Origin of the sequence: Deinococcus malanensis (assembly GCF_014647655.1) — a bacterium.
Taxonomy (GTDB): Bacteria; Deinococcota; Deinococci; order Deinococcales; family Deinococcaceae; genus Deinococcus; species Deinococcus malanensis.
This window is the reverse complement of record NZ_BMPP01000011.1, coordinates 1-57,671: the sequence shown is the minus strand read 5'-3', so window position 1 is coordinate 57,671 and position 57,671 is coordinate 1. Positions and strand designations below refer to the sequence as shown.

The 57,671-nt window shown below is 64.3% G+C and carries 47 protein-coding genes and 2 tRNA genes (1 of these 49 running past the window's edge); 27 read left to right on the top strand and 22 right to left on the bottom strand.

Annotation, left to right across the window (positions count from 1 at the left end; translation table 11 throughout):
* Positions 1-507, top strand: the 3' end of a protein-coding gene (priA, locus tag IEY49_RS13290) for a replication restart helicase PriA (protein WP_189009573.1). It extends 2,067 nt beyond the left edge of the window; the window shows 507 of its 2,574 coding nt (coding positions 2,068-2,574); its start codon lies off the left edge, out of view; it ends in the stop codon at positions 505-507.
* 46 nt (positions 508-553) lie between these two features.
* Positions 554-2,221 carry a glycoside hydrolase family 26 protein gene (locus tag IEY49_RS13285; protein WP_189009570.1) on the top strand — a complete coding sequence of 556 codons (1,668 nt, stop codon included), beginning with the start codon at positions 554-556 and terminating at the stop codon, positions 2,219-2,221.
* On the opposite strand, the gene IEY49_RS13280 is transcribed toward IEY49_RS13285, so the two are convergent.
* Entirely contained in the window at positions 2,208-3,977 is a 1,770-nt protein-coding gene (locus IEY49_RS13280; protein ID WP_189009567.1) for an ABC transporter ATP-binding protein, read from the bottom strand. The genes IEY49_RS13285 and IEY49_RS13280 overlap by 14 nt on opposite strands.
* A 60-nt stretch (positions 3,978-4,037) precedes the next feature.
* Here IEY49_RS13280 and IEY49_RS13275 point away from each other — a divergent pair, with 60 nt between their 5' ends.
* The 5 genes from IEY49_RS13275 to IEY49_RS13255 all read left to right on the top strand — a co-directional run bounded on the left by IEY49_RS13275 (position 4,038) and on the right by IEY49_RS13255 (position 6,775).
* Positions 4,038-5,003: a CobW family GTP-binding protein gene (locus tag IEY49_RS13275; protein WP_229780792.1), complete on the top strand. Its 966-nt coding sequence runs from the start codon at positions 4,038-4,040 to the stop codon at positions 5,001-5,003.
* Between the two features lie 68 nt (positions 5,004-5,071).
* Positions 5,072-5,635 (top strand): DUF2231 domain-containing protein, encoded by a 564-nt coding sequence (locus IEY49_RS13270; RefSeq protein ID WP_189009560.1) that lies wholly within the window; start codon positions 5,072-5,074, stop codon positions 5,633-5,635.
* A gap of 60 nt (positions 5,636-5,695) precedes the next feature.
* Positions 5,696-6,160 carry a PaaI family thioesterase gene (locus tag IEY49_RS13265; RefSeq protein WP_189009557.1) on the top strand — a complete coding sequence of 155 codons (465 nt, stop codon included), beginning with the start codon at positions 5,696-5,698 and terminating at the stop codon, positions 6,158-6,160.
* A 79-nt stretch (positions 6,161-6,239) separates the two neighbouring features.
* Complete coding sequence (locus IEY49_RS13260; protein ID WP_189009554.1) at positions 6,240-6,488, top strand: hypothetical protein; 249 nt, start codon at positions 6,240-6,242, stop codon at positions 6,486-6,488.
* Complete coding sequence (locus IEY49_RS13255; protein ID WP_189009551.1) at positions 6,485-6,775, top strand: hypothetical protein; 291 nt, start codon at positions 6,485-6,487, stop codon at positions 6,773-6,775. Before IEY49_RS13260 ends, IEY49_RS13255 begins: the two co-directional genes overlap by 4 nt.
* A 71-nt stretch (positions 6,776-6,846) precedes the next feature.
* Here IEY49_RS13255 and csaB read toward each other — a convergent pair whose 3' ends face one another.
* The 4 genes from csaB to IEY49_RS13235 form a co-directional block, all read right to left on the bottom strand.
* The gene (gene csaB / locus IEY49_RS13250) at positions 6,847-7,833 is read right to left on the bottom strand and encodes a polysaccharide pyruvyl transferase CsaB (RefSeq protein WP_189009547.1); all 987 of its coding nucleotides are present in this window, start codon (positions 7,831-7,833) and stop codon (positions 6,847-6,849) included.
* Complete coding sequence (locus IEY49_RS13245) at positions 7,830-9,683, bottom strand: DUF5693 family protein (RefSeq protein WP_189009811.1); 1,854 nt, start codon at positions 9,681-9,683, stop codon at positions 7,830-7,832. Before IEY49_RS13245 ends, csaB begins: the two co-directional genes overlap by 4 nt.
* A 182-nt stretch (positions 9,684-9,865) precedes the next feature.
* Positions 9,866-10,492 (bottom strand): uridine kinase, encoded by a 627-nt coding sequence (gene udk / locus IEY49_RS13240; protein ID WP_189009544.1) that lies wholly within the window; start codon positions 10,490-10,492, stop codon positions 9,866-9,868.
* Complete coding sequence (locus tag IEY49_RS13235; RefSeq protein ID WP_189009541.1) at positions 10,489-11,520, bottom strand: Glu/Leu/Phe/Val dehydrogenase family protein; 1,032 nt, start codon at positions 11,518-11,520, stop codon at positions 10,489-10,491. Before IEY49_RS13235 ends, udk begins: the two co-directional genes overlap by 4 nt.
* Positions 11,521-11,753: 233 nt before the next feature.
* Between IEY49_RS13235 and IEY49_RS13230 the strand changes: the two genes are divergently transcribed.
* Positions 11,754-13,172, top strand: a complete 1,419-nt coding sequence (locus IEY49_RS13230; protein ID WP_189009538.1) for an E3 binding domain-containing protein — start codon at positions 11,754-11,756, stop codon at positions 13,170-13,172.
* 141 nt (positions 13,173-13,313) lie between these two features.
* Here the strand turns inward: IEY49_RS13230 and queC are convergent, their stop codons facing one another.
* The 4 genes from queC to queF are packed head-to-tail and all read right to left on the bottom strand — an operon-like array spanning position 13,314 to position 15,559.
* Positions 13,314-14,012: a 7-cyano-7-deazaguanine synthase QueC gene (queC, locus tag IEY49_RS13225; protein ID WP_189009535.1), complete on the bottom strand. Its 699-nt coding sequence runs from the start codon at positions 14,010-14,012 to the stop codon at positions 13,314-13,316.
* A gap of 2 nt (positions 14,013-14,014) precedes the next feature.
* Positions 14,015-14,707 carry a 7-carboxy-7-deazaguanine synthase QueE gene (locus IEY49_RS13220; RefSeq protein WP_189009532.1) on the bottom strand — a complete coding sequence of 231 codons (693 nt, stop codon included), beginning with the start codon at positions 14,705-14,707 and terminating at the stop codon, positions 14,015-14,017.
* Complete coding sequence (locus IEY49_RS13215) at positions 14,704-15,114, bottom strand: 6-pyruvoyl trahydropterin synthase family protein (RefSeq protein WP_189009529.1); 411 nt, start codon at positions 15,112-15,114, stop codon at positions 14,704-14,706. Before IEY49_RS13215 ends, IEY49_RS13220 begins: the two co-directional genes overlap by 4 nt.
* Complete coding sequence (queF, locus tag IEY49_RS13210) at positions 15,092-15,559, bottom strand: preQ(1) synthase (protein WP_189009526.1); 468 nt, start codon at positions 15,557-15,559, stop codon at positions 15,092-15,094. The genes IEY49_RS13215 and queF overlap by 23 nt, the downstream gene beginning before the upstream one ends.
* 765 nt (positions 15,560-16,324) lie before the next feature.
* Here queF and IEY49_RS13205 point away from each other — a divergent pair.
* Positions 16,325-16,837 (top strand): hypothetical protein, encoded by a 513-nt coding sequence (locus IEY49_RS13205; protein ID WP_189009523.1) that lies wholly within the window; start codon positions 16,325-16,327, stop codon positions 16,835-16,837.
* On the top strand, positions 16,834-17,391 hold the full coding sequence (locus IEY49_RS13200; RefSeq protein ID WP_189009520.1) for a hypothetical protein: 558 nt from the start codon (positions 16,834-16,836) through the stop codon (positions 17,389-17,391). The genes IEY49_RS13205 and IEY49_RS13200 overlap by 4 nt, the downstream gene beginning before the upstream one ends.
* A 170-nt stretch (positions 17,392-17,561) precedes the next feature.
* Here the strand turns inward: IEY49_RS13200 and IEY49_RS13195 are convergent, their stop codons facing one another.
* Positions 17,562-18,728 carry a hypothetical protein gene (locus IEY49_RS13195; RefSeq protein WP_189009517.1) on the bottom strand — a complete coding sequence of 389 codons (1,167 nt, stop codon included), beginning with the start codon at positions 18,726-18,728 and terminating at the stop codon, positions 17,562-17,564.
* A gap of 77 nt (positions 18,729-18,805) precedes the next feature.
* On the opposite strand from IEY49_RS13195, the gene IEY49_RS13190 reads away from it, so the two are divergent.
* Complete coding sequence (locus IEY49_RS13190) at positions 18,806-19,048, top strand: helix-turn-helix domain-containing protein (RefSeq protein ID WP_229780791.1); 243 nt, start codon at positions 18,806-18,808, stop codon at positions 19,046-19,048.
* Positions 19,049-19,246: 198 nt separating this feature from the next.
* On the opposite strand, the gene IEY49_RS13185 is transcribed toward IEY49_RS13190, so the two are convergent.
* Positions 19,247-19,519 (bottom strand): hypothetical protein, encoded by a 273-nt coding sequence (locus IEY49_RS13185; protein ID WP_189009514.1) that lies wholly within the window; start codon positions 19,517-19,519, stop codon positions 19,247-19,249.
* A 932-nt stretch (positions 19,520-20,451) separates the two neighbouring features.
* On the opposite strand from IEY49_RS13185, the gene IEY49_RS13180 reads away from it, so the two are divergent.
* The 6 genes from IEY49_RS13180 to IEY49_RS13155 all read left to right on the top strand — a co-directional run bounded on the left by IEY49_RS13180 (position 20,452) and on the right by IEY49_RS13155 (position 38,139).
* Complete coding sequence (locus IEY49_RS13180) at positions 20,452-25,566, top strand: DEAD/DEAH box helicase (protein WP_189009512.1); 5,115 nt, start codon at positions 20,452-20,454, stop codon at positions 25,564-25,566.
* 3 nt (positions 25,567-25,569) lie between these two features.
* On the top strand, positions 25,570-28,380 hold the full coding sequence (locus IEY49_RS13175; RefSeq protein ID WP_189009509.1) for a DUF8741 domain-containing protein: 2,811 nt from the start codon (positions 25,570-25,572) through the stop codon (positions 28,378-28,380).
* Positions 28,377-32,126 carry an Eco57I restriction-modification methylase domain-containing protein gene (locus IEY49_RS13170; protein WP_189009506.1) on the top strand — a complete coding sequence of 1,250 codons (3,750 nt, stop codon included), beginning with the start codon at positions 28,377-28,379 and terminating at the stop codon, positions 32,124-32,126. Before IEY49_RS13175 ends, IEY49_RS13170 begins: the two co-directional genes overlap by 4 nt.
* Before the next feature lie 400 nt (positions 32,127-32,526).
* On the top strand, positions 32,527-35,454 hold the full coding sequence (locus IEY49_RS13165) for an McrB family protein (RefSeq protein WP_189009503.1): 2,928 nt from the start codon (positions 32,527-32,529) through the stop codon (positions 35,452-35,454).
* Positions 35,451-36,767 (top strand): McrC family protein, encoded by a 1,317-nt coding sequence (locus IEY49_RS13160; RefSeq protein WP_229780790.1) that lies wholly within the window; start codon positions 35,451-35,453, stop codon positions 36,765-36,767. Before IEY49_RS13165 ends, IEY49_RS13160 begins: the two co-directional genes overlap by 4 nt.
* Before the next feature lie 163 nt (positions 36,768-36,930).
* Entirely contained in the window at positions 36,931-38,139 is a 1,209-nt protein-coding gene (locus IEY49_RS13155) for a J domain-containing protein (RefSeq protein WP_189009500.1), read from the top strand.
* A gap of 250 nt (positions 38,140-38,389) precedes the next feature.
* On the opposite strand, the gene IEY49_RS13150 is transcribed toward IEY49_RS13155, so the two are convergent.
* Positions 38,390-39,157 (bottom strand): aminoglycoside adenylyltransferase domain-containing protein, encoded by a 768-nt coding sequence (locus tag IEY49_RS13150; RefSeq protein WP_189009498.1) that lies wholly within the window; start codon positions 39,155-39,157, stop codon positions 38,390-38,392.
* Between the two features lie 383 nt (positions 39,158-39,540).
* Here IEY49_RS13150 and IEY49_RS13145 point away from each other — a divergent pair, with 383 nt between their 5' ends.
* Both IEY49_RS13145 and IEY49_RS13140 read left to right on the top strand, forming a co-directional pair.
* Positions 39,541-39,756: a hypothetical protein gene (locus IEY49_RS13145; protein ID WP_189009495.1), complete on the top strand. Its 216-nt coding sequence runs from the start codon at positions 39,541-39,543 to the stop codon at positions 39,754-39,756.
* The gene (locus tag IEY49_RS13140) at positions 39,740-40,942 is read left to right on the top strand and encodes a tyrosine-type recombinase/integrase (protein WP_189009492.1); all 1,203 of its coding nucleotides are present in this window, start codon (positions 39,740-39,742) and stop codon (positions 40,940-40,942) included. Before IEY49_RS13145 ends, IEY49_RS13140 begins: the two co-directional genes overlap by 17 nt.
* Positions 40,943-41,039: 97 nt before the next feature.
* Here IEY49_RS13140 and IEY49_RS13135 read toward each other — a convergent pair.
* The 5 genes from IEY49_RS13135 to IEY49_RS13115 form a co-directional block, all read right to left on the bottom strand.
* Positions 41,040-41,115 (bottom strand) — tRNA-Phe (locus IEY49_RS13135).
* 19 nt (positions 41,116-41,134) lie between these two features.
* A tRNA-Asp gene (locus IEY49_RS13130) sits at positions 41,135-41,210 on the bottom strand.
* Positions 41,211-41,296: 86 nt separating this feature from the next.
* Positions 41,297-42,058 (bottom strand): metallophosphoesterase, encoded by a 762-nt coding sequence (locus IEY49_RS13125; RefSeq protein ID WP_189009489.1) that lies wholly within the window; start codon positions 42,056-42,058, stop codon positions 41,297-41,299.
* 6 nt (positions 42,059-42,064) lie between these two features.
* Entirely contained in the window at positions 42,065-42,661 is a 597-nt protein-coding gene (locus IEY49_RS13120) for a single-stranded DNA-binding protein (protein ID WP_189009486.1), read from the bottom strand.
* 24 nt (positions 42,662-42,685) lie between these two features.
* The gene (locus IEY49_RS13115; protein ID WP_189009483.1) at positions 42,686-45,097 is read right to left on the bottom strand and encodes a penicillin acylase family protein; all 2,412 of its coding nucleotides are present in this window, start codon (positions 45,095-45,097) and stop codon (positions 42,686-42,688) included.
* A 102-nt stretch (positions 45,098-45,199) separates the two neighbouring features.
* Here IEY49_RS13115 and IEY49_RS13110 point away from each other — a divergent pair, with 102 nt between their 5' ends.
* A complete protein-coding gene (locus IEY49_RS13110; RefSeq protein ID WP_189009480.1) occupies positions 45,200-46,354 on the top strand; it encodes an MFS transporter in 1,155 nt (384 codons plus the stop codon).
* Positions 46,355-46,551: 197 nt separating this feature from the next.
* Here the strand turns inward: IEY49_RS13110 and IEY49_RS13105 are convergent, their stop codons facing one another.
* The 5 genes from IEY49_RS13105 to IEY49_RS13085 are packed head-to-tail and all read right to left on the bottom strand — an operon-like array spanning position 46,552 to position 51,383.
* Positions 46,552-47,403 carry a 4-(cytidine 5'-diphospho)-2-C-methyl-D-erythritol kinase gene (locus tag IEY49_RS13105; RefSeq protein ID WP_189009478.1) on the bottom strand — a complete coding sequence of 284 codons (852 nt, stop codon included), beginning with the start codon at positions 47,401-47,403 and terminating at the stop codon, positions 46,552-46,554.
* Positions 47,403-48,101, bottom strand: a complete 699-nt coding sequence (ispD, locus tag IEY49_RS13100) for a 2-C-methyl-D-erythritol 4-phosphate cytidylyltransferase (RefSeq protein WP_189009475.1) — start codon at positions 48,099-48,101, stop codon at positions 47,403-47,405. Before ispD ends, IEY49_RS13105 begins: the two co-directional genes overlap by 1 nt.
* Positions 48,098-48,682: a UbiX family flavin prenyltransferase gene (locus tag IEY49_RS13095; RefSeq protein ID WP_189009472.1), complete on the bottom strand. Its 585-nt coding sequence runs from the start codon at positions 48,680-48,682 to the stop codon at positions 48,098-48,100. The genes ispD and IEY49_RS13095 overlap by 4 nt, the downstream gene beginning before the upstream one ends.
* Positions 48,683-48,714: 32 nt before the next feature.
* On the bottom strand, positions 48,715-50,820 hold the full coding sequence (locus IEY49_RS13090; RefSeq protein ID WP_189009469.1) for a hypothetical protein: 2,106 nt from the start codon (positions 50,818-50,820) through the stop codon (positions 48,715-48,717).
* A complete protein-coding gene (locus IEY49_RS13085; RefSeq protein WP_189009466.1) occupies positions 50,817-51,383 on the bottom strand; it encodes a glycerol-3-phosphate acyltransferase in 567 nt (188 codons plus the stop codon). The genes IEY49_RS13090 and IEY49_RS13085 overlap by 4 nt, the downstream gene beginning before the upstream one ends.
* 89 nt (positions 51,384-51,472) lie before the next feature.
* On the opposite strand from IEY49_RS13085, the gene IEY49_RS13080 reads away from it, so the two are divergent.
* The 7 genes from IEY49_RS13080 to IEY49_RS13050 all read left to right on the top strand — a co-directional run bounded on the left by IEY49_RS13080 (position 51,473) and on the right by IEY49_RS13050 (position 57,490).
* Positions 51,473-52,213 carry a HesA/MoeB/ThiF family protein gene (locus tag IEY49_RS13080; protein WP_189009463.1) on the top strand — a complete coding sequence of 247 codons (741 nt, stop codon included), beginning with the start codon at positions 51,473-51,475 and terminating at the stop codon, positions 52,211-52,213.
* A gap of 190 nt (positions 52,214-52,403) precedes the next feature.
* On the top strand, positions 52,404-52,757 hold the full coding sequence (locus IEY49_RS13075) for an HU family DNA-binding protein (protein ID WP_189009460.1): 354 nt from the start codon (positions 52,404-52,406) through the stop codon (positions 52,755-52,757).
* A 198-nt stretch (positions 52,758-52,955) separates the two neighbouring features.
* Positions 52,956-53,861: a glycine betaine ABC transporter substrate-binding protein gene (locus IEY49_RS13070; RefSeq protein ID WP_189009457.1), complete on the top strand. Its 906-nt coding sequence runs from the start codon at positions 52,956-52,958 to the stop codon at positions 53,859-53,861.
* 16 nt (positions 53,862-53,877) lie between these two features.
* Positions 53,878-55,062 carry an ABC transporter permease gene (locus IEY49_RS13065; RefSeq protein ID WP_229780789.1) on the top strand — a complete coding sequence of 395 codons (1,185 nt, stop codon included), beginning with the start codon at positions 53,878-53,880 and terminating at the stop codon, positions 55,060-55,062.
* Positions 55,059-55,985, top strand: a complete 927-nt coding sequence (locus tag IEY49_RS13060) for an ABC transporter ATP-binding protein (protein WP_189009454.1) — start codon at positions 55,059-55,061, stop codon at positions 55,983-55,985. Before IEY49_RS13065 ends, IEY49_RS13060 begins: the two co-directional genes overlap by 4 nt.
* A 16-nt stretch (positions 55,986-56,001) precedes the next feature.
* Positions 56,002-56,727 (top strand): ABC transporter permease, encoded by a 726-nt coding sequence (locus IEY49_RS13055; protein WP_229780788.1) that lies wholly within the window; start codon positions 56,002-56,004, stop codon positions 56,725-56,727.
* A gap of 217 nt (positions 56,728-56,944) precedes the next feature.
* Positions 56,945-57,490 (top strand): CarD family transcriptional regulator, encoded by a 546-nt coding sequence (locus IEY49_RS13050; RefSeq protein ID WP_373291916.1) that lies wholly within the window; start codon positions 56,945-56,947, stop codon positions 57,488-57,490.
* Positions 57,491-57,671 lie beyond the last annotated feature (181 nt).

The following is a 57,671-nucleotide window of genomic DNA, read 5'->3' as shown; positions in this document are numbered from 1 at the left end:
ACGCTGGCCGACACCTGGCTGAACGTCTCGGATTTCCGGGCCAGCGAACGCTACCACCGCCTGCTGCGCCAGCTGGCCGAGTGGCATCCGGACCGCGCCCCGATGCTGGTGGTGCAGACCTTCCAGGCCGACCATCCGGCCCTGCGGGTACTGGGCGAGGGCCGCGACACGCTGGCCTACCCGGCCGCCGAGGAGCGGGTGCGCGCCGAGCTGTTCTATCCGCCGCACGCCCGCCTGGCGCAAATAGAAGTCACGGCGCGGGAGGCCAGAAAGGCCCAGCTAGCCGCGCAGGAACTGGCCGACGCGCTGCACGGGGCCGGGGCCAGCGCACAGGAGGTGCTGGGGCCGGCGCCCAGTCCGGTGGCCCGGGTACGAGGCGTCTACCCATACCACCTGATGCTGCGCGCCCGCAGCGACGCCCGGCTCTCACAGCTGCTGGCCGTGCTGGATTCACGCACCTGGAAGGCCCGGGTGCGCGTGGACGTGAACCCACGCGGCGGGCTGTAAAGAAGCCCCTGGTCCCTGGGCCCGTCCCCTGGAATGATGGAGCCAGATGCGTGCTGCCCTTCCTCTCGTGCTGCTGACGCTGGCCGGAACCCTTCCGTCAGCCACCTCACTCGCTCCCGAGAATCCTCCGACATTTACCCCTGCCCTGCCCGTGGGCGTGGCTGCGACGCGCGCCACCTTGACCTGGACCGGCCCGCAGCCACGCAGCGCTGACGGCTGGTATGCCCTGGGCCGGCAGGCGACCCGCAGCGGAGACCATGTCCGGGCCGCGCAGGCCTTCCTGCAGGCAGCGGCGCTGAACCCTTCGGCGGCCAACTGGCGCGCGGCGGGGGACGCCCAGGTCAAACTGGGCGATTACGAGGCTGCCACCCGCGCCTACGGGCAGGCCGCTGCCCGCTACCGGGCCCGCGGCGACGACATCACGGCCCGCGCCCTGGAGCACCAGACTGCGCCCTACCGGCAGGTCCTGCGCACCATGCTGCTCACCACCCGGCAGACCCCGGACGCTCCTGCGCGGCTGGCCCGCCTGGAGCCCGCGCGGGGAATTCTGCTCGGGGCTTATGTGGACGCCAGCGGCGTCTCCGGCACACCACCCGCACTGACGCCAGCCCTGCGCGACTTTGCCGTGGCCTTCCGTTACTGGCAGTTCACCGCGTCTACCGATCCTGTCAAGGTCTTTCCAGGCCGCTTTGCCCAGGCAGTGAAAGCCAATGGAGGTGCGCTGCATCTGGCCCTGGAGCCGGGCATGCCGCTTTCTTCCATCAGCGACGCGATCATCCTGCGCTTTGCCCGGGCCGCCCAGGGCAGCGGTGTGCCGATCTTCCTGCGCTTCGCCTCCGAGATGAATGACAGCCAGAACGCCTGGTCCCGCGACCCGGCCCTGTACCGCACGACCTTCGCGCGGGTGGCCCGGCTGGTGCGGGCGCAGGCCCCCAACGTGGCGATGGTCTGGATGCCCATGCCCGGTGACCTGAGCCGCATCGCCACCTATTACCCGGGGGCTGACGTGGTGGACTGGGCTGGCCTGAGTCTGTACAGTGTGCCGTTCGAAAATGGAGATGTCCGCCAGCTGCGCCTGAACGCCCATCCGCTGGATCTGGTGCGCGCCTTCTACGACCGCTACGCACCAGCCCATCCCATCCAGCTGTCCGAATACGCCGCGTCACACCGCAGCGGGGCCGCACCCGGGCAGGACTACAGCGCCTTTGCCGCCCAGCAGCTGCGCGAGGTGTATTGGGGAGCGTGGCTGACCATGCCGCGCTTGAAGAACATCAACTGGCTGGACCTGGACATGCTGGCTGGTGCAAACGGCGGCAAGGTCCGGCAACGCCGCAACGACTACCGGCTGTTTGCCAGCCCGGCCAAGCGGAATGCCTTCGGAGCGCTGCGCTCTCAGGACGCTTTCATGACCAGCTGGAGCGCCGTGGCAGCGGCTGGACGGGCCGGTGTCCCCACCCCCTGGCCGGCACAGGTTCTCGCGGGCCAGCGGGCCAGCGGAGCCCTGTGGGTGCAGCTGGCCCAGCCTGCGCGCGAGGTTCGGGTGCGCCTGGACGGACGATCGGTTCAGGTGGAGGCCACACTGCCGCACCGCTTCACGCTGGAGGCGGGGCAGCTCACCGCCGGCCCGCACCGCCTGGAGGTTCAGGTGCTGGGGGCTGCCGGGCAGGTGCTGCTCTCGGATACCCGGGCGTTTGAGGCCGTCACGCCTCGCTGAGCGTACCCACACTGCCGCGTTCCAGGGCTTCGGCAGCGCGTTCCAGGGCGGCATAGGCGCCGCCCCGCAGGCGCAGCTGTGCCGGCGGACCGTCCTCGATCAGGCGGCCGTCCCGGAACACCAGCACGCGGTCCGCGCCCCGTGCCAGGCTCAGGCGGTGCGTCACGATCAGCGAGGTCTGTCCCTGCATCAGCCGGTCCAGGGCAGCGACCACCTGAGCTTCACTTTCCGCGTCGACCGCGCTGGTGGGTTCGTCAAGCAGCAGCAGGGCTGGACGGGCCAGCAGGGTCCGGGCAATGGCCAGACGCTGGCGCTGGCCTCCGGAGAGCTTCACACCACGCTCCCCGACCATGGTGTCCAGGCCCTCCGGCAGGGCCCGCACGAAGCCCAGGGCGTGCGCGGCCCTCAGTGCGGCCTCGACCTCTTCGGGGCCTGCCTCCGGCCGCGCATAGGTGACGTTGGCGCGCACCGTGTCATGAAACAGGAAGGTGTCCTGCGGCATGGTCACGGCGCCGGTCCGCAGGCTGTGCAGCGTCAGGTCGCGCACGTCCACCCCGTCGAGCAGCACGCGGCCGTCCTGGGGGTCATGCGCGCGGGTGACCAGCCCCAGCAGGGTGCTTTTGCCTGCGCCCGACTCGCCCAGCACCGCCACCCGCTGGCCTGCCAGCACATGAAAACTCACCTCACGCAGCACCGGGCGCGCCGGGCTGTAGCCGAAGGTGACGTTCTCGAAGCGCAGCTCACCGTGGGCCGGGTGCGGCAGTTCCCGGGCATCCGGGCGCTCCACGATGTCTACCGGGGCATCGAGCACCTCGAACACCCTCCGCCCGGCCGCCTCGGCGCGCTGCAACAGGTCCCCGATGTTCACAAGGTCGTCAATGGGCCCGTAGAAGTAGCGCCCGTAGCCACGGTAGGCCAGCAGGCCGCCCAGCGTGAACTGCCCGGCCATGATCAGCCATGCACCGCCGCCCAGCATGATCACATTGCCCAGGTTGCCCACGAAGCGGGCCAGCGGAAAGGCGCGGTTGCGCAGCGCCACGGCGCGGACCTGCTCGGTGTACAGGGCTCGTCCCAGGGCCTCGACCCGGGCGCTTTCCGCCCCCTCGCGCGCAAAGCCCTGCACGACCCGCATGCCACTCAGGCGGTCGGTAATCAGGGCTGTAAGGTCGCCCAGGCGGGAGCGCGCCGCGCGGTAGGCTGGCCGCACCGATTTGCCGTAGCGCCACAGCATCAGGCCCACGGCCAGCATCGGCAGGGTGGTCAGGACGCCCAGCGTGGGCTGCAGAGCGATAAAGATGCCGATCACCCCCACGAGGCGCAGCAGGTTGGCGATCACCGAGTCGGTGCCGCGCACCAGCACGTCCTGCAGGGCGTCCACGTCGCCGGTCACGCGGGCGATCAGGTCCCCGGTGCGCTGGGACTCGAAGTACCCGGCGGACTGCGACTGCAGTTTGCGGTACACCGCCAGCCGCACGTCCAGGGTCAGCTGCTGCCCGGCGCGCTCCAGGATCAGCCCGCGCCACGCCGAAAGCAGCTGCTGCACCCCGAACACCACGACCAGCAGGGCCAGCTGGGTTCCTATAAACGCCCAGTCCTGCGCGGGGAGGCCCTGGTCCACCACCCGGATCCAGACCAGCGGCGGATACAGCTCGGCGACCACGCTGCCCAGCAGCAGGGCCAGCCCCACAGTCACCCGGCGCCGGTAGGGCGTGAGCAGCCCGTACAGACGCCGGGTGACGGAAGGAGTTTCGGACATTCCTGGCAGGGTAGCGTGCAGGAGCGCGAGACACTGGTCTGCGGCCCTATGATCGGAAGCATGACGGCCTCTGGAGCACATGACGCGCGGATTCCGGTGGTGGTGGTAGGCGGATTCCTGGGCGCCGGCAAGACCACTCTGGTCAATCACCTGATCCGCAGCCTGCCGCACCGGCTGGGCATCATCGTCAACGAGTTCGGTCAGACCGGGGTGGACGGCAGTCTGATCGAGCGCCTCGATGAGGACGTACAGGAACTGACGGCCGGCTGCCTGTGCTGTTCGGGGCGCGACGATCTGGTTCGCGCCCTGGTGGGTATCGGGCTGCGCGAACACAAACCCGACGCGGTTATCGTGGAACTGAGCGGCGTGGCTGACCCCACCCCGGTGCTGACCACCCTGCTGGACCGTGCGGTGCGCGCCGCCTTCCGGGTCATCACCCTGGTGGCGGTGGTGGACGCCCGGCACGTCCTGCAGACGCTGCGCGAACACCCCGAGGCATCACGCCAGCTGGCCTACGCAAACGTGGTGGTTCTGAACAAGACCGACCTGGCGGATCCGGAGCGCCTGAACCACGCCGAGGAGGTGCTGCGCGGCGTCAACCCGCTCTCGCGCATCGTGCGGGTCGAGCAGGGTCAGGTGGACGCCGGGGCGCTGCTCGCGCGCGACGACTTCGACCCGCGGGTGCTGGAGGGAGCGGACCCGGTGCAGCACACCCCGGGTCTGAAAACCTTCACCCTGCGCGCGGACCGGCCACTCGATCCCTACGCCTGGCAGCGCTTCATGACGTCCATGATCCTCTCGCGGCCGGCCGAGGTCCTGCGCGTCAAGGGCTTCCTGAGCCTGCACGGCTATCCGCAGCGCATCCTGTTTCAGGCGGTGCGCGACCTGTTCACCGCGGACGCCTGGGACGACGCCGACGACCGCAGCGAACTGGTGGTGATCGGCCGTGGTCTGGAGCGCGCCGAGTACAAAGAGGGGTTCGAGGCGTGCCTGACACCCGATCCGGCTGACCTGATCCCGGAATAAAACCACAAGGCCAGTCAGCGCCTGATGACAGCGGCTGACAGCTACGGTGGGGATGACAGGAGGTCCCCATGCTACTGCCATCCCTTCAGAAGTCAGACGCTCCCACCCATCAGTTCGAAGACGCCCTGAGTGAACACGACCGCGTCGAGGCGCTGGCGCGCGAATTGCAGCCGCTGGTGAAACAGGCTCTGGAGCGCCTTCCTCCCAGCGTCCAGCGCGCGCTGCACGGTGACGGTCTGGGACACCCGCTGCATCCGGCGCTGATTCATCTGCCGCTGGGGGGCTGGATCGTTGCCGGATTCCTGGACTGGGCACCGGGCCGCACAGAACAGCGCGACCACGCCGCCGATCAGGCCCTGCTGCTGGGAACAGTGGGGGCCCTTCCCACGATCATTGCTGGATGGGCCGACTGGACTCTCACACGTGGTCAGGCCCGCCGCACCGGACTGGTGCACGGTCTGATCAACGAAACGGCCTTTGTGCTGTGTGCCGGCTCCCTGCTGGCCCGGCAGCGCGGCTACCGCCGGCTGGGCCGGGCCCTGTCGGGAGGCGGACTGATTCTGGCCTCCTTCGGTGGCGTGCTGGGCGGGCAACTGGTGTACCGGCATGGGGTGGGCCAGGAGCGCGGCTGACAGCAGCGTTGGCAGGAATGAGCGCCAAGAGACCGGCTGCGCTCACCTATCCTGGCCTGTATGACCCTGCATCCGGACCTGCGTATGCCCACCTCCGAAGACTTCGAGCGCTACAGCCCCGAAGAACTGGCCGGGCGCATGAACGGCCTGTCCGGCACGCTGGGCGACCGGCTAGGCATCGAATTTCTCAGCATCAGCCGGCAGCGGGTGGTCGCCCGGCTGCCAGTGGAGGGCAATCTCCAGCCGGCGGGGCGCCTGCATGGCGGGGCTAACCTCGCACTGGCCGAGGAACTGGCCAGCGTAGGCTCCTGGCTCAACCTGGACTCCACCCGGCAGGTGGCGGTTGGCGTGGACCTGAACGGCACCCACGTGCGGGGCGTCAGCGGCGGCTTCGTGACTGGTGAGGCGGAACTGGTCTACCGGGGCCGCAGCGTGATGGTCTGGAGCATCGAGGTCAAGGATGAGCGGGGCCGGCTGACCAGTCTGGCCCGCTGCACCTGCAACGTCATCAGTATGGGCGGCTGAATCGGGCGGCTGTCCATGGCGCGATCTGCTGGCTCAATATCTGCACCGATGATGCCGCAGTGAGTGTGAGATGAGGTTTGTGAAGAACCGTACATCGCTTTTGGCTGCCCTTGCTGTCCCCGCCCTGCTGGGGGCCTGCGCGCCTACCCAGACCGGCGGCGCCTCCCGGACCCCCGAAACCCTGGCCACTCCCATGTCCGTGGTTAAACTTCAGCCCGGTCAGACCCGTTACATCCAAATCATCTACCCGCGCTCGGCGATCAAGGTCAATGACAAGTACTTCCAGGACCTGCGCATTGATTTCGACAATGTCAGCGGGGGAACGTGAATTCCGTCGAGAACCATGCAGGCTGGCTGAAACTCAAGGCCAGCGATCTGCCGCAGGGCGTAGCTGTCCGCTTAGACCGCGCCGCGGTCATGAAGGAAATTACGCGCACTGAAGAGACCCGCCTGTCCACATCCGTGAATTACTACGAGAAGGTCAAGGTCATCCTGAAAGTGACCGCCGACGCGGATGCCAGACCTGTGGCCCTGCGCGTCGCGGAGCTGACCTACTCCGACGACATTACCGACAGCGAGGTGCCGCTCTCTATCTCGGTCGCTGTCGGCAACTAAGCCTCTTCAATAATGCAGATGCCGAGGCCCATAGCCTCGGCATCTGCGTCGTTTCTGATCAGTGGCCCAGATCAGCGGCCCAGTGCCTGGTCAAAGCTTTTGGCCGCACGCTCCTTCATCTGCGCCACTGCAGCCCAGTCGGGCGCGTGGTGCGCTACAGCCTGCGCCGTGATGACGTGCGGATCCAGGAACGTCGGATGCGAGGGCGCCCCGGCATCCTGACAGAACCCCAGCACCTTGGGGTCGTAGGCAATCCCGGCAAAGGGAACCCCCGCAGCAGCAGCCAGAATCACCGCGTGCAGGCGCACCCCGATCACGAAGCCCGCCTGCGCGATGGCGTCCAGCGCCACCTGGGGGTCGCGGGTGCTCAGCACCTCGTCGGCGCCCAGGCTGTGGGCGGCCGTGTCGTCGTGGTCCGGCATAAAGCTCAGGGCCACCACCCGCCGGCCATGGGCCCGCAGCTCGGTCACCACGTCCCGCAACGTGGTGGTCGCATCCGTCACGTCACCGCGCGGCGCCACGATCACGGTGCCCTGATCGCGGCTCAGCCCGGCGGTAGGACTCAGCAGCAGGGCCGGGTCCCCGCCGAGTTCTCCGGTAATGCCCAACTGGCGCAGCGTTTCCAGGCTGCCGCGGTCACGCACGATCACCTGCGCACCTTTTAGAGCAGTCCGGACCTTGCGCCCGCCCTCAGGTGACAGCGGACCGACACTCTGGTTGAACACCACCACCCGCCGGCGCAGCAGCCGGGCCAGCCGGATCACCCCCAGGTAGTAGGTCAGGGTGCGTGAACTGGTCTTGTCCTGCAGCAGGCCGCCGCCGCCTGACAGCAGCACCTGGGAGCGCAGCAGGGCGCGCAGCAGCGCCAGCGGATTCATACGCGCCGCCGCCTCGCTCAGAGCGAACTGCGCGGTTTCGGCCGGGGTATTGGACAGCAGCAGCGGCGTCACTCCGCGGGCCCGCAGCTCACGGCTGATGGCCAGGGCAATGGCCTCGTCACCGGTGTTGCCGAAGCCGTAGTAGCCGCTGACTGCGGCCCTTTTGAATCTGCTTGTCATGCCTGCACCTCCGGACGGGACTGAGTCTCGGGATGAGCCTGACTCGCGGGAGAGGGCTGGGTCTCGGGACGGTAGGTGTGCCACAGCCGCAGACCGAACTTGACGGCCTCTATCAGCAACAGACCGGCAATCAGGCCGACACCCAGCCCGATAAAGGCGCGCGCGGCGCTGATCAGCAGCGGGGTGTGAAAGTGGGAAAAGGTATTGAGGATGCTCGACTGCCCGATCACGCCGCCCAGAATCAGCAGCGCCCCGAAGTAGCCTGGCAGTACCCCGCTCAGCCCCAGCAGGCCCAGGGGATGCCCGGCCAGTTCCTTGAAGCGTGGCCGCACGATGCTGTCCTGCATACCCTGCCGGAACCTGGCTTCAGTGTCGGTGACGCTGGCACCGCTGGTGGTGTTGCCACGGCGCATGAACACCATGGCGAACACGGCCAGACCCAGCGCCATCACCGCAATGTCGCCCAGTTTGATCGGCGCGGTGTACACGTCACGCGCCGTCTTGCGGATGTCCTGACGCGGCAGAAAGCTCAGCGCCACCAGCAGCAGCGGGAGCAGCAGGGTCAGGCCCACGCCCCGGAAAGGCTCCAGCCCCAGCACACTGGCCCTGTTAGCGCCCAGCGCGGAGACGAACAGCACCCCGACCAGCGACAGCCCGGTGGCCAGGAACCAGTCAGAAACCCGGTGGCGGCGCAGCACCAGACCCAGCGCCGGGAACGTCACGGCCGCGACCAGCGCGGCACCTTCAAATGGCTGAAAGCGGTTGAGGCCAAAAGCCAGGAGCGCCGAGCCCCCAGCCACCAGCAGTCCCAGACGCGGCAGCGGGTAGCTCAGGCCCAGCAGCAGCAGGGCCGCCAGCGGTCCCACAAGGCTCAGGGCCCGCAGCAGTGGGTTGGCCTCGAACGGCCGGATCACCGGCTGGTTGACCTGAACACCCTTGGTGGCCAGCAGTGTCTTCATGCGCGACAGCATCGCCTCGGTCTCGCCGACGGTGGGGTAGGGACGCAGGTACAGCAACCGCATGCTGCGCTCGGACGCCGCCAGTCCATACTTACTGGCCACTTCCTCCGGCCCGAGGCGGTTTTGCCACGACGGGTTCATGGCGAACATCCGGGCCGCACCGTGGGTGGCGACCAGGGTGTCCAGGCCGCGTTGTGGGTTTCCTTCGATCAGGGCAGGCAGACGTTGGCCCAGACGCTCATTGATGTCATTCAGCAGTTCAGGCGTGCGTGCCCCGATCACCTCGTCACCGGTGAACGCCACGAAGGGCACGTCGGGCCAGTCGGCTCCAGGCACCCTGACCGCGTCATCAGCGTAGGGCCGGTACAGCACCGTGAGGCCCTGCGCCTTGAGGTCGGCGATCTGCTCACGGTTGGGGCCCGAGGGCAGGAAGCGCGGGTCGGTGGGCCACTCGGTCCAGACCTGCCCGCCCACGCGCACCTGACGGGTGGGGATGGTGTAGCGCGCCGGGAGGGCTTCGGCGGCGCCGGGTTTGATCGAGCGGACATAGACGTTCTGGGCCCGGACTCCGGAGCCGGGGTAACGCACCGCCAGTTCCGCGCCCGGCAGAATATAGATCTCTCCGCGCTGCTCCAGATTGCCGATCACGTCCTCGTAGACCGCCACGCCGTTAAGGCCCAGCGCCTTGTAGCGGTCAAGCAGCGCCTGCGGCTCCAGTCCAAAGCGCCGCGCCTGCAGGGACAGCGCCGGGTAATCCATGACCAGTGCCACTGTTTTCTGCGTCTGTTCGTAGGCGACGCGCTGCACCGCCAGGATCAGCGCCGGAATCAGCGACAGCAGAATCACACCGATCAGGGCGCGCGTCCAGGGATGACGGGTGGCGGGTGGCATCCGCAGGCCCGCTGGCGAAGAAGAAAGGTCCCCGCGCTCGGTTGGGCGGGTGGGGGTCGGGTCGGTCACAGGCACATCCTAAAGGGGCGGGCGCTCACGCCGGCCATGCTGCAGGGCTCAGAGGGCAGACGTCGTCCATCCAAAGGCGGTGGGAGCACCCCGGGAAACACAGGTCGGGAAGGTCAGATGGTCGTGCGGATCCGTGCAGTCAGCATATCCAGCGCCGGCTCGTTCATCCCGCCGTGCGGAATGATCACGTCGGCGTAGCGCTTGGTGGGCTCCACGAAGCTCAGGTGCATGGGCCGCACGTACTCCAGATACTGCTGGATGACGCTTTCGGGTGTCCGGCCACGTTCCTGCGTATCGCGCAGCAGGCGCCGGATAAACCGCACGTCCGCGTCGGCGTCCACAAAGACCTTGAGGTGCATGCGCCCCCGCAGTTCCTCGTCGTACAGCGCGAAAAAGCCTTCCAGCACCACCACCGCGCCGGGCAGCACCGTGGTGGTCTGCGCCGAACGGGTGTGCTGCGTGAAGTCGTACTCCGGCATATCGATCGGCACCCCCGACAGCAGGGCATCGAGGTGCGAGCGCAGCAGCGGCCAGTCAAAGGCGGCGGGGTGGTCGTAGTTGGTATTGAGGCGGGCGCCAAAGAGAATATCGGACTGGTCGCGGTAGTAGTTGTCCTGGTTCAGGACCGAAACCCCGTTTCCACCCACGGTCTCGATCACGCGGCGGGTCACGGTGGTCTTGCCGCTGCCTGACCCTCCGGCCACACCGATAACAAACGGGCGTGCGTGACCGGCCGTCACGCGCGCCCCAGGCTGCCGATCAGGTCGATGCGGCGCTCGGCCATGCGCCGGGCCACCACGTGCGGCGCCTTGCCGTACTGCTCGGCCGCCGCAACGATGCGGTTGACGGTCTGATAGACGCGCTCCGCGGCGTGGGTGGCGTCACTTCCGGTGGCTGCGGCAATCAGGCCAGCGGCGTTGATGGCGTAGTCCGGCATATAGATGATGCCCGCTTCCTTCACCGCCGCCTCGCCCCGCCGTGTGAGCGGGTGATGCTCACCGCCGGCGATCAGGCGGCACTGCAGCCGGGGTACGTCCTCGCTGCGGATGCTGTGACCGTAGCCACAGGGGGACAGGATGTCGCAGGGCGTATCCAGGATCTCGCCCACACCCGCCACCGTCACATTGTCAAGTTCGTCGGCCAGGGCCACGGCCCGGTCCTGCCGCTCGTCGGAAATGGTCAGCCGGGCGCCCTCGCGGTGCAGGTGCATGGCCAGCGAGCGGCCCACCGCCCCGACGCCGACGATGGCCACCCGCACGCCACGCATGCTCTCGCTGCCCAGGGCATGCCGGGCGGCAGCCTTGATGCCCCGGTACACGCCGTAGCCGGTCACGCTGCTGGTGTCGGTGTTCATGCCCAGGGTACTGGGGGTTTCCTGGGCCAGAAAGGCGATGTCAGCGGGCGTCACGCCGATGTCCTCGGTCAGGACCACCCGGGTGGCCATCGGATGCACCTGGCGGCCCAGGGCCCGGAACAGCGCTTCGCGGGCATGCGGGTCTTCTACCCCGGCCTCGGGCATCATCAGCACGCAGGCGCCGCCGCCGTAGTTCAGTCCGGCCAGCGCAGCTTTCAGGGTCAGGCTCTCGGACAGGGCCAGCGCGCCGCGCACGGCGAGTTCCTCGTCCTGATCGCGCAGGCGCACCCCCGCAATGGCCGGGCCCAGCACCGTGGAGTGGATGGCCAGGGCCGCGCGCAGGCCGGTCGGCGCATGGTGAAGCAGCGTCAGGGCCTCATGGCCACGCGACTGCATCTCTTCAAGTATCAACATAGGACTCTCCGAAAAAGCCACGCCACGCGGGCGCGGACATGGCCACTGGAGGGTACCACCCCCAGTGGCCATGTGCCTTTTTCCTCGCGGCCACTCATCACTGAAAGAAGGCTGTCAGTGTCCAGACGGCACGCTGACACGCAAGCATGAGAGCATCTGCTTTAACAGCCCGCACAGACCGCGTGATGATCACTGCGGCCTCCATTACAATGGGCGCGCAAAGGGGGAACTGAATGGAACGCATTGCTCCGCTCGCCAAGATTCTGGCGGAAGCGAACGGGATCGACTGGCAGCACCTGCAGGGCAGCGGCGAAGGTGGCCAGATTGTCGAGCAGGACATCCTCACGCACCTGGCGCGCATCATGACCGGCGAGGAAGAGCCGCCGCCCACTCCGGTGGACGCTCCTCCGCCCGACTGGAACGGTGAGGACATCCCCGGCGGAGGCATGTTCAGTGCCGACATGCTGAGCAAGGCTGGCGTGGACAGCGATATCGCTGCGTTCGTGGAACAGACCCGTCCCGGTGCGGACGTCGCGGCCCCGGCAGCTTCGGCCGCAGCCGCAGACGACGAGGACATGGAATTCGAGCTCGAGGAAGAGGACGCTCCCGCAGCCGCCGAGCCCGTTCCTGCGCCCATTGCGGTGAGCCAGCCGGCGCAGCCCATGGCCGCCAGTGAGCCGCTGCCTGTCCCGACGCCACCCAGTGTTCCGGCCCCCACGCCTCCTGCTTCCGGTGGAGCCGCCGCCGGCCTGGGCAGCCTGCTCTCGCGCCTGTACAAGACCAGCCCTGCGGCCGAAACCCCGGCTCAACCTACCGCCAGCGCCGCGCCTGCCGCCGCACCAGAGGTTCCGGTTCAGCCACCGGTCGCTCCGGTCATGACGCCAGCCACCGTGGTGGAGACGCCCACCATGCGCGACACGCCCGTGGTCCAGGAGACGCCTGTCGTGGAGGACACCCCGGTTGTGCCGGCAGTGGCCGCCAGCGCTCCTGTGGTGGAAGCACCGGTCGAGGAAGCTCCCGTCGCCGCCGAGGTTCAGACACCCGCCCCGACCTTCCCTGCGGTCTCTCCGGCCCCGGAGCCGGTGGCAGCCGCCCCGGCCCCCGCCCCCGTCGCACCGCAGGCTGAGCCGGTGGTCTCCCCTGTCGCCATACCGGCCGCTGCTCAGTCCGCACCGGCTCAGCCTGCAGCCATCCAGGACGCCACATGGTTCGGGGTGTACCTGCGCCGCGACGCCAACCTGAGCGCTGTGACCGACCTGCGCATGCAGCTCACCGACGCCCTGGGCCAGGATGTCCCCCTGTCCCTGCTGGTCGCCCGCGCAGCTCAGCGTCACGCTGACCGCCTGGGCCTCGGCAGCGTAGCCCTGCACGACGGGCAGCGTACCCGCAGCGTCGGCAGCGGGCACCTGCGCGACGCCCTGCACGGACTGGATACCGACCACGACGGTACCCCGGACCTGCTGATTGTTGACGCCGGAGCCCGAGACCTCGACGACCTGCACTTCCCGCACACTCTGACCCTCAGTATCGGGCGGGTGCAGGGTGGCCGCGCGGCCCTGAGCCTTAACGGCAACGTGGACACGGCGCAGGCCGCGCAGTTCCTGGCCGATCTGGCCGGCACCCTGGAACGGCCCATCGTTCTGGTGCTGTAATCCCAGATGTCAGGCGCGCCTGCCCCGTAAGGGCAGGCGCGCTTTTTGTGGTCCGACGGACTCAGGGGCCGGCACCCGGATCAGGCCGGTGAACGGTCAAGGCGTCCGGTCAGCCACACTCCCGTTCAGCCGGAGCCCCATTCAGCCGGAAACCTGGCGGGCGCGTGGGCTGGCCAGCTCCGGATGCCCGGCCTCGACCAGGGCCCGGTCGCGGATGCGGCAGGAGTCGCACACACCGCAGGGCTCCGTGCCGCCCTGGTAACAGCTCCAGGTGACCTCGACCGGCACACCCAGGTCCAGCGCGGCGTTTACGATATCCACCTTGGTCATGTGCAGCAGCGGCGCTTCCAGTTTCGCTCCGCGCCCCTCCAGCCCGGCCTTTGTCGCCAGGTCCGCCAGACGCTGATAGGCCTCCAGATACTCGGGGCGGCAGTCCGGGTAACCGCTGTAGTCCACCGCATTGATGCCCAGGTAGAGGCGTTCGGCCCCGATCGCCTCGGCCAGGCTGAGGCCGACCGCGATGAACACGGTGTTGCGGCCCGGCACATAGGTTGGCGGAATAACGCCTTCATCGGTGCCCCCGGTCGGGACCGTGATGGTCTCGTCGGTCAGCGCACTGCCACCGAAGCTGCCGATGTTGATATCGATGATGCGGTGCTCGGCACCGAAATGCCGGGCGACCAGAGCGGCCCGGTCGAGTTCGATGGTGTGCCGCTGGCCGTAACGGAAGGACAGTGCGGCGCAGGTATAGCCGTCCTGCTGCGTGGCGATGCCCAGCACCGTGCTGGAATCGAGCCCGCCGGAAAGCAGCACCACGGCACGTTTTTGCTGTGTTGTCATGTTCAGTACCCCAGCTGTGGATTGCCGCCCAACGGAATGAGGCGTTTGTCGCTGTTCGCGTCCAGGTCATCGGCCCGGTACAGCTTATGCATCTGGTAGCCGGCCCGCAGGCGGGGGTTGGCCTTCACAGCCTCGGTGATGGCGTTGAGAACCACCACGTCACGCTCGCGGGCGCGGCTCCATTCCGGGTGCAGCCAGATCACGGCGTCGTCCTTCAGGCCGTTCAGCGTCGCCAGTCCGTCCTGGATGTCACTGACGTCATGAACAATGATCTTGACCTCATGGGCCTGCTCAACCACCGAGCGCAGGGGCGGAGTTCCAAAGGGTTTGGGCGACAGCGTTACCCAGTCGATCGCTCCCCTGAGCGGCGCGATGCCGCTGGTCTCCAGGTGAACGCGCCGGCCCAGGCCATGCAGCGCGTCGACCAGTGGCGCCAGATCAAAGAGGATGGGTTCTCCACCGGTCACGACCACCACCGCTCCATCCGGGCTCTCCCGGGCCACACACTCGGCGATGGCCTCCGGCGTCATCAGCTGCACGCCCGCCGGGCGGTAATCCCTGTGCCACGTTCCGGCGCTGTCGCACCAGGGGCACTCCTGCGGGCAGCCGTACAACCGCACGAAATAGGCCGCCCGGCCCAGGTGAACGCCCTCGCCCTGCCAGGTATAGAAGCGTTCGAAGACGGGGTATTTCATTCCCAGTACTCGCACGAGGAATCCGGCGTTTCCCACAGCGTGACCCTGAGTTTCAGGTCTGCTCCGTCATCACCGGGCTCCAGGTCGGCGCGGATGCGTTCCATGGTCTTACGGTGGATGTACGCGGCGATGACCTCCGCTGTCGTGTCGTCCCCCAGTTCCGGCAGGTCGTTCAGGTACGTGTGGTCCAGCCCGCCTGCCATGACATCTTTCTTGGCCCACTTCAGGGTCCGGAAATCGGCCACCATGATGTTGCGCCGGACATGAGCACTGGGCCGCAGGCGCCCGGAGGTCAGCTCCATGCGCACCCGGTACGTATGCCCATGCAGCCGCCCGCAGGGGCCGTCATAGCCGGTGATCACATGGGCGGAGTCGAAGGTGAACTCAGTCCTGAGCGTCCAGGGCATCCTCACTCCTTTCCGGCGCGACGTAGCGGACGGTGCAGACGGTATTGAGGCCACCACGCATGCCGTAATCACAGCGGATGGTCATGCTCAGCGGATCTAGCAGCCGGGTCAGGTCCGCGAGCAGCCGCCGGGTGGCGTGCTCGTGGTAGATGCCCACAAAGCGGTAGCTGGTCAGGTAGTACTTCAGGCTCTTGAGTTCCACGCACTTCTCGCGCGGCTGGTAGCGGATCTCCAGCCGGCCGAAGTCCGGCAGGCCACTCCAGGGGCACACCGGGCTGAACTCGTCGGTGATGATCTCGATGTCCATCGGCTCGCCAGGGTAGCGGGCCGCGTCATCCTCGCGGACATAGGGAAAGGTATCGAGCACGGCCACGTCGATGGCGTCGAGGCCCTGGACGTCATAGCGCCGGTCAAAGCCCGGCTGGCACGGGGGGGTGGTCGTCATACGGTCCTCCTTGAAGATGGGCACCGGTGGTGGCGACCGGCACAGAACGCTCCAGTAAAGAGTGTCAGACGCGTGGTTTCAGTGATGTGGAAGGGTGTCTGGCAGGAAAGTGCCTTCTATGCTGCTGCGGTCACACCACACGGTTGTGATCGCCCATTCCCGAATGCTCTCAATAAAAAATCCCGCACTGGGCGGGATCTTCTTGGTGGCCAGGGCCGGACTTGAACCGGCGACCCAACGATTTTCAGGTGTATGTGCCGCCATTTTACGTCGTGATGCCCTATCCCGCGCAATCATACCACGTCCCTCCAGGACGGCAAATTTTCAAGGTCGCGTCAAGCCGCAGCCCTCTTTCGTCTCGTTTCGTGACGCCTCATTTTGTCTCGGTAGGGCACGCGTTGGGCACGCCGAGACGCATCCTGCAATTTACAGAATGCTTGATTAGGAACAACATTCGCCCGAACCGTCGCGGGCTGTTCTGAGGTCCTACCTGCGGACGCCAACCTGAAATCAGTGGAAGGACGCCTTTCCAGCATCAGCTGGGACGGTACGTTGGGAATCATCAAAAAATAATGCGGTTACCGTTGTAACGACAGATCAGCACTCAAAGGTACTCATCTAGTATGCCTGCTATATATTTCTGCTTTTCCTGCACCTTTGACCGAGAAGATGTCGTGCCTAACCCTCAGTGGCCCACAGGCCGACGTATCACTGATCCGCCTGGGTGCAGCTATTAGCGTCCTGTAAACCATATACTGATACAAAATGCAACACGCCTACAGTCTCGAGAAGATTATATCGGAAACAGTCGATTTATGTCGCAATAATTCATATCAAAGTGTATGCGTACCAATAATAGTCGCCAACTTGGAAGTTAAAGAACTGAGGGATACGTTATCATATAGCATTCTGAAGGAACTACATCTATTCTCAAGAAGTGAATTTCACTTTTATATTGCTGGATGTAGCTCGTCTGACTATAGCTCTTTAGACGAAGCACACTTCATTATAGTAAATAAATACTTCGGATTTAATATAGAAAAGTTTGAAGCTTTAATCAGAGAATTGAAAACACTTGGATTCACTTATGAAGGCGGAGCATGTGTGCTTCTAGTGGAGTTCTCGGCCGAATCGGGCAAATTTACGAATAACATCAATACTATCTCCATTGAAGAGGGAACTAAGAAAAGTACGTTACAACACATTTTACATACCGTGAGTTTACACGGTCGCGGAAGGCTGGAAGACCTGAATGAGAAGCTGAGAGATCTACAATGAAAAGTAGTAATGACAATCATATACTTATACTTTCTGCCTTAATAGCTTGGCTAGCATGGCCAATTCTTTTCGGCCTACCTTTTGCGTTTTATAAAATGGTCGGAATTAAATTTTCCGAACTGGGGCAATATGGAGATATGTATGGTGGCTTCAACGCAATTATTACAGTTGTTACTGCGCTGGTGGTGATTTCTTCGTTCCGGAGAGATAATAAGAAAGATGAGCAACAAAAGTGGATTTTATATGGCGACCTTATCGAGAGAATAGCCAGAAACGACATTATCTTAAACAAGATTCCCTTATTAGTGGACCGGAATACGGGATCACGTTATAATAAAGAGTATATAATAGATAACAATATTTCGGACGTGCTCAGCCTAATAGCCACAGCTTCGTACGCGGTCACGCTTGTCAATAGAGATATGCTGCCAAGCGAGAAGAAAAGCGAAATCGAGAGATTTACGAATAAAGTATATAACACAATTCAGAAAAATACAGTGGTCGTAGCAATAGTTAGAGGCAATGTATTATTCGACTCAATAACTTCATCTTGATATATGTAAATCCTCAGTCAAGAATATGTAATCACTTGTATTTACGGGTTATGGAAGTCAATTAAGGAGAATTCTTTGTTTGCAACAGCAAGGATGAGCTACGAATTCATTATGCCCATAATAAGCTTCAAATTACATCCGGCGAAATTCCATTTCGTTGAACAAGCGGTTTAGGCAGATGCCAATCGCTGTTCCAGATACCGCTCCGCTGCGCCCACCGCACGCCTTATAGCGCGTTTAGTCTCACTGTTTAACCATTTAGCGCGCTGGGTATCGGTTGTGATGACAGCACGATCCTTGTGTTTAAACGTAAGAGTGAAGCCTTCCTCTGGGTATGTGCGGAGCCAGAAGTCCCAGATGCGAAGCCGATAAGGCCAGGTCGCGCCAGGCGTCATGTATTTCAGTTGCAATAGGGCAACATGATCTGCCGAGAGAGATTTACTCCCCAGATTTGGTATGGGATCGTTCCGAGGAATTAGAGCGGGCGGCTCATCTGTCAAGACGTAACGCAAAGCACTCTCGGTGGTCCAGCCAGGGTAGTGGCTCAAGGCTTGGCATGCCTGATAGAGCGCTAGCATGGGGCCTTCTTTAGAAACCCGAATGTTGTGCCCTTGAAGGGTGAGCGTCCAGCCCTCCCACGTCATGGTGATGTGCGGTATCCCTTCCACGGACTGCACTGTGCCGCCTAGGGCGTCGAGCTTCAGGATGAGGTCTTGCAGGGCATTTGTAAGCGAGTGCTTCCGCCGGGAGCTGCTGAACTCGGAAATATTTACTGCGTCAAGCATGCCTGCAACGTCATCGGTTTCTATCAATACCTGAAGCATGAGCCGGCCACTGGCCTCTCGACGCTCCTGCTCTTCAAGCCACCGCAAAGCGTCCTGCGTGGCCTGCTGGCGTCGGGATTCATATGCGGGCGTCAACCACGGAAAGGGCGCTGTTCTGTCCTCCCAGTAGCGTTGCCGACACTCGTCTACCAACGCGGTACGCCCCTGATCTTCCTGCAGCAGCAGTGCCAGGGCGTAGCTCATCCCGTGCCGCGAGTCCATCAGCTGCATTGAGGGCCTGGGCACCGGCAGAGGCACGTCCATAGCCAGGCGTGGCCGAATCACGCGCGGGAGATAGCGGGCAGCATTTTCTGCAATGAGCTCTACATCTTCAAATGTGCCGTCCGGCGAGATAAGGCCAGCTACGGACGGGTAATTCAGGGCACGATCAATCTCCTCGCGGGTGGCCGTCAGGCCATGCCACTCCAAAAGTTTTGCCCTAACCTGCCGACGAATCGCAGACAGATCAGCCCGCTGAAGCCGTCGTTGCACCGTTGTAGACACGATTTGCACACTGCCCCTATGTAACGAAGTCAAAACAGATTACTGAAATGCCTTCTGCAGTCTACCTACAGGAGGCACGAAACGACATGACGCAACACACCGCAATCCCCGGATTCACCCTGCGAAGCGAACCGCACTCCTTGATGGAAGCCACCCTGCACGCGGATCGCCTCACCCGCCGGCCCGAAGAAGTCGGGGTGCTGCTGGGCATCGGGCGCAACGGCGTGTACGAGCTCATCCGCAAGGGCGAACTGCGCAGCATCCGCGTCGGTCGGAAAATCATCATCCCTCTGGCTGCCATCAACGAGTTCCTGAACCGCCCCAGTTGACCACGAAGGTCACCACACCGACGGCCTGCACCCTAACCCTTCCTCTGCCCCGCTGAGCCGCTGGCGACCTGACAGGTCGCCCGGCTCATTGCTGTCTGGCTGGAGTTTCACGTGGTCTTGGCAACCCCCCGACAACCACGTTTCATGGCATGGCAGGCCCGGCGTCCCAAGGCCTACATGCCAGATGCCGTGCATGACTCAACCGCTAAACGCTGGAGAGGCTACCAGCGCCTGCTCGGCTGGGGCCAGGGCATCCTGTGCCGACTGCTTGCCCAGCACCATAGCCGCTCGCTGTACCACTTCGTCCTGCACATGCCGGGGGAGTTCGACTTCTACCTGGAGGGGCCCAGCCTGGCACGACAGGCCATTGCCGAGCTCCTTCCGGAGGCACCGCTGTACGCCAACCTCGCCCTGAGCCGCTGCCAGCGGACCCACGTACATGGGCTCGCCATGCTGACTGACTATGAACATCAGCGGCTTCAGGCCACCCGAGCGGTCACCTCCTGCCGGGCTATCCGAACGGACAAGGACATGAAGGACGTGGGGCTGTACTTCTCGCGTCCAAATGACGAGAGTGCTTGCAAGTCGCGCCCAAAGGACCTCGCGTTGTACTCCGTAGAGGAGCTCGCAGAGCAAGCCCGTGAGGCCGCAGAACGTTGGCTGGAAGCCCGCAACACTTGCAACACTGCGCGGCTGCCACGTCGGTCCTGGACCCGGAATCTCCCCTTCCTGAAGCCCGACCCGGAACACGTACGGCCACCTGCTCCGGTAAGGCCATCACAACGACGCGCCGTGCCTGTGCGGCCGGCCCGCTCAATGATTTGGCTCGTTGAGCGGGCGTCTCAAGCTGCCCCAGCAGGCACGGGGAACAGGGCCACTGTCTCGCAATGGTCATTGATCTGCATCTTCCTTGAATGGTTCCTCCGGTCAGGAGGACCGCGCGGCCCGCCACGCGCCGCGGAGTGTGTCGTCCACCACCGCGACCTCCACTCTAGGAAGTTCCACGCGTGCCCGCTTCCCAACCACCCGGCCCTGACGAGGCTCTACAGGAGCACCAGCCCTCACCAATACCTTCCGTTCTTCACTCTGTTCACCAGCACACCCCGCTGCTTGGCCAAGGCCAGCTGACGGGGCAGTGTCAGTTCTGCATCCTGCCGTGCGCCGTGAATGCTGCTGTCACAGACCCTCTCCGGGGTAATGCACCCCTCGAATCAGGCATAACCCCATGGACCATCCCCTACCCGTCAATTTTGACCATCCCCGACCATCCCCAGACCAATGGACCTAAAGGTCAGCAAGACTGGATGAATGTGGCGGTGCTGTAAGAAACGGCGTGGAATAACTGTATGTATGCTTCCAGTGCTTTTCGGCGCAGCTCCGGCCGTGGCTGTGCGGGTTGACCTATGAACGTCTTCGAGTTCCGGCAGGACGTGATTGCTGAGTACCAGTCCTACGTGTCGTCGTTTGTTCACATCCGTGACCGGGACATCCGGGAGTACGTGGACCGACACCTTAATGACGGAGCGTTCTGGCCGGACCCCTTGGTGCAGCTCAACCCGAACTTCCTGCCGGGTGGGAGTGTGGCGGCCCTGGTGCACGAAGGACTGCTGGATGAGCGGTGCGCCGCCGTGTTCGCAGCGGAACGTGGGGCGCAGCGAGCGCCGCTGAACCTGCACCGTCACCAGCGGGAAGCCGTGGAACTGGCCGCGCAGGGCAAGTCATTCGTGGTGACGACCGGAACGGGCTCCGGGAAGTCCCTGACGTACATGATCCCGATTGTGGACCGCGTGCTGCGCCAGGGTAGTGGGCGCGGCATTCAGGCCATCGTGGTGTATCCCATGAATGCGCTGGCCAACAGTCAACGCGAGGAATTGCTGAAGTTCCTGGGCCAGGACGGCCCAGTGACGTTCGCACGGTACACCGGGCAGGAGTCGCGCGAGGAAAAGGACGCAATCATTGCAAATCCGCCGGACATCCTGCTGACGAACTACATGATGCTGGAGCTGATTCTCACGCGTCAGGATGAAGTGGCATTGCTCGACAGTGCGCGCGACCTTGGCTTTCTTGTGTTCGATGAGCTGCACACCTACCGCGGGCGGCAGGGCGCGGATGTGGCCCTGCTGATTCGTCGGCTACGTGAGCGGCTGGGCGCGGAGGACGCCGTGTGCGTGGGCACCAGCGCGACCATGTCCTCAAGCCCATCGTACGAAGAACGTCAGGGCGCCGTGGCGCTCGTGGCGTCGAAGATCTTCGGGGTGCCGATCGGACCCGCGCAGGTCATCGGCGAGACCCTGGAGCAGGTCAGCCACGGTCTGGGGGACGCTGACGCTCTGACCCGTGCCGTGGGTGCGGCTGTGCCAGGTGACTTTGAGGCGTTTGTGTCAGATCCCCTGGTCACATGGTTAGAGGAGCAGATCGGGCTGGCGGTGGGGTCTTCCGGACGCCTGGAGCGCCGCGTGCCGCAGGCGGTGGCGGGAGACGAGGGTCTGGCCGCGCGGCTGGCCGCACTGACGGGCATGGCACCTGCAGCGTGCCAGGACGCCATTCAGCGCCGCCTGATGCAGGGGTTCCGGCTGCGGCATCCGGAGACCGGGAGGCCCATCTTTGCCTTCCGCCTGCATCAGTTCATCAGCAAGGCCAGCACGGTGTACGCCCCGCTCAGTGAGCCACCTGCGCGCCTGGAGCACCTGACGCTGCGCGGGCAGGTGTACGCTCCGGGCACGGACCGGCAGTTGCGGCTTTATCCGCTGGAGTTCTGCCGTAACTGCGGGCAGGAGTATTACAGCGTGCGCCGCGTCATGACCCGTGCAAGTGGCGAGACGTTCGTTGCGCGGGGCGGGGCAGTCAGGGAGGAAAGCACTCCCGAGGATGGCTACCTGTTCATCGGTTCACCGCCTTGGCCACAGGACGAGGAAGACGCACTGTCCCGCCTGCCGGAAGGGTGGCTTGAGGAGAAGAACGGCACGTGGCGTGTCAAGACCAGCCGCAAGAAAGACTTGCCGCAGCGTGTGCGGGTGAACGGTGACGGGGAAATTCTGCGCGACGGCGGAGGGCTCGCGGCGGCCTTCGTGCCGGCGAACTTCAGATTCTGCCTGTGCTGCAACGTGAGTTATATAGGGCGCACCGGCACACTCACCAAGCTCGCGACCCTCTCGAGTGAAGGGCGATCCACAGCCACAACGCTGTTGAGCATGGCCGCCGTGCAGGGCCTGCGCAAGAGTGACCTGGCGCCGACCGCCCGGAAGGTGCTGTCGTTCACTGACAACCGGCAGGATGCCTCGCTGCAGGCCGGACATTTCAACGATTTTGTGTTCGTGTCGTCCCTGCGGGCCGGTCTGGCGCGTGCATTGCAGGCCGGGCCGCTGGAGCAGGACACCCTGGCACGGCGGGTGTTTGAGGCCATGAACCTGGAGCTGGCAAGTTTTGCCGCGGACCCCACCGTGAAGTACGGGCAGCGTGACCGCACGCTGAAGGTGGCACAGGACCTGATCGGGTACGCCATATACACCGATCTGGCCGAGGGTAAACGCCTTACCCTGCCGAACCTTGAGGGGGTGGATCTCGTGCGTTTCGAGTACCCGTACCTGGACGAGGTCTGTGGTGATCAGGAGCTGTGGGAGCGTGCACACCCAGCGCTTTCGGTGGTGCGTCATGGAGTCGTCGAAGCGCGCCGGCGGGCGGCACGTGCGCTACTGGACTGGATGCGGCGCAATCTGGCAATTAAAGTGCCTTACCTGGACCGGGATTACCTGAGCGCATCACTGCTGAACATGGGCCTGATCAGGGAGGACAGCGCGCTCTACATCCCGCCGGATGAAGCGCAGCGCCTGGACACCGCGCCCGTGGTGAGCCTGGGAACGGGGAAAAAGGGGCGCCGGGAGTTCGAAGTCCTGCACCTGAGCGCGCTGGGGTCAGTGGGTAAGTACCTGATGCGTCCGGAGACACTGCAGTGGTCTCAGCACGTCACCCGTGTGGACGCCGAGGCGATTCTTGCTGACCTTCTCGTGGCCCTGTCGGAGTTCATCGAACAGGTGGGTGAGAACGCCTACCAGCTCAAGGGCACGGCCCTGCGGTGGCTGCCAGGAGAGGGGGCTCAGGCCTACGTGGATGAGCTGCGCGTGGTGCGTCCGGTAGGCAGTGACCCGCCCCGCGTGAACCGCTTCTTCCTGAACCTATACCGGCAGCCGCCCGAACACTTCGCGGATCTGCGTGGCGCGGAGCACACCGCACAGATTCGCGCGGAAGAGCGCGAGAAGCGCGAGGAACTGTTCCGCGCAGGTCTGCTGCCGGCGCTGTTCTGCTCCCCCACCATGGAGCTCGGGGTGGACATCAGCGACCTGAATGTCGTGCATCTGCGCAATGTGCCGCCCACGCCGGCTAACTACGCACAGCGTTCGGGCCGCGCAGGCCGCAGCGGGCAGCCGGCCTTGGTGATGACATACGCCACGACCGGCAACAATCATGACCAGTACTTTTTCCGCCGCCCGCAACTCATGGTGGGCGGAAACGTCACAACGCCCCGTCTGGAGCTCGGCAACGAGGCGCTAGTGCGTTCGCACGTGCACGCGATCTGGCTGGCGGAAACGAACACGAAGCTGCCTGGGTCGCTCGCCGAAATCCTGAACGTGGCGGGAGAAGCGCCCAGCCTGCGGGTGATTGGGGACCTCTGGGGCGCATTCTGTGACGAGCGCGTGCAGGTCCGGGCGCTTGCACGAGCGCGCACGTTGATGGAAAGCCTCGGCGGGGACGTGCTGGACACCACTTGGTACAGCCCCGAGTGGCTGGCATACACGGTAGGGCACGCGGCGCGGGAATTTGACCGGGCGTGTGACCGCTGGCGGGACCTGTACCGCAGCGCCCTGTCACAGCTCAACCTGAACAACGCCGTGCTGGCAGACGCGAGCAAACGACACCTGCAGGAGCAGGCCCGGCGCCTACACAGTGAAGCGAACACGCAACTGGGCCTGCTGCGGAACCCGGAAGGCCAGCAGTCGGATTTCTACACCTACCGGTACCTTGCCTCTGAAGGCTTCCTGCCGGGCTACAACTTCGCCCGGCTGCCGCTCTCAGCGTTCATTCCAGGGCGGCGCATCGGGAAGAACACGCAGGACAGCTACCTCTCTCGGCCGCGCTTCCTGGCGCTCAGCGAGTTCGGGCCGAATGCCATCGTCTACCACAACGGCACGAAGTACGAAGCGCATAAGGTGATCGTCCCAGCCCGCGGGGAGACCAGCGAGCTGCCAGTGGTGAGTGCGCAGCGCTGCGAGGCGTGCGGCTACCTGCATCAGGGCTCGCAGGGGGAGGCGCGTGACGTGTGTGAGAGCTGCGAGGCGCGCCTTGCGCCGGCACACCCGAACCTGTTCCGCATGACCTCGGTGGCCACACGGCGCCGCGAGCGGATTGGCAGTGACGAGGAGGAACGTCAGCGGGTAGGCTTCGAGGTCAAAAGCGGTCTGCGCTTTGCGTCCCGTGGGGGCGTCGCGGCGCGGTTGCCGGCCGAAGCCCGCAGTAGAGACGAGACGCCAGTCCTGCGACTCACCTACGGAGACGGCGCCACGCTGTGGCGCATCAACTACGGGTGGCGTAACCGCAGCAACCCGCACGAGCTGGGCTTCCTGTTCGACCCCGAGACCTCACAGTGGCTATCCGCCACCACCCTGCAGCAGAAGCAGACGGCGGCCGCGGGACGCGAGATCACGGTGCAGCGCGTCATCCCCTACGTGGAGGACACCCGCAACGTGCTGCTCGTGGAACCTCAGGTGCCCGGCGATGCCGCTACGTTGATCACCCTCACCAGCGCCCTGAAGAATGCCATCCAGCTCACCTACCAGCTTGAAGACAGCGAGCTGGCAGCAGAGGTGCTGCCCGACGCGAAGGACCCCCGGCAGATTCTGTTCTACGAGGCGTCCGAGGGTGGGGCGGGGGTGCTACAGGACCTTGTGCTCCGCGAGGGCGCGCTCGGGCAGGTGGCCCGCCGGGCGCTGGAGCAGCTGCATTTTGACCCCGACACTGGCAAGGACCTTCACCGCGCTCCGCATGCCCGCGAGGATTGCGTCGCGGCCTGTTATGACTGCCTGATGACCTACAGCAACCAGACCTGGCATGAGCAACTCGACCGCTTCCAGGTGCGTGACGCGCTGCTGGCGCTTACCACGAGTCGGGTGAAGCTGCCGCAGGAGGCGCAGGGCGGACACCTGGATACCCTGCGCGCCGCATGCGGGAGCTCGCTGGAGCGGGAGTGGCTTGACTTCCTGGTTGAGAGCGGGCTGCGCCTGCCTTCACACGCGCAGCAGCTCGTCCCGGATCATTTCGCCCGGCCAGACTTCACGTATGCGGAGCAGACGGCGGTGGTGTTCATTGACGGTCCGGTGCACGCTCAGGCCCATGTGCGCGAGCGCGACGCCCGTATTCGCGATGACCTGGACCTCGCAGGCTATACCGTAGTCACATTCACACACGACACGGCGACCTGGCCTGAGCTGGCGCGCCGGTACGCATTCATTTTCGGGGAAGGGTAAATCATGGCGTTTGACATTGGTTCAATGGTCCACACACGCGGGCGCGACTGGGTGGTGCTGCCCGACAGCACACCAGAATTCCTGCTGCTGAAACCTCTGGGCGGCAGTGATGCCGAAGTAACCGGCGTCTTCGCCGGAGAGGGTGGAGAAGAGGTGCGCTCTGCAGCCTTTGCCCCACCCTCCCCCACTGCTTTCGGAACAGCCAGCAGCGCCAAACTCCTGCTGCAGGCCGCACGGCTCGCGGTCCGCAGCGGCGCCGGGCCCTTCCGTTCTCTTGGGCGTCTCGGGGTGGAACCGCGCCCCTACCAACTCGTGCCACTGCTGATGGCACTACGCCAGAGCCCGGTCCGGCTCCTGATTGCCGATGATGTCGGAGTCGGCAAGACGGTCGAGGCGGGCCTGATTGCCCGTGAACTGCTTGACCGCGGTGAAATCAGCCGCCTAGCCGTACTGTGTCCGCCGCACTTGGCGGACCAGTGGGTCGAAGAGCTGCGCACGAAGTTCGGTCTGGACGCAGTGGCGGTCCTGCCCGGTACCGCGCGCCGCCTTGAGCGCGACTGCAACCCCGGACAGAGCGTCTTCGCGCGCTACCGCTTCGTGGTGGTCAGCCTTGACCTCGTGAAAACCGACCGCTGGCGGCAGGATTTCCTGCTCAACGCACCTGAGTTCGTGATTGTCGATGAAGCTCACGCTAGCGCTGAAGGGGAAGGATTGGGGGCCAAACGGCACCAGCGCTACCGGCTGCTCGAAGACCTCGCCCGTGACAAGGAGCGGCACCTGCTGCTGGTCACTGCCACGCCGCACAGCGGTAAGGAAGATGCCTTCCGCAGCCTGCTCAAGCTCCTGAACCCGGACTTTGCCCGCCTGCCACTGGACCTCAGCGGCGCGGAGAACGCCCGTGCCCGTGAAACCCTGGCCCGTCACCTCGTGCAGCGCGGTCGCAAGGACATTCACGATTACCTGCACGCCGACACCCCCTTCCCGCGGCGGCACGATGCAGAACTCAAGTACACACTTCACTCCGAGTACGCGGCGCTGTTCGAGGATGTGCTCGCCTACGCTCGTGAGAGCGTCCAGGTGCCTGGCGAGACGCATAACCGGACCCGTATCCGCTGGTGGGCCGCGCTGGGCCTCCTGCGCGCGCTGGCGAGTAGTCCCCAGGCCGCCGCCGCTACCTTGCGGGAGCGCGCCCTGAATGTCGACGAAGAGGACCTGGGAGTGATCGAGGGGCTGGGCCGTGACCAAGTGCTGGATGCGGATGCCGACGAGCGGGAAGTGCTGGACGTGGTGCCCGGCGCACAGGTGGACGCCCCGGACAGTGAGGCCACGCGGCGCCTTCAGCGCCTTGCAGAGCGTGCCGAGGCGCTCGCCGGGGAGAAGGACCGCAAGCTGACCCTGCTTACCGCCCAGGTGAAGGAGCTCGTGAAGCAGGGCTTCGCGCCTATCGTGTTCTGCCGCTTCATTGCCACCGCCGAGGCCGTCGCCGCGCACCTGCGTGAGGCCCTGAATGGCGTTGACGTCATAGCCGTCACAGGACGCCTGACGCCACAGGAACGCGTGGACGCGGTGAGCACCCTCTCGGAAGCCGAGAAGCGGATTTTGGTCGCCACGGATTGCCTCTCGGAAGGCATCAACCTGCAACAGGCCTTCAGCGCCGTCATCCACTACGATCTGCCGTGGAACCCCACCCGTCTGGACCAGCGTGAGGGCCGCGTGGACCGTTACGGGCAGGTGGCCCCGGAGGTGCGGGTGCTCACCCTGTACGGGGAAGACAACCGCATCGACACGCTGATTCTGGAAGTACTTGTGCGCAAGCACCGCCTCATCCGCGCCACGCTCGGTACCAGCGTCCCCGCTCCAGACGAAGCCGAGAGCTTGCTCGACATCCTGCTGGCGCGTGTGCTCAACACGCAGACCCGTGAGACAATCCAGCCCTCGCTGTTCGCAGAGGTGGAGGCATTCGACGTGAAGTGGCGCGACGCGGCGGAAGGCGAGAAGAAATCCCGCAGCCGTTTTGCACAGAACAGCATTCGCCCGGAAGAGGTTGCTGGGGAGCTCCAAGCGGTGCGGGCTGCGCTGGGAGACACGGGCGTCGCTAAGGAGTTCGTGCTGGATGCCCTGCAAAGTTCCGGAGTGATCGTCACACCGCGTCTGGACGGCACATATCAGGCCAACCCTGCTCAGGTAGACGTCCGCCCAGAGTTCCGGGATTTCCTAGCGCAGGCGCGTATCTTCCGCTTCGATGCACAGGCCGAACGGCATGTGACTGCTCTGGCCCGCAACCATCCACTGGTAGAGCAGCTGGCCAGCACCGTCCTGGGCCAGGCACTAGACGACCCACAGGCAGCCATGGCCAAGCGGGTGGGCGTGATCCGCACGAGTGGCGTGACAACCCTGACTACGTTGCTGCTGCTGCGCCACCGCTTCCATCTCACGGGCCGCAAGGGCAACCGCACTTGGCAGACCCTGGCAGAAGAACTAGACACAGTGGCCTACCGCGGCCGCCTGGAAGGCCAGGACTGGCTCAGTCTGGACGAGGTGCAGGCGCTGCTGGGACTGACCCCCGAAGGCAACCTGGACCCCGTGCAAAAGGAGGACCGCCTACGGCGCGCCCTCGGGGAACTGGACAGCTTGGGCGAAAGCCTGCTCGGTCGCGCCCGGCAGCGCGCCGCCGCCCTGCTGGAAGCGCATGAACGGGTGCGTGGTGCCGCGCGCGGCACCGGCGCGACGTACAGCGTGGAACCGCCCGGCCCGCCAGACCTGCTAGGTGTATACGTGTTCATCCCAATGCCCCGTGCGGGAGGACAGGCATGAGCGCCACACAACTACCGCACGTGCGCGTGCACGGCCTAGGCCTCACGGACGACTTCCTGCTGCGCCTCTCAGATCGAGCGCAGACTGCCAAGGTGGAAGGTGCCACGCCGACCAGCTACGCCCTGCCGCCCAAGACCACCCTGGAAGAAGCCATTCAGGATGCATGGGACGACGCCCGCAAAGCCTGGGTGAAGTATGAGCAGTTTCAGACCGATCCGTGGGCGGGCTGGGTGCGACCCCTGCTGAAGACCCTGGAGTACAGCTTCACCGGGCAGGGCGCCACCGGCGGCAAGTACGTGGTGAAGCACCTGACGGAAACGGGCGACGTGCCCGTGCACTACGCGGCGCCTGTTCTGGATAACGGCGTAATAGTCCCTGCAGACCTGGACCGCGTCACGCAGACGGGTACGCTTCGTGCCAGCCCGCATGGGCTGATGCAGGGCTACTTGAATTCCACGCCAGGGCACCTGTGGGGCCTAGTGACGAACGGCGAGGTGCTGCGCGTCCTGCGGGACAACGCACAGGTCACGCGCCCGGCTTACGTGGAGTTCCAGATCGGCGAGATGATGCGCGCCGAAGACGCCCGGACCTTCCGGGTGCTGTGGCTACTGGTGCACCGCTCGCGGCTCAAGGGCGCGCAGGTCAGCGTACTGGAAACCTGGAATACGCAGGCGAGCAGTGAGGGAGTCAAGGCCCGCGACAGCCTGCGCAATGGCGTAGAACAGGCTATCAATCTGCTTGGTACCGGCTTTCTTGAGGCAAACCCAGCATTGCTGATCCTGGCGCGGGAGGACGCGCAGACCGCCACGCTGCTGTACCGCACCTGCCTGAACATGGTGTACCAGATGGTTTTTCTGTTCGTGACGGAAGACCGCGACCTGCTGTTCGCACGGGATGAGGACGGGCAGTATGTGCCGGATGCGCAGACACGAGCTCGGGCTGCGCACTACCTCACGCGTGCTCTGCGCAGCAAAGCTACCAACGTCACCAGCAACAACCAGCACTTTGACGCGTACGACGGATGGACGCGACTCCTGAACTTCGTGCGTGAAGGCTTTGCGCCGCTAGGCCTTCCCGCCCTGGGAAGCCTGCTGTTCGCCGCCCCGTTGCGCGAGGAGCTACGGAAGGCGCGCCTCAGCAACCGTGCGTTCTACGACGCCGTGCGCGCCATAAGCGAGATCACAGTGGACGGCGCGCGGCGCCCAGTGAACTACGCGAGCCTGGACTCCGAGGAACTCGGCAGCATCTATGAGAGCCTGCTAGAACTTGTGCCGCGCATCGAACCCGGCCCGCGCTTCTCCCTTCAGGTATTGCCCGGCAACGAGCGCAAAAGCACCGGCAGTTACTACACGCCTAGCGGCCTGATTGAATTGCTCCTGGATAGTGCCTTGGACCCCGTCATAGAGGACGCGGTACAGGACAAGCTTCCTGAAGATGCCATCGCCGCGCTGAAGGGGCTGAAGGTCATTGACCCGGCCTGTGGCAGCGGCCACTTCCTGATCGCTGCCGCGCGCCGCATCGCCGTGCGCTTAGCGGAGCTGGAGGAGGAAACGGCTCAACCCAGCCCCCGTGCCCTGCGCCGCGCCACCCGCATCGTTATCGCCCACTGCATCTATGGCGCAGACATCAACCCGATGGCGATAGAGCTGGCAAAGGTTGCACTGTGGCTGGAAAGCCAGGACGCAGGCAGACCACTCGCCTTTCTGGACCACCGCCTGCGTGTGGGTAACAGCCTATTAGGTATCTCGGAAGACGGGATGCAGGTGAAGGAAGTGCTTAAAGACAGGTCCAAGACCCGCACCAGCGACAAGGAAACCACAGTGCGGCTGCTTGCCCTGCCCGACGAGGCCTTTACTGCACTGGAAGGCGACGACAAGAAGGTCGTTGCGGAGCTAAAAAAACAGAACAAGCAGGAACGCCGCGCCTTGGCCCCCAACGCAGGCAATCAACCCACGCTCTTGGGCATGTCCACCTTGGGCCTCAAGCTGGGTGCGCTGAACAAAATCGAGCCGAACACCTTGCAGGACGTGCAAGCGCAGCAAAGCACCTTCCAAGCCATTGAGGTCGATGCTGACCGGCTGCAACGCAAGGCTCTGGCCGATGCGTGGTGTGCGGCCTTTGTGATGCCGAAGCTGGAAGGTGCCCCGGTGCTGACTACGGCCACGCTCTACCGCCTTCAGGCGGGTGAGGCACTGCCCGAGCTACGGCAAGTCGTGACCGAGACGGCTCGCCAATACCGTTTTTTGCACCCACACGTTGAATTTCCCGACGTGTTCGGAGATGAGGAGAAGGGGGGCTTCGATTGTGTATTAGGGAATCCACCTTGGGAACGTCTAGCCTTCGAGGCAGAGAACTATTTTAAAATCAAAGGAATTGCTTTAAACCACATTCTGACAACAGAAGATAGAGAAAAGGAAATCAGAAAAATCCTCTCTAACTCTCCCACTCTTTCGGCTGAGTACGACCAATATAGGCGCTTAATTTCTTCAGAATCTAACTTTTTTGATAAATCAGGCCGGTATCCACTCTCTGGCGGAAGGATAAATTTATATCCCTTATTTACCGAACTCGCATTATCATTTAGCAAGAGTATCGGATTTGTATTGCCGAGCAATATTAGTACAGCCATACCTCTAGTACCACTGTGGTCAAAAATTTCCGAATCGGTGTCGTTATTTGTAGACTTTAAGAATCGCAAAGGAATATTTCCTAGCGTACACAAAAGCTATCGCTTTGCAGCCTTAGCAACTCACAAAAATCCACGATCAGCAAAATTCAGTTTTGCAAATGAGGAATTTTTACACTCATATAACTTTTTAATTTTCCATCCGTCCCATATTAAACTTATAAATCCCAGTACATTACAGCCACCGATCTCCCCAAGCCAGAAGCATCTTGACCTTATGAGCAAAATATACCAGAGATGGGGATATGTTTCAGATGTCGCAACAGCATGGGTAGGCTTGACATCTAGTGCGTCTAGCGAAAATTGGAGGGACATTAGAGAAGTTGATGACATGCAAAACAACACTCCGATTATTGAAGGAAAGATGATGTTTCAGTATGATAATTTGTTTGCTGTATATTCGCCAAATAAACCCGATCAATTTATATCAGCAACTCCTGATCTGAATGTTGAGAATTTGCCGATTTCGCCCCGATTTGTCATTGATATCGGCATCGCCAAAGCGTTTATGGATAGAAAAACTCAAGACAGTATGTACATAGGTTATAGGGATGTCACTCGTTCTGATGACGAAAGGACGGCAATTTCAACGATAATAGATACTAAATATCCTCCTATGCAACCACTTAACGGGGTTACTCCTCATGACTTTTCAGACATCTATCTCGTGAATGCTGTAATAAATTCCGTTGTGTTTGACTTTGTAGCAAAACAAAAAGTGATGGATATGCATCTGAATGTAACAAATTTTCATCAATTACCATTTCCTGTCAACCTGACAGTGAATATGAAACAAAAAATAACAGGCCTTTCCAGGATTTGCTCCGAAGCAATGATTGCCCAAGATGATAATACATATATATCTACTAGAGCAAAAGTCGAGGGTCTATTGTTTTACTTATCTGGCCTACAAGAAGATGAGGTGCAGTTCATTTTGAACTCTTTTATCCGGCCTGATAGACACGAGGAAAGATTGCGCTTTCGAGTGACCCAAAAGAATTCAGAATCAATATTCTCTGCGTACTTAGATTACAAAGCAAATGATGTGTTGCGGGCTTGATCTTGCTTGTAGAGATAACGCACATAGCGCACAACCTGACAACCTTGTCTTCAGCGGCGAGCCATTTACTTAGGAGGAGCGATGCTGCTTCTCGCTGCGATTTGAATCGGACTTTCTGATTTCACCTTGGATACCAGTAGAGGAGACAGAAACGATGAGCATTATGCCTTCGGTCTGCTCTGTCTGCACAACGCTGGTGTGAAGTAACACTTTCTAGAACTGGTCCGTTAGGACTTCAAGGAGTGAGTAAGTGACGAAAAGTGAGCAAGATGTCAGCATACCCGCGTTTGACCTGAACAAATCTGATGGGAAAACACAACGGGGAGGGGTGGGTTATCGCGGACAAACGTATGAAGACCGACAGACGCAGTCGGACTTGAATACCCCAGCCTCATATGCCATGGACCAAGTGAAGGTTACGTGGCCCCCGTTTTTCCGAGAAATGGGCCTTCGGGTCTTGGAGTATCAGGAGCGGCAGCCTGAGCTCGTCAGCCTGCTCCAGGACGCCGGCATCGCCATCAACCATGACGAAGGTACACCGCTCACCGAGATCGACCCCTTCACGTTCTTCTCGTTGGTGCTGAAGCACACGTCGGAGCCCACGGCGCTGGCCTTCTTCCAGAAGCTCGCGCAGCAGCTGAACGTGCATACGTCAGTGCCGCTGGACCTGACAGGCGTTCCGTGGAGCAACCCCATGAACGCCTGGTTCTTCGCGTACCGTAGTGAACGCCGGCCGCAGGACATACCAACCCTCTGGAGTCTGACGCGACAGGCCCTGACGGGCGTCCTGGATGAGGTAACGTTCGCGGAGGCGCTCAACATTCGCACAGTGGCACTGGCCAAGCTCACTCAGGGCTTGTTCTGGTTGAACCCGGAGTTGTTCCTCCCGCTCAATGGCGTGAACATCCCATACCTCGAGAGCCTGAGGGTGCTGGGGGCTGCACGGGTTGCGTCCCTGCCGGAATACCAGGAGGTGCTCCGCGCGGCGCGGCCCTTCGCTCCCGACTTCATCACCCTGTCGCACACCGCTTGGCTCAGGGCGCAGCAGGGCAAACAGGTCGCCGCGCTGATTGACGGCCACTTCCCTTTCGAGCAGTTCAGGAAAGATGCCGCGGCGTACATGACAGACCGCGTGAAGGGCAACATGATCCTGGACCGCAAGTACGCCCCGCTGCTCATGGACCTCTTCGAAGCTCCGTCCACGATCTTCCTTAAACCCAGCCGTTCCCCGTACAGCGGCAAGGAGCAGGTGGCCGTGAAGGTTGCACTCGGTGGGGGCGTCAAATCGGAAGGCAAATCGTTTGGTCGCGCCCTGATGTTCGCCGACAACTCGGGCTTCGAATATGTTCCGTTTCCGGCCGGACTGACCCTGGAAGTCGGCTGGCCTGATGGCAAAGGTGACGGACCACGGCAGGCTCTTCAGGACCCGGCCCGGCAGCAGCAGATGCTCACAGCGCTTCTCGCGCCGCTTCCCATCTCTATGCCCGCCACGCTGACCCTGAGCACGGATTTTGGCGCTCTTAAGCTGCTCCCCTTACAGCCCGAACGGGAAGGTGACATCAGGGCCACCCTGGAAACGTACATGCAGGGCTTTGGGAAAAGCCGCCGCCTGCGGGTGGGACTCACACTTACCCCGGAAGAACTGGAGTCTCCGGCGTTCGCAGAGCATCTAGAGGCGGCCCTTACGTACACCGACTCCCTGACCGGCATCCTGGATGCGCTCGCAGTCGCTCCAGAAATTATTCCGGCGCCCGAAGTGATTGAGGTTCCCGGCCAGACACAGGTCAACCCAGCACGTCAGGACGCCCCTCTGCCCGGCGTGGCCCTGAACAAGATTCTTTACGGCCCCCCTGGGACCGGCAAGACATACCGTGTGGTAGACGAGGCCCTGGCCATACTTGATCCAGCCTTCTTGCAAGCTCACCCGGGTGCAGAAGGTCGCGCCGCCCGTAAGGCCCGCTATGACGATCTGACCACTCAGGGAAGGGTTTCCTTCGTGACATTCCACCAGTCCTTCGGGTACGAGGATTTTATTGAAGGCCTCAAACCTGTGATGGACGACCGGGGCCACCTTACATACCGCATTGAGGACGGCATCTTCCTGCAGGCTGTGAAGGCCGCCGGTGGGCTTCCCGGGACTCCGGACATTCCCTCCTCTTCCCCAACACCTGCGCTGCCCCATGGAGTCCGCGCTGATGGACAGGTTTGGCGCATGTACATCGACGGCACTGTTCCCATCAGTCAGGTGCGTGACCTCAGCTTGACGCGTAGCGAACTCCGCATGGGCAGCTGGGGAAAGACCCCTAAAGACCTCTCAGAAGTCGGCTTTGACGAAATGAGCGGCCGCCAGTCACTGTTCAAAGACAGCATGCGCCCCGGTGATCTCGTCCTGCTGGCCACAGGTCAGGACAGAATCGGCGCCATAGGCGTGGTCACGGGGGACTATCGCTTCGACCCACACAGTAACCCGGTCTTTGCTCTGGACTATGCCCATGCCCGGCCGGTGCACTGGCTCGCGCAAGGCCTCAATCTCAGCGCCATCACGGTCACAGGCAAACAGTTTGCTCAAGCCACCCTGCAGCGGGTGAAGGATGTGACCCCTGCGCAGGTGCTTGCGCACCTGCCTCAGGCCACGCAGCAGGCCAAAGCCTCCACCGGTTCCTCTGCTCTCCCCCACGTGCTGATCATTGACGAAATCAACCGCGGCAACATCTCCAAGATCTTCGGTGAGCTCATCACCCTGCTGGAGGACAGCAAGCGCGCCGGCGGACGCGAGGCACTGAACGTTACCCTGCCCCTTAGTCGCCGCGCTCTGAGCGTCCCGCGCAGCCTGTACGTGATCGGCACCATGAACACTGCCGACCGCAGCCTCACTCTGCTGGACGCGGCCTTGCGGCGCCGCTTCGTGTTCCGCCCTGTATGGCCTGAGCCTCAGGTCCTCCCGGTGCTTACCCTACCGGACGGCACTGCCCTGGACCTGCGCAAGCTCCTGTACGCCATCAACGACCGCATTGAGCGCTTGCTCAGCCGGGAGCAGGTCATCGGGCACGCCTACCTGCTGGGCCTGCCGGCCACGCTGGACGGAGTGGCGGGTGCCCTGCGCGAGCGGATTCTGCCGCTTCTGGAGGAGTATTTCTTCGAGGACTGGGGCAAGATCCGCGAGGTGTTGGGAGATGACGGCAAGCCCACTGAGCTGCAGTTCCTGCATCGGGTTCAGGGCAGCGGCGAGACCCGGTACCGGCTGAACGAGGACGCTTTCGGTAACGTAGACGCCTTTACCGGCGTATATGACCGCCTGAACGACGCTGACTTTCCCTTTGAGTCGTGAGCGTGCCTCTACACCTCTACGTGCGCGAGCATGACACTCTCGTGCGCGGCACGATACCGGGCGGCAGCGCGGCTAATGTGCAGAGCTTGCCTACCGAGGCATTCGACGCAATACAAGCCTTGCTGCTTCACAAGGGCAGTGACCTGAACCCTGTCGCAGTTCCAACGCGGGCAGGCGGACGAGACGCCCTGAAGCTCACGCAATGGGTGGGGCTCCTGCGCGCTCCTGACGGCACCACGGTGGAAGTTCTCCCTAAGACCCATGAGCGGCCTGGCGGGCGCAGCGTGGCCGGTTCACTTGAACGCAGCCGCGCCCTGCTCCTGCGCATGCTGGCGGCCACCGACGAACGCTTCCGGGTGGCACCTCCCGCAGAGCTCGATGCCACCCGGATGCCCCTGTACGAGGTGGTGATCCGCTACGTCCTGGAGGGCATCAAGGCTGCGGTGCGGCGTGGAATCCCCCACGCTTATCGTGCAGTCCAGGAGGAACGCGCTGGGCTCCGCGGCCGTTTGAACCTGCCCCGCCAGGTGCGGCAGCCCCCTTACCGCGCGCACCTACTGCACGTGGAATACGACGAGTACCTGCCAGACCGTGCTGAGACCCGTCTGACTCGCCTGACAGTCGAACGCTGCCAGCAACTCACCCGCGAGTCGTCCAGCAAACGCCTTGGCCGTGAACTGCTGGTTGCCCTCGATGCCGTGCCCTCCAGCCGCAACGTTCATCAGGATTTCCAGGACTGGCGGCTGGAGCGCGGCCACCCGCACTTCGCGCCGCTTGAGGGCCTGTGCCGCCTTGTGCTCTACGAGCTCAATCCCCTGGTGTCAGGGCAGACCGCTCAGGCACAGGCGCTGCTGTTTGACATGAACCGGGTCTACGAGGCGTACGTTGCAGTCTTGCTGCGAGCGCAGTTCCCTGAATTGCGCGTGGCTACGCAGGTGTCTGGCCAGGCTCTTGGGCATGTTCATGGCGCTAAAGCGTTCATGCTGCGTCCGGACCTACTGCTCACATTGCCAGACGGTCAGGTCATCATTGCGGACACAAAGTGGAAACGTCTGAAACCAGAAAGCATACCCACCTACGACGTGTCCAATGCAGACGCTTACCAGATGCTCGCGTACAGTCACGTCTTCCAGGCAACGCAACCGCCACCTGACCGCAAGTTGTGGCTGATTTACCCGCGGCTCCCTGGCCTCCCAGAACAGAGCCAGTCTATTCAGCTGCTCGGTGGCAGCACATTGCACCTCCTGATGGTCGATCTCGATGCGCCAACACTACCCTTCCCTTTATCGCTGATCACCCCATTTGAGGATTAACAACTCAGCTGACTAAAGACTTGCTCTTGAAGCTGACAGAAGCATCCCTACGGTCAGGGACCGCCGGGCAATTGCACTTAAGACCAGGAGCTGTGACAAAGAAGCACCCGGCGCAGAAGGATACTTTTGGTGGTCCTGCTCAAACGAAAGGCGTGGTTTCACCATGCTGCGCAACATCTGCGGTGGCCCAAAGAGTGAGGCCAGCTGTCAAGCACTTTTGAACACGCTACCCGGCCTTAAAGGTAAGGCGCAAATTCCACTGGAAGGGGTTCGCATGGCAAGTCAGGACATGGATCGTCTGGGCTATTACAGATTGTTGGAAGTGCCGTACACGGCCACGCAAGAGGAAATCAAGCGGGCTTACCGCGATCTGGTGAAAAAGCACCACCCGGACCGCAATCCAAGTCCTGAGGCGGCCGACAACTTCCGGGCCATCGTTCAGGCCTACGAGGTCGTCGGAAAGGCAGAAATACGCCGAACATATGACGAATGGAATGCAGAAGGAGCAGTGGGAGACGCGCCTCCTGAAGTCATGCCGTTGGTTGCCTGTGAGAGATGTCAGGAGGCATCGCCCTATTTGAGGGTGGTGGGTATTCGCTGGGTCTGGAGTGTGCTGCTGGTCACTCGCCATGGCTTGACGCCCAGAGTTCTCTGCCCCCGGTGTGCAAACCGCCACCTGTGTGCCGCGGGAATTAAAACTGCACTGTTCGGGTGGTGGGGCTTCCCCTTCGGTCTGATTCAGACTCCGCGGGCGCTGTACAGTAACGTCACCGGAGGGAACGACCTGTCGGCCGTGACGGTGAACTTGTTGGTTCATCAGGCGGCGGCCTTTTACCAGAGGGGCGAAAACTCGAAAGCCCGTCTTGCCCGGCAGCAGGCGTACCTAGTGGCAGACAATCAGTATCACCTGGAAGAAGAAATCAAACCGCTGCAGCAACTGCTTGGTGATGACCCGTATACCGTAATCGAGAGGCCGTGGGATCTTCTGCGGACCAATGGTCTGCTTCGCGTGGTCCCGCTTGTGGTAGCAGCTGGTCTGTTGGGAACTGTCGGCGCGCAGATCAGTGCCGACATGGAGCAGGAGGCAGCGGCAACGGCGCGCTGCACTGAACAGAAGCAGGGGCTTGATCAGGAGAAGAACAGTCTCACAGAAGAAGCTGAGCGTCTGGAAACCAGCGGTGAAGCCCTGCTTTCCAGATACCACCAGCTTGAAGCCGAGCGAGCGTTTCTGGAAGTAGATAGGTTCAACGCTTTTGTAGATGTCTACAATGCCGACTTGGCCGACCAAAACGCTCAAATTGAGCGCCACAAGAGCCAAGTTGAGGTTCACAACTCCGCGATTTCCCTCTACAACCAGAACTGTGCACAGTGAAGAGGACTGGTGAAAATTGCCGAAGTAGGCATTCTAGCCCTCATAGACTCTAGGCTTTTTGCTTGGACTACTGATCCGAGCATAAGTCTGTAGCGGTCTGACTGTCAGAAGGCCCGAATACTCGACGTCTCACTGCTGCCCATCCATGGCTGTCGAAGGTTCGCCCGATGTCCTCCACCGCTCCGAATCAAGACACGGACCAAGACTTGTGCCGACGCGACGGAGACGACTCCACCCTGACCCGATGCCCTCACGCCACATCGGCCTGCTGTGCCGCCCAGAGGATGAATGCCTGAGCCTGCACATTGAGCTCCGCATCGAAGATCCCGTCCTTCTTCCACTCGGGCACACGCTGGGCCAGTCCAGCCCAGGGCTTTGGCAGCGCCATGCTGCCCCAGCGCACAGCGGCCGGCTTGCTCAGCAACGTGCCGCTCTCCAGCGTCGCCAGCATCCGGCAGCCGGTCTCAATCACATAGGCCGCATGTGAGCGGGGGGATTGCCAGGCGGGATCATCCGGCGTCCGGGCAAAGACCACCCAGTCCCGCAGCCGCTCCCTCACCACGCCACGGAATGCGGACGGGGGGACCGGCGCGATGAAGGTGTCCGGTGGGGGCCCAGAGAGCGCCTGCATCCCTTGGAGCACCGCCCACCGTTCCAGCAGCCAGTTCGCCCCGTGCTCTTTCCAGGCCAGCGTCTCGCCCCGCCCCAGGGTCGGGTGCTGTTCGCCGGGTCGCCACTCCCACGCGGAGGACCGGGGCAGGTACGCCAGCTCGATGTCATGGGCCAACGGATGGTCCAGGGTGGCCAGGCGCTGATGCATCGCCTTCAGGGCTTCGAACGCCCGCTCGCTCAGGGGCCGGTCCACCACGCAGAACAAGTCGATGTCACTGGTGTGAGGGTCGAAGTCGCCCAGCACCAGGGAGCCGCGGAGGTAGACACCCAGCAGCTGAGGGCCCAGGATCGCGCCCTGCTCGCCCACAAGGTGGGTCATGAGGGGGGCGATGTCGGAAGGGAGCATGGAATGAGTGTGAAGGGTTCTGGCCTGCTGACAGTCAGACCGCTACAGACTTATGCTCGGATCAGTAGTTCAGAGGCTGGTGGAAGACACCGTAGTTCGTTTACCTCCATGTTTAGGGCCTGCCTATTGTCAGTTTTGCGATCAATTTTCTTGAAAATTGGGCGCTTGACCACGGTAACGTTAGCCAGAAAAACGTCCTTCTGTACGAGAAATTGTCTACTACCTGATGAAGTTTGAAACGGCATACCGTAGACGGCTTCCCGTCAGCGGTTTGCCGTCTACGGTATGCCGTCAGCGGGAAGCCGTTTTGGTCAGGAGCACATAAGCAGGCTAGAACCCATCCGATTTGCAAAAGAAGCTAATTAGCCTATAGTGCAAACACCATGGATGCGAAGATGACGGTTCAGGCCCGCCTGAAAGAACTGGGGATGACTCAGGCACAACTCGCCACTCACCTGGGCACCACTCCTGCCATCCTCAGCCGAACCCTGGGCAGCGCCATGATTCGTCCCGACAGTCACTGGCCAGCCATCCTGGAAGCCTTGGATCTTGAGCCCGTCCTGCAAGTCAAGGGGGTGGGTGATGGCCAAAGCAGCTGAAAAGCCGAAGCGGGGCAATGGGCGTGGCGCGGTCCGGAAGCTGCCCTCCGGGCGATGGCAGTGGCGGGCAAGTGTCGAGCTGCCGAGCGGTGAGGTTCAGCGCGTCTCGGGCACCGTGGCGACCAAAACAGAAGCTGAAGAAGCCCTCAGCCGGGTACGAACGGACGTCTCTCGCGGTCAGTTCACCGTGTCAGCAAAAACAACGCTTGAGGAGTACATCCGCGCGTGGCATGAAACCAAGAAACCACACCAGGCGGCCACGTATGCTCGCAGCCACGAGAGCATGATGGAGACCCATATCATTCCGAGTTTGGGGAAACGGCGGCTGACCAGCATCACGCCCAGGGATCTGGAAGCCTTTTACGCGGACCTCCAGCACCGCGATGAACGCCGTGAGAAGATGCTCGGTCAGCCGCTGGGCGATTCCATGAAACGCCTGATTCACAACATGCTGCATCAGGTCTTTGCTGATGCCGTGCGCCTGGGCGAACTGAACCGCAATCCGGCCGACGTGGTGCGACCACGCTACTCCCGCGAGGCGGCTCTTGATTCCACTCCGAAAGCCTGGACAGAAGAGGAAGCTGCCAAGTTCTATCAGGTGGCGCGTCAGGACCGGCGTGGTGTGGCCTTCTGCTTTATGCTCGCGACCGGCCTGCGGATTGGTGAGGCCTTAGGCCTGCGCTGGGAAAATGTCGACCTGGAACGTGGACGAGTTAAGGTCGTCGAGAGCTTCGTGAGCATCAATGGAAAAGGCATCCGCACGACGCCGAAGACGGCCCGCTCACGACGCACCATTACCGTGAACGGGGACGCACTGGCCATCCTGCAGGAAAGACCCACTCAGGCCCTGCTTGACCGCGAGGCTCAGGGTGACCGGTACCAGCCGAGTGATGCGGTCTTCACCAACTCGCTGGGTGGCCCCATACTGCCAGACACCGTATACAACCTGATGCGCCGCCTTTGCGAGCAAGCCGAGGTGCCTTACAAGGGCACGCATGTGCTTCGTCATAGCTTCATTTCGATTCAGGGGTTGCATGGGCGACCTGTGGAGGTGGTCAGTGCTCATGTGGGGCACGCCCGCTCCTCTTTCACACAGGACCGCTACCGCACAGTCTTCGAGAAGGAACGTGAAGCAATGACTCTGGACTTCTCTATGCCGGTCAAACAGCAGAAATCAGGGGGCTAAAAGCCGGTTGGGCACGCGTTGGGCACACACCCTGGAAATGGCCTGTTGGGCACGTCAGTGGAAAAGGAAGGAACCCCGTCTGAGACGGGGTTCTTCTTGGTGGCCAGGGCCGGACTTGAACCGGCGACCCAACGATTTTCAGTCGTTTGCTCTACCAGCTGAGCTACCTAGCCGTGCCCCCGGAGGGGACTTTGGCGGTCCGGACGGGATTTGAACCCGCGACCTACTGCGTGACAGGCAGTTATGCTAACCGCTACACTACCGGACCATCTGGTACGCCGCAAAAAGCAGCGGGGTTAAGGATAGCGGCGCCTCCTGACATTGTCAACCACGCTGGAATCAGTCCAGCGGGCTTCAGAAGGGCACCGCCCGCACGCCCTGAACGGGGCTGGCCTGCTCGGCATCAAGCATCAATTCAAGGTACTCACGGCTGCTCAGGGCATCGATCATGGCAAAGCGGTGGGTCTCGCTGAGCAGAATGCCGCCCTCGATCTGGGTATGGCCGTACACCCCGAAGCTCAGCCCGGCCATTTCGACATATTCCGGCGAATCGCGAAACCAGCGCTTGGGGCCGTGGTCGGCATAGAACAGGTCGTCGTAGTGCAGGTGAGCCGGCAGCGGGCTGGCGTGAGCGAACTGCACGCCGGCCACGCGCAGCTCACGGGGAAAGCTCTGCATCCAGGCCCGCAGGTGCTCGGGCAGGGAGACGCCGCCGTACTCCGGGTCGAATTCCACGTGCCGCATGCCGCCGCTGGTGCCCAGGACGTATTGCGGATCAATCACCACGTCGTCGTGATTGCCCAGGATGATGTGCACGGCGTGCGGGGCCGCCTCCTGGTAGGCCTTGAGCGCTTCCAGAGCGCGGATCTGGGCGGTGGCGGCGTAGTACAGGTGATCGGGATTGTCGGTCTCAAAGCGCGTGACCCCGGCCAGCCGGCCATACTCGCGCTCGTTCTTGGGGTGAACCAGGTCGCCGATCAGCACGACCTGATACAGCCCCGCACGCACCGGCGGCGTCGGCTGACCGTGGGCATCGGCGCAGCTCGCGGCACGCAGGGCCCCCCACATGGTGTCGAAATCAGCATGCACGTCGCCAATCGCAATGAATTTGTGCATGTCCACCTAGCCCTTGAGGAGTGCCTGGAGTTCTTTGTAGATGGCGCGGCTCTCGTCGAGTGTCTCGCCATACCCGCGCATCAGGACGCGTGCGGCGTCTCCTCCCCTGCCGGCCACCTTGAGCTGCTCCAGCAGGTCCTCGATGTGACGGCGGGCCTTTTCCATCTGCGGGTCACGGGGCGGTTCCGGTGGCAGGGTCGCCGGGCGGGGTGCGGCTGGCAAGGGGGCCTCGGCGTCCAGATCAGTGGTGTTTGCGCCCTCGTCCGGGTCAAATTCGACCCAGGCGGTGTCGCCGGCCGGCACGCCATAAACCCGGGCCGCGTCGGCCAGTGCGGCCAGCTTGGCGTCACCCAGCGTGTGGCCCGTGGCCAGACCCTCACGGGTCACGCCGGCCAGGGTCAGGCGAGCGCGCACCACCGGAGGCTGGGCACTGTCACACGCCCAGGTCAGGGTCCAGGCCGGATCGGCGCTGCTCAGGTGCGCAGCGAGCTGGTCGGGGTCGGGGGCCGGGATCACACGCGCCTGGTCGCCCCGGACCTCCAGGGTCGCCCAGGCGGTCATGCTGGCGCGCAGGGCCTCGCGGACGCGGTCGAGTTCTGCCATAGACGAGAGTGTAGCGCGGCCCTCTTATCTGGTCCGCGCTGACTGAGCAGGCGTGAGCTGCAGGCTCCGGGTCCGGCCCCAGTCGCTGGGGTCCGTGCTCATGGGGAGGTACCTTCCCGCAATCCAGCGGCCCTGCTGATCAGCGGCGTGTCGGCCCAGCGGATGACCATCCTGGCCCAGACTGCCGATATACACGCTGCGGTTCATGTCGCTCAGATCAATGACCTGCCGGTAGCTCGCTCCGTGGGTCTGGGCATAGGTGCCGCGCTGGGGCCGCGCGACGTTGACCGTGTTGGTGCCGCCCGGCGTGGGAGACGAGTGGTTGAACAGCCAGGCCAGTGCCCGCACCCCCCCGAAGGCACGGTGGTTGCTGGCGACTTGATGCAGCTTGCCGTAGGTCCAGTCCTGAGGATCGGGGCCCAGCCGGGAGCGTAGGTCAGCCACCGCTGCTTCCAGGCTGTCTGTCAGCACCTGGGCGCAGTCCCCCTGTCCACTCACAGCGCACAGGGTGCCGCCACGTCGAAGCTGGTTCAGGACACTCAGGCTGTTCATACGCGTCTCCGTTTCCAGCTCGTCCTCTGCCAGGCCGTGCAGCTGCATCAGCCAGGCTTCAAAAATACTTGCCTGGACGCTGTCAATTGTTTCATTGCCGTCCCAGCCTCGCAGCAGCGCCAGCGCCCGGCGCGACAGGTCGCTGCCCGGCACCGTGTGCAGCAACACCGGGCGGAAGTCGGTCCAGACCGGACTGACCGTATCGAGCTGCACCCGCTGCACGTCGCGTAGCGTCAGGCCACCGGGTTGTGCGCTCAGCAGTTCGGTGATGCGCTGCGCCCGGTAGGGCTCGGCCCAGTTGCGCGGGTTGCCCAGAGAGAAAGCATAGCTGGCAGGCACCACCTGATTGTTGGCACTGACGATCAGCCCATCGGCGGGATTGTAGGTGTGTGGCAGCTGGGCATGCGGAATATAGCCCTGCCACTCGCGGCTGCCGTCGCCGGAGACCGGCAGACTGCCGTCCCAGCCCTTGCGAACGGGAATGCGGCCCGGCGCGTAATAGCCGGTGTTGCCGTCCACATCGGCATACACGAAGCTCTGGGTAGGCGCCACGTATTTTTCCAGCGCCCGCGTGAAATCCCGCCAATCGCGGGCGTAATTGAGGCCCACAAAAGCGTCCATGGTGGTGTCGCCGGGCTCCAGAGCCGTCCATTTCAGGGCGACACGTGGGCCGATTTCACCCGCGCCCACGTCACTGACGATGGGTCCGTGGGCACTTTCCCGCACCCGGAGGCGCACCTCCGGCTGGCCCTTGACCCGTATGACCTCGGTCCGGGCCGTCAGGCGTGCCCCTTGTGGTTCGATGTAAAGGTCCTGCACGTCCGGGTTCACGTTCGTTACGCCCCAGGCGACCCGCTCATTGCGCCCGATCACGATGCTGGGCAGCCCCGGGATGCTGGCGCCGATGGCTTTCAGGGTTGGTCCCTGCAGGTCGGCGAGGTACCACAGCATGGGGCTGCTCAGCGCCAGGTGGGGGTCGTCGGCCAGGATCGGTTTGCCACTCGCGGTGCGGCTGCCGGCCAGGACCCAGTTGTTGCTGCCCTTGCCGGGAACCGCATTCAGGCCGAGTTCCCGCGCGGCGTTCAGGTGCGCCTGCAGGGCGCGGACCGTGGCGGGCGGGAGACCGGTGTCAGGGCGGCTGGCGTGCTCGGGCCCGGCCCTGACTGGCCCAGGTGGGGTCGGGCGTACGGTTCCCAGCTCATCGGAACTCAGGACCGTGGGGGCGCTGGCCGGGTAGGGAGCGGTGACCTCATTCAGGCCCTGCGCGCCCAGCCGGCGGACCACCCGGGCACCCTGGACCTCATCCGCCTGGTTGCCGCCCAGGTCATAGGCCATCAGCTTGCTCCATGACAGGCTGTCCACTTCGGTCCAGGGGTCCGGGGTGTAGCCCAGGATGCGGAATTCCAGGGCCACCTTTCCCTGGGCCATACCGGCATTCACCCCGGCCGTGTAGGCCCGGATCAGCCGGCGGCTGCGTTCGGAGAGCGCCGGCAGGGCCGAGAGGGCCGCGCGCTGAAAGCCCCAGGTGCGCAGAAACCGGTCCTGAGGCAGGGCGGCGGTGCCCAGCACCTCGGAAAGTCTGCCCTGAACCACCCTGCGCTGGAAGTCCATCTGCCAGGCGCGGTCCTGCCAGTGCACGAAGCCCAGGGCGTAGACCGCGTCCTCATCACTGACGCGGGCACGGATGTGCGGCACGCCCCATTCGTCACGCGTGACCGTGACCGGTCCCTGCAGCCCGGCGAGGGTCAGCTGCCCCCGGACCCGTGGGGTGGCAGTAGCATGCACCCACCACGCCGTTGCTCCCAACACCAGGGCCAGCAGTAGCAGCACCAGACCCACTCCACGACCAAGCCTCGACCACACTGATCTGCGCCGCAGCACCATATTCCAGAGCCTCCCGATACAAGATTGGGCGCAGCATAGCGGGCCCAGAAAGCGTGCGCGGCAGCACATTGGCGGACCTGCGCCCCTTACACTGGAGGCTGAATGCTCTGGGTGCGGCCACTGACCATGCTGCGGCTTCTGACGCTGCTGATGCTGTGCGAACTGGTGCGTACCGGCTTTTTTGTGTCGGCGCTGCCGGTCGGCGGGCCGGCCCTGGGGCTGGGCACCGCTGCCATCGGCCTGCTGACCAGTGCCCATTACCTGGGCGACGCCCTGAGCAAGGGACCCTGCGGCCTGCTGACCGAACGCTGGGGACTGGGCCGGATCCTGCTGCTGGGCACGCTGCTGGGGGTTGTGGCGGTGGCGGGCACGCGGGTGCTGCCGCACCCGGTCTGGGGCGTGCTGGCCTGCGCCGCCTGGGGCGTGACCTACGCTGCCCTGTGGCCTGGCGTGATGAGCGCTTCACAGTCGCTCTCGAGTCCAGGCCGCACCGCGCGGGCCCTGGCCGTCAGCAATGTGGTGGTGGCGCCCGCCATCTTGCTCGGCGCCCTGGGCGTGGGCCCCCTGATGCAGGCCCGTACCGACCTGGGCTGGACCCTGCTGATCGCCGCGCAGGGAGCCGCAGTGGTGCTGGCCCTGAGCCTGCTGCCCCTGCGCCTGCCTCGACAGGACGTACTGGCCGGCAGCGTGTGGAAGGGCTGGAGCCGGGTCGCCGCGCTGTTCCCGGCGGCATTCGTGCAGACCCTGGCTCCAGGGCTGCTGATTACCATCCTGTACCCGCTGCTCGACCAGCTGAAACTCAGCCTGAACGATCTGCTGAGGCCGGGCGCCCTGGCGCTGGCCATCTTCGGGCTGAGCCTGTGGGGCGCCGGGCGGCTGGCAGACCGGGAGCATCCCCGCCGGGCCCTGCTGCCAGGACTGCTGCTGCTGGCCGCGACATTTGGGCTGGCGGCGCTGCCAGACGTGCAGCGTCACCTCTGGCCGCTGGCTGTCCTGCTGGGTGCAGGCTACGGAGCTTTCGTGACCGGCTGGAACGGTCTGGTGGCGCGCACCCTCCCCGAGGGCAACCGCGCTGCCGCCTGGGGCACCGTCATGGCGGTCGAAGCGCTGGGATACGCCATCGGACCGGTGCTGGGCGGCGCCGCGTGGCAGGCTGCCGGTCAGGCGGGGGTGTTTGGGCTGGGAGCGCTCGCCTTCCTGGTGGCCCTGGGCTATGACCTGCTGCGCCGGGAGAGCCCGGTGGCCCAGCCGACCTGAGCCTGCCCAGGCGCCTCCTGACAGCCCCTCGTTCCGCCTCTGGTGGACAGCTCGTGATTTCCACAGACACCGGCCCAACATGGGGCACGCCTCCCGGCGTGTTTCCGACCACCGGCAGGAAGCTTGAAGAAACGGACAGCTCTTCAGGCCAACAGGGCGCCGGCCGGACACGGGGGCGGGCACACTGGATTTTCAGCTCATTTGTCCTCGGGGTCTGCCGCTTCTTGTGTAGAGGTCGCCTGAACCCACCAGTCCGGATAACGCGCCGCCAGGACCAGCGCTGCCTGGGCCGCCTGAGCGGCGTCGTGGGCCAGGGCAAAGCAGGTGCTGCCGGACCCGCTCATCAGAGGCGCGTGCAGTCCAGCCGCCGCGAGGGCGTCCAGGGCCACCTGAATCGGCGGATGACGGGGAACGACCGGAGCCTGCAGGGCATTGAAGTAGGGAATTTTTTCTGCACCGTCGGCCAGCGCCTGAACAATGGCGGACAGGTCCAGAAGGGGAGTAAAACCCCCGCTCTCGTCCAGCCAGCGGTAGGCGTCTCGGGCACTGACTTCCACGCCTGGATTGAGCAGCACCAGTGAGGTGGACCTGATCCGCACAGGAGTCAGGCGCTCTCCTACTCCCTCGGCCACGGCCGCGCTTCCCAGCAAGAAAAAGGGGACGTCCGCACCTAGCCTCAGCGCCAGGGCGGGCAGGTCCACATCTGCTGGAAACATATCCCGCAGCGCGAGGAGGGTACTGGCCGCATCGCTGCTGCCGCCTCCCAGCCCGGAGGCCAGCGGCAGGTGCTTGTGCAGCGTGATGGCCACGCCATCTGAAATCCCGGCCGCATCCAGATACGCGCGGGCGGCCCGGAACACCAGATTGCGGTGGTCACACGGCAGGTCCGCGCCCAGGACCAGCAAAGACAGTTCGCCGGCGTGCTCCAGCTCCAGTTCGTCTCCGGTGGCCAGTGGGACCATCAGCGAGTGCAGGTCGTGGTAGCCGTCACTGCGCACTCCCAGCACGCTGAGGCCAAGGTTGATCTTGGCTGGAGCAGCCACCCACATCAGGAGCGGGCCCCGTCCCACATCCGCGCCAGCGCCTCGGCCAGCGCGAGATCACCGGGAGCGGTTACCTTGAACAGTCGGGCGTCTCCGGGCACCAGCCGTACCCGGCCGCCGAGCCGCGCGACCAGGCCGGCATCGTCGGTAGCCGTATGCCCTTCCGAACGGGCGTGCGCATGGGCATCAAGCAGTATCTCCCGCAGGAAGGCCTGGGGCGTCTGTACGGCCCAGAGGTTCTCCCGGCTGACCAGTTCGCCCCAGCAACCGGTATCACCGGCCTGATCGCCGATACCCGCGCGCACCAGGGTATCGGCGAGCGGAAGTGCGGCGGTGGCTGCTCCGGTGTCCAGAACCGCTTCGAGCAGGGCGTGGATCACCCCTTCCGGCAGAAAGGGCCGCGCCGCGTCGTGAATCAGCACACGCTCGGCGGTGGTGGCGTGCAGCAGGCGCCGGACGCTCTCCTGCCGGGTTTCGCCCCCCACGATGGCCCGCGCATCGACGCCGGGTGGGAGCTCGGCCCCCACCGGTAGCGCCACCAGCACCTCGTCCACGTGAGGGCTCAGGGCCGCCACACTCCGTGCAAGCAACGTCTGCCCGGCCACCTCCACAAAGGCTTTGGGCCCCCGGCCCAGCCGCGTGCCGAACCCCGCGGCCGGAATCAGGGCGGCGGTGCGTCCGGCCAGCAGACACGGCGCGCTCACTGGTCTGCCTCCCGGACGCTGCTGGGCTCCTTCCAGCGACGGAATCCCGGCACATCCAGCCCGAACTGGTCCAGCACGCGCGCAGTGACAAAGTGCAGCAGTTGAGCCACGCTTTCGGGGGCGTGATAGAAGCCAGGGCTGGCCGTCATGACGCTGGCACCCGCGTCGTGCACGGCCAGCAGGTTGAGCAGCATGGGCCGGGGCAGCGGGTCCTCGCGAACGACCAGCACCAGCGGCCGACGCTCCTTGAGGGTCACGTGCGCCGCGCGCGACAGCAGGTTGTCGGCCATTCCATGCGCGACCTTGGCCAGTGTGCCGGCGCTGCACGGAATGATCAGCATGCCGTCGGTGCGGTAGGAGCCACTGGCCACACTGGCGGCCAGATCCCGGTCTTCGTGGACCTGGGACGCCAGGGCTGTCAGGTCCGGCAGTTGCGGTCCCGAATCCTCGGCGGTCATGACGCGCTTGGCTCCGCTGCTCACGATCAGATGCGTCTCCACGTTCAGGTCCTTTAGGGCCTGAAGCACCCCCTGCGCGTAGGGAATCCCGCTGCCGCCCGAAATGCCCACCACCAGCCTCATGTCTGCAGGCTAGCAGCCTGGGGACGCGGGCCTTACGTCTCCTGCTGCGCCTCACGCCGGGCGCGGCGCGCAAAGCCGACCTCGGCCGTCACGAACGACAGGATGCCCAGCAGGTAGGTCAGCCCCAGGGCCCCCAGCAGGGCCAGCCGCACACCAGGCAGCGAGAGGTCCAGCAGATTCGGGAAGGCGACGAGGCCACTGAGTGGCAACAGCGCACCGAGGCAGGCGGCCCAGCCCAGCAGCAGCACGCTGCCCCAGGCACTGTCCAGCAACGCCGCTCCCGGCAGAAGCAGGGCCAGGACGCGGTAGACAGCTGGCCGGCCCAGGCGCCGCTCACTGGCCGCACGCGGCAGCAGCAGGGTGAAGGCCACATAGCCTGTGGCCAGCAGAGCCCCCAGCAGGGCCCAGCCCAGGCGCACACTGTTGCCGGGGGCTGGAGTGACCAGTGACACCGGCTCGCGCAGGTTGCCCTGCAAGGTGGCCCCCAGGTCTCCGGTCAGCGCGCGCGTCAGGCTGCGCTGGTCCGGATAGCACAGCCGGGGCCGATTGGGCCGGTAGGTGCGCTGGAAGGCGAGTTCAGGGGTGGCGGGGCTGAGCCCGAGATTGAAGGCGGCGGCACTCAGGTCAGGCCGGTCTGCCAGCGCGGCGCGGTACAGGTCGCGGGCCTGGGCCTCATCGCCACGGGTCTGGGCAATCACGCCCAGGTTGTTGCGGGCGCAGGCATCCGGCAACGCCCGGGTGTAATGGTCACGGGCCAGCGTGGCGTCTCCATCGAGCTGCGCATTCAGCCCGCTCAGCAGCGCGGTATCAGGCCCGCGGCGCAGGGTCAGCCGGGTGAGCTGGGTGCTGACCCAGCCGCCTCCGTAGGTTCCGGTGGTGACTGCTGGCGCGCTCAGGCCGCTGCTGGCCCGGTTAGTCCACTGCCAGCCGCCCAGTACCGTGACCAGCGCGGCAGCCAGCAGGACCAGGGTCAGACGTTCGCCCGCACTGGCATACGCCACCGCCAGCCGCCGGGCGCGCGACAGCGGATGGCGCCACCCCAACAGGCGGCCTCCCAGCTCCTGAGTGTCCTCTCCCTGGGCGCGCCACGCCCGGGCTGTCAGCGTCAGCAGGGCACCCGTCAAGGCCAGCACCAGCGTCAGGGCCGCTAGGCGCGCCGCGTCCCGCAGGGTATCGGTGCCTTCCAGCCCCAGGTTGTACAGGGTGCCGCTGCGCAGGCTGCGGGCAAACTGCCGCCACTCCTCGGCCTCGCCGGCACGGCCCTGGGTGGCCAGGGCCTGGGCATAGCGTTCGTACAGCGCCAGGCTGCCTTCAAAACGTGGGTGCAGTTCGCGCAGGTAGCGCATCCAGACCTCGGCGCGGGTCAGACGGTTCTGATCGAGCAGCGTGCCGACGTATCCGCTGGGATTGCCGTAAGCACCCAGGGCCGCGCGGCTGACCGGCACTTCCGGGTCAAAGCCACGTGCAGCGGCGTCGCGCCGGGCGTGATCCAGGGCCAGATCCGCTGCGGAAGGAAACCCGGCTGCATCGAGCCGCGCGGCGAGCTGGACCCAGGCAGGAAACGGCAGGGTGGCGTTCAGGGCCCGCCGCACAGCGCTGAGACTGCCGTACAGGTCTCCCTGGGCGCTGGCCAGCCGCGCCTCCCGCAGGGCCAGGAAAGGATTGCCTGGATCCTGGGCCGCTGCTGCGGTCACCGCCGGGGTGGGCACCCGGTCGGCGGTGCGGGCCAGCCAACCGGTCACGGCCGGGTCGGGGGGAGGCACCACCCGCTCAAGCACGGACAGGGTGCCGTCTGGCCGGCCGAGGGTAAAGCGCTCCACCGCGCCGGCCTCCTCGGTGCTGACGCGCAGTCCACCGCTGCTGGCGTCCAGCGAGGTGACCATGCCCGGCAGGTCCACCCGCTCACTGACCTGCCCCCTGTCCGAAAAGGCGTACACCACCGGGCCGACCCCCAGGTAGGTCACGCCCCCGGTCTCGACCGGGGCCGTCAGGCTGCCCATCCAGGCCGGAAACGTCCGCTGCCAGACGACCTGCCGCCCGTTCTCGAAGCGCAGGGTCCGGCCTTCGAGTACGGCGTTGGCACATGCGCTTCCCAGCAGCAGCAGGGCCAGCGGCAGCAGCCGGGAGGAGCGGCTCATGCGCTCCGGGGGGCAGCCAGCAGGTGCACGGCCCGTAGGGCCATGGCAGCTCCCCCGGCCAGCAGTTCCGGCAGCCCGCCGTAGCGGGCAGAGAGCAGCAGTCCAACCGGCACGGCCACCGCCGTGGCCACCGGCACGGCATTGAGCCCCACCCGGCGTTGCAGCAGCGAACGGTAGAGCGGAATCACCACCAGGGCAGCTGCCAGGGTTCCCAGCAGCGTGAGGGGCGCGAGCACCAGCAAGGCTCCTCCCAGCGGCGCGATGCCACCGCCACCCCGGAAGCCGAAAAAGACCGGGTAACAGTGCCCCAGGACCACGAACAGTGCGGCCACCCAGCCCTCACCCGGGGCAATGGCGCGGGCCAGCAGCGCGGCGGCCACCCCCTTGAGGATGTCCCCGGCTGCCACCAGCAGCGCGGCCTGCAGACCGTACTGGCGGTAGGTACCGCTACCCCCGGGCAGGTCACGGTCACGGATGTCGGTGCCTCGTGCGCGGGAATACAGCACGCCCATCACCAGGGAGCCCAGCAGGTAGGAAAGAACGGCAAGCACCAGCGCGGGCATGCGCGCATTCTAGAGTGCCGGAGCCGCCACGCAGCGCCGCATTCCCAGACGCGGGGCCCTCATGCGTACCGGCACCGTAGACTCGGCCCATGAGCCGCGACCTTCTGACGCGCGCGGAGTTGCGCCGGTACTCACGTCAGCTGCTTGTGCCCGAGTGGCTCGACGCCGGCGCCCAGGAGCGTCTCCGCGCCGCTTCGGTCCTGCTCATCGGGGCGGGGGGGCTGGGCGGGCCGGTGGCCGCCCAACTGGCAGGTGCTGGCGTAGGACGGCTGACGATTGCCGACGGAGATGCCGTGGCACTGAGCAATCTGCACCGCCAGACGCAGTTTTCCCAGGCGGACGTGGGACGGTCCAAGGCGCAGGTGACGGCGGCCCGTGCCCAGGGCATCAACCCACACGTCCAGGTGTGTGCCCAAGGCGCCGTAGATGCCGGGAACATTGGCCCGCTGATTACCGAAGCTGATCTGATCATCGACGCCACCGACAACTTCGAGACCCGTTACCTGATCGCGGACGCCTGTACCCGTGCCCGGCGGCAGTGGGTATGGGGCGCTGCCAGCGGCACCAGCGGGCTGGTCAGCGTGTTCGGGCCCCAGCTGGGGCTGCGTGACGTCTTTCCCGATGCTGGGGATGAGTTGTCGTGCGAGGAAGCCGGGGTCCTGGGCCCACTACCAAACGTGGTAGGCAGCATGATGGCCCTGGAAGCCCTTAAGGTGCTGGGTGGCGTGGGGGAACCACTGCAGGGAAGACTGTGGACCCTTGACGCCCTGAGCGGCCGCAGCCGGATGCTGAATCTGCAGGCTGCCGCCCGGTCTTCATCTATTCTTTAATGATCCACTCCAGAAAATGCCGTCTCAGAAGGAACTTAGCCGATTTCACGGTGTTTTTCGGGCCGTCCGATGCGAGCCGCACCACGAAAGCCCGCGCCAGACCGCCACTTTCCGGGATTGACGGGAAAAACAGTGTGTTACTGTTCCGGTGAGCCGATCCCCGCTCAATTCATCGTCTGGAGGTTCCTGTATGGCCAAGAGCACCAAGCCTGCCGCCAAGAAACCCGCCGCTGCCGCTGCACCCCGCCGCGCCGCTGCCGCCGACGGCAGCAAGATCGCCAAGACCCAGCTGATCGAAATGGTCGCTGACCGCACCACCCTGAACAAGAAGCAGGCTGGGGACGCGGTCGCCACCATGCTCGAATGTGTAGTGGGCGCCCTGCGCGAGGGCCGCAGCGTCGGCCTGCCTGGCCTGGGTACCTTAAGCGTGGCCCAGACGGCCGCCCGTCAGGGCGTGCGCCCCGGCACCAGCCAGAAGATCACCATTCCCGCTGGGAAAAAGGTCCGCTTCAAGGTGGCCAGTACCCTCAAGGGAAACCTGTAAAGCACGCTGCGCTGCGGGGCCGACGCCAGAACCGGGTCGGCCCCGCAGCGTTGTCGTGGTGGCGTCCGCGCCTGGGTGTGTGGGCCCCTGCACCGTGCTCCGGCTTTCAGGCCGCTAGGCTAGTCCATAGACCACTCACCCGACCAAGTTCACCATATCGGGGGCACAGGGCCAAGGCCACAGCCCCAAGGAGGCCATATGAGCCGCATTCTGATTCTCAGTACCCTCGTCGCCCTGGCAGGCACTGCCGCCGCCAAACCCATCGTGGTCGGCAGCAAGCTCGACCCCGAAGCGCAGATTCTGGGCCAGATGATCCTGCTGACTCTCAAGAACGCCGGGCTCGAGGTCACCGACCGCACCAGCTTGGGTGATACCGGAGTCAACCGCAAGGCCATCCTGGCCGGTGAAATCGACGTGTACCCCGAGTACACCGGCAACGCGGTCTATCTGTTTCCCAAAGCCAAGATCACGCCCAAACAGGCGGGCAATCCCGGCACCATCTACGGACTGGCCCGCCAGCTCGACGCCCGCAACGGCATCACCTGGCTCAAACCCGCGCAGGTCAACAACACCTGGGTGATCGCGGTGCCACAGGCGCTGGCCCAGAGTGCCCGGCTGAGCAGCGTGGCTGATCTGGCGCGCTACCTGAAAGCCGGCGGCAAATTCAAGATTGCCGGCAGCCCGGAGTTCTTCAACCGCCCCGACACCATGCCCGCTTTCGAATCGTCCTACGGCTTCAAGCTGAGCAGTGCCCAGAAACTCGTGCTGGCCGGTGCCACGCCGCCCCAGACCCAGCAGGCGGCTGCCCAGGGCACCAGCGGTGTGAATGCAGCGATGGCCTACGGCACCGACGGAAGCCTCGCAGCGCTCAAGATGGTCGCGCTGAAAGATCCCAAGGGAGCCCAGGCGGTGTATCAGCCGGCCGCCATCATCCGGACCGAGACCCTGAAGGCCAATCCCCAGATCGCTGCCGTGCTTAACCGGGTGTTTTCCACGCTGAGCCAGAACACCATGCAGGGACTGAACGCCCAGGTGGCCCTGGAAGGCCGCAGCGCCCAGAGTGTGGCGCAGGCGTACCTGAAGGGTAAGGGCCTGATCAAGTGACCCTCGGGCGGCCGCGTTGACCGCCCTTTCGACTGAAGCTGTCCTGTCGGAGAAACGGAAGCAACCGGCACGTCCAGATATCCGCGTGGTGCTCTGGCTGGGCGCCGTGCCCATGCTGGCCGGAGCCCTGCTGCCGTGGGTGCTGCTGCGGCCCAATCGCCTGGCACCTGGAGAGCTGCTGCGCGTGCCCGGGGCAATCACGCTGGCACTGCTGGTATTGGCTGTGCTGCCTGCCCTGCTGATCCGCCGCCTGCCCGGAGTGGCGGCGGCGGCGGCAGCCGCCGGGCTTCTGGCCGCATTCTGGCTGCTTGGCGAGCGCACGGCGGGGGCACTGACGGGGCAGGCCGAATTTGCGCGGGCCAGCGCCGCATCCGGGTTCTGGCTATACATGGTGGGCGCCCTGATCGCCGCTTCCAGTGCGGCACAGGCTGGCCGGGGGGCCCGACGATGGGCCTGGGCCTGGGTTCCCGGCGCCGCAGTGCTGCTGCTGAGCGGGCAGCTGTCGAGCTGGTCTGTTCTGGTCGAAGCCCGGAGTGAGGGACCGCGCTGGGTGCAGGAATTCGGGCAGCACCTGCGGCTGGTGGGTTCAGCACTGGGACTGGCGGTTCTGCTGGGCGTGCCGCTGACACTGTGGGCCGCCCGCCGGGAACGCGTGGCAGGTGGGCTGCTGGGACTGGCCAACGCCGTTCAGACCATTCCCAGTCTCGCTCTTCTGGGCCTGCTGATTGTGCCTCTTGCTGCGCTGTCACGGGCCTTTCCGGCCCTGCGGGAAGTGGGTGTTGCAGGTATCGGCGTCGCGCCGGCCTTGAGTGCCATGACCCTTTATGCCCTGCTGCCGGTCCTGCGCAACGGCATCGAAGCGCTGCGGGGCGTGCCGCCCGGCGTGGTGGACGCCGCGCGGGGCATGGGCATGACCTCGGGCCAGACCTTCTGGCGGGTCGAACTGCCGCTGGCCATGCCGGTCTGGCTCAGTGGAGTGCGGCAGGCAGCGGTCATGCTGGTCGGGGTGGCGGCGGTTGCAGCGCTGATCGGCGCAGGTGGACTGGGCACCTATATTTTCAAGGGGCTACAGAGTGCGGCAACCGACCTGATTCTACTGGGTGCGGTCCCGGCGGTCCTGCTCGCCATCTTCGTAGATGCGCTGCTGCGCGCCACAGAAGGCTGGCTGGGCGGGCGACTGGGGCAGGTGGAGGACGCATGATCGAGCTTGAGCATCTGGAAAAACGTTACGGCGCTCAGGCCGTGGTGCAGGACCTGAATCTGGTTTTTCCAGCCGGACAGGTCACGGCGCTGCTGGGTCCCTCGGGCTGCGGCAAGACCACCACCCTACGCATGATCAACCGCCTGATTGAGCCCACCGCCGGGGTGGTGCGGCTGGATGGCCAGGACACACGCGGGCTGCGTCCGGAGGTGTTGCGCCGGGGCATAGGCTATGTGATTCAGCAGATCGGGCTGTTTCCGCACCTGAACGTGGCACAGAACGTGGCTACCGTGCCTGAACTGCTCGGGCGCTCCCGCCAGGACACGGCCCGCCGGGTGGACGAACTGCTTGCGCTGGTCGGTCTGGACCCTGATACCTTCCGGCACAAGCGTCCGGCCCAGCTCTCGGGTGGGCAGGCGCAGCGGGTAGGCGTGGCGCGGGCCCTGGCTGCGGATCCGCCGGTCCTGCTGATGGACGAGCCCTTCGGTGCCCTGGACCCCCTTGCGCGTGAGCATCTGCAGCAGGCCTTCCGGGAAATTCAGCGCCGGCTGCACAAAACTGTCGTGATGGTGACGCACGACATCGACGAAGCGCTGCGGCTGGGTGACCGGATTGCCCTCATGAACGCAGGACGCCTGGAACAGTTCGGCACTCCCGATGATCTGGTCCACCGCCCCACCTCCTCGTTCGTGAGCGCCTTTCTGGGAGAGGACGCCGCCCTGCGCCAGCTGGCCGGATACCGCGCCGCCGACTTTATGAATCCCGGCGAGAAGGTTGCTGGCCTGCCGACGGTGGAGGCCTCCCTGGACGCCCGCAGCGCGCTGGGTGTGATGCTCCGGGAAGGCAGCGACCGCCTCACGGTGATGACGGATGGGGTTCCGGCGGGGGTGCTGCACTGGTCGAACCTGCGCCGGGAGCCATGATGTGGAGGCCAGAAAGTTGAAGCCACTGCGCCTGACTTCCTTCCTGCTGAGCCCTGCACTGTGGTGGCCGCTGCTGCTGTGCCTGTGCCTGCTCCCAGGGACGCTGCCGGCCGTGCTGCGGCCACTGGACCTGGGAGAGCTCCCTGCCGCTTTTGATCCGGCGCTGTGGCAGCTCACCCTGACGCATCTGGGACTGGTGCTGCTGGCCACCATACTGGTGCTGCTGATCGGGGTGCCACTAGCCATACTGGTCACGCGTCCTGACCGGGAGGCCCTGAGGCACCTGGCTGAGGGGCTGGCTGGGCTGGGGCAAACCGTACCGACGTTTGCCATCCTGGCGCTCGCTGTCCCGGCTCTGGGTTTCGGCTGGAAGCCGACCCTGCTGGGTCTGGTGGTCTACGGCCTGATGCCGGTGCTGGGTAACGGGGTGGCCGGTCTGCGGCAGGTAGATCCGGGCGCGCTTGATGCTGCCCATGGCATGGGCATGACCGCGTGGCAGAGATTGCGCCGCGTAGAACTGCCGCTGGCCTGGCCGGTGCTGCTGGCCGGAATCCGGACAAGTATGGTGTACAACGTCGGCACGGCCACTATCGGCGCGGCCTTAGGTGCCGGTGGTCTGGGAGAGCCCATCATCAACGGGCTTTCGGAGCAGAATTCGGCGCTGGTGTTGGTTGGAGCGCTGCTCTCAGCTCTACTGGCGCTTAGCCTGGATGCCGTCCTGGGCCTGCTGCTGCGCAAGTGAGGATGCATTTGTCAGCCGGCGGGCGTACCATGAGGACGATGCCCTTCAATCTGTCGGTTCGGCTGATCCGCCCTGCGTGGCGGAGTGCTTCTCTGACGATCCTGATGGCCTGAGTCTGCCTGACATGAGATGTCAGGCATTTTTCTTGGCCACGCATTTGTGAAGACATGGCGTCCGGCGCCACGCCGCTCGTGGTCTGCAGGTCCGCGCAGCAGAGGTGAATCTCTTGAAGCATACGGCCTTTCAAATCGGTGACCGAGTCGTCCTTTCTCCCTACGGTATTGGCGTGGTGTGCGGGACCTGTGAGCGCCCTGTGGCTGGGCAAGCCCACACTTACTACGAAGTCAAGTTTCCCGCGACGGTCAGCCGTGCGTACGTCCCCGTGGCCGATCCAGCTTCCACGGGCATCCGCCGTGCTCTGGGTGACCAGGACCTGCATGACCTGATGAACCATCTTCAGAATGGAGAGCTCGAGTTGCCCCGTCAGTGGTCAGCCCGTCACCGACTGGTCAACGACATTCTGGCCGGCGGAAAACCCTATGAGCTGGCGGCGCTAACCTGTCAGCTGCGCCGCTGGAACGTGCAACGCGGCCTGCCCGACCTGGACCGACAGGCATTCCGGCGCGCTATCCGGCTGCTGGAGCAGGAAGTCAGTGACTTGCGCAATCAGCTCGCCCGACAGGTAGAGGACTACCTGCAGGAAGTGTGGAACGAACAGCCGCATGTTCAGCTGCCTGCGCCGCTCGCTGCGGCATCGGTTTAAGAGCGCAGCAATTCAGGGAATACTGCTGACTCGCCCTGAGGCGCCTACCACCTACAGACACCACCAACCAGGACAACGAGCCCGCCCGCGGTTATTTTGTGCTTTTCCCTCCCCTGCCGGGCATCCACAAGCGCGCACCCCCGCGGGAGGCGGGGGTGCTGAGGATGCAGAAAAGGTGGTG

What these genes read in the sequence shown, in the direction of transcription:
- IEY49_RS13285 (WP_189009570.1), top strand. Translation starts at nt 554, where the DNA reads ATGCGTGCTGCCCTTCCTCTCGTGCTGCTGACGCTGGCCGGAACCCTT.
- IEY49_RS13280 (WP_189009567.1), bottom strand. Translation starts at nt 3,977, where the DNA reads ATGTCCGAAACTCCTTCCGTCACCCGGCGTCTGTACGGGCTGCTCACG.
- IEY49_RS13275 (WP_229780792.1), top strand. Translation starts at nt 4,038, where the DNA reads ATGACGGCCTCTGGAGCACATGACGCGCGGATTCCGGTGGTGGTGGTA.
- IEY49_RS13270 (WP_189009560.1), top strand. Translation starts at nt 5,072, where the DNA reads ATGCTACTGCCATCCCTTCAGAAGTCAGACGCTCCCACCCATCAGTTC.
- IEY49_RS13265 (WP_189009557.1), top strand. Translation starts at nt 5,696, where the DNA reads ATGACCCTGCATCCGGACCTGCGTATGCCCACCTCCGAAGACTTCGAG.
- csaB (WP_189009547.1), bottom strand. Translation starts at nt 7,833, where the DNA reads ATGACAAGCAGATTCAAAAGGGCCGCAGTCAGCGGCTACTACGGCTTC.
- IEY49_RS13245 (WP_189009811.1), bottom strand. Translation starts at nt 9,683, where the DNA reads ATGCCACCCGCCACCCGTCATCCCTGGACGCGCGCCCTGATCGGTGTG.
- IEY49_RS13235 (WP_189009541.1), bottom strand. Translation starts at nt 11,520, where the DNA reads ATGTTGATACTTGAAGAGATGCAGTCGCGTGGCCATGAGGCCCTGACG.
- IEY49_RS13230 (WP_189009538.1), top strand. Translation starts at nt 11,754, where the DNA reads ATGGAACGCATTGCTCCGCTCGCCAAGATTCTGGCGGAAGCGAACGGG.
- queC (WP_189009535.1), bottom strand. Translation starts at nt 14,012, where the DNA reads ATGACAACACAGCAAAAACGTGCCGTGGTGCTGCTTTCCGGCGGGCTC.
- IEY49_RS13220 (WP_189009532.1), bottom strand. Translation starts at nt 14,707, where the DNA reads ATGAAATACCCCGTCTTCGAACGCTTCTATACCTGGCAGGGCGAGGGC.
- IEY49_RS13215 (WP_189009529.1), bottom strand. Translation starts at nt 15,114, where the DNA reads ATGCCCTGGACGCTCAGGACTGAGTTCACCTTCGACTCCGCCCATGTG.
- queF (WP_189009526.1), bottom strand. Translation starts at nt 15,559, where the DNA reads ATGACGACCACCCCCCCGTGCCAGCCGGGCTTTGACCGGCGCTATGAC.
- IEY49_RS13205 (WP_189009523.1), top strand. Translation starts at nt 16,325, where the DNA reads ATGCAACACGCCTACAGTCTCGAGAAGATTATATCGGAAACAGTCGAT.
- IEY49_RS13200 (WP_189009520.1), top strand. Translation starts at nt 16,834, where the DNA reads ATGAAAAGTAGTAATGACAATCATATACTTATACTTTCTGCCTTAATA.
- IEY49_RS13190 (WP_229780791.1), top strand. Translation starts at nt 18,806, where the DNA reads ATGACGCAACACACCGCAATCCCCGGATTCACCCTGCGAAGCGAACCG.
- IEY49_RS13185 (WP_189009514.1), bottom strand. Translation starts at nt 19,519, where the DNA reads ATGTTCATAGTCAGTCAGCATGGCGAGCCCATGTACGTGGGTCCGCTG.
- IEY49_RS13180 (WP_189009512.1), top strand. Translation starts at nt 20,452, where the DNA reads ATGAACGTCTTCGAGTTCCGGCAGGACGTGATTGCTGAGTACCAGTCC.
- IEY49_RS13175 (WP_189009509.1), top strand. Translation starts at nt 25,570, where the DNA reads ATGGCGTTTGACATTGGTTCAATGGTCCACACACGCGGGCGCGACTGG.
- IEY49_RS13170 (WP_189009506.1), top strand. Translation starts at nt 28,377, where the DNA reads ATGAGCGCCACACAACTACCGCACGTGCGCGTGCACGGCCTAGGCCTC.
- IEY49_RS13165 (WP_189009503.1), top strand. Translation starts at nt 32,527, where the DNA reads ATGGACCAAGTGAAGGTTACGTGGCCCCCGTTTTTCCGAGAAATGGGC.
- IEY49_RS13155 (WP_189009500.1), top strand. Translation starts at nt 36,931, where the DNA reads ATGCTGCGCAACATCTGCGGTGGCCCAAAGAGTGAGGCCAGCTGTCAA.
- IEY49_RS13150 (WP_189009498.1), bottom strand. Translation starts at nt 39,157, where the DNA reads ATGCTCCCTTCCGACATCGCCCCCCTCATGACCCACCTTGTGGGCGAG.
- IEY49_RS13145 (WP_189009495.1), top strand. Translation starts at nt 39,541, where the DNA reads ATGGATGCGAAGATGACGGTTCAGGCCCGCCTGAAAGAACTGGGGATG.
- IEY49_RS13140 (WP_189009492.1), top strand. Translation starts at nt 39,740, where the DNA reads ATGGCCAAAGCAGCTGAAAAGCCGAAGCGGGGCAATGGGCGTGGCGCG.
- IEY49_RS13125 (WP_189009489.1), bottom strand. Translation starts at nt 42,058, where the DNA reads ATGCACAAATTCATTGCGATTGGCGACGTGCATGCTGATTTCGACACC.
- IEY49_RS13120 (WP_189009486.1), bottom strand. Translation starts at nt 42,661, where the DNA reads ATGGCAGAACTCGACCGCGTCCGCGAGGCCCTGCGCGCCAGCATGACC.
- IEY49_RS13115 (WP_189009483.1), bottom strand. Translation starts at nt 45,097, where the DNA reads ATGGTGCTGCGGCGCAGATCAGTGTGGTCGAGGCTTGGTCGTGGAGTG.
- IEY49_RS13110 (WP_189009480.1), top strand. Translation starts at nt 45,200, where the DNA reads ATGCTCTGGGTGCGGCCACTGACCATGCTGCGGCTTCTGACGCTGCTG.
- IEY49_RS13105 (WP_189009478.1), bottom strand. Translation starts at nt 47,403, where the DNA reads ATGTGGGTGGCTGCTCCAGCCAAGATCAACCTTGGCCTCAGCGTGCTG.
- IEY49_RS13095 (WP_189009472.1), bottom strand. Translation starts at nt 48,682, where the DNA reads ATGAGGCTGGTGGTGGGCATTTCGGGCGGCAGCGGGATTCCCTACGCG.
- IEY49_RS13090 (WP_189009469.1), bottom strand. Translation starts at nt 50,820, where the DNA reads ATGAGCCGCTCCTCCCGGCTGCTGCCGCTGGCCCTGCTGCTGCTGGGA.
- IEY49_RS13085 (WP_189009466.1), bottom strand. Translation starts at nt 51,383, where the DNA reads ATGCCCGCGCTGGTGCTTGCCGTTCTTTCCTACCTGCTGGGCTCCCTG.
- IEY49_RS13080 (WP_189009463.1), top strand. Translation starts at nt 51,473, where the DNA reads ATGAGCCGCGACCTTCTGACGCGCGCGGAGTTGCGCCGGTACTCACGT.
- IEY49_RS13075 (WP_189009460.1), top strand. Translation starts at nt 52,404, where the DNA reads ATGGCCAAGAGCACCAAGCCTGCCGCCAAGAAACCCGCCGCTGCCGCT.
- IEY49_RS13070 (WP_189009457.1), top strand. Translation starts at nt 52,956, where the DNA reads ATGAGCCGCATTCTGATTCTCAGTACCCTCGTCGCCCTGGCAGGCACT.
- IEY49_RS13060 (WP_189009454.1), top strand. Translation starts at nt 55,059, where the DNA reads ATGATCGAGCTTGAGCATCTGGAAAAACGTTACGGCGCTCAGGCCGTG.